The organism is Corynebacterium sp. MSK039, assembly GCF_030232315.1.
Lineage (GTDB): Bacteria > Actinomycetota > Actinomycetes > Mycobacteriales > Mycobacteriaceae > Corynebacterium.
Genome location: NZ_JASPJL010000011.1, coordinates 1 through 56977, shown reverse-complemented (window position 1 = coordinate 56977; position 56977 = coordinate 1). Strand labels below are relative to the sequence as shown.

The 56977-nt window shown below is 66.8% G+C and carries 50 protein-coding genes and 1 tRNA gene (1 of these 51 cut by a window edge); 24 read left to right on the top strand and 27 right to left on the bottom strand.

Going from position 1 to position 56977, the window contains the following annotated elements; all coding sequences use genetic code 11:
- The 4 genes from QP997_RS07945 to QP997_RS07930 all read right to left on the bottom strand — a co-directional run.
- Positions 1 to 540: the 5' portion of a SatS C-terminal domain-containing protein gene (locus QP997_RS07945; RefSeq protein WP_284846790.1), read on the bottom strand. 741 nt of this gene lie to the left of the window's left edge; 540 of the gene's 1281 nt are visible here — the first part of the coding sequence; it begins with the start codon at positions 538 to 540; the stop codon falls past the left edge of the window.
- 11 nt (positions 541 to 551) lie between these two features.
- A complete protein-coding gene (locus QP997_RS07940) occupies positions 552 to 728 on the bottom strand; it encodes a hypothetical protein (RefSeq protein ID WP_284780437.1) in 177 nt (58 codons plus the stop codon).
- Positions 729 to 809: 81 nt separating this feature from the next.
- Positions 810 to 1907 (bottom strand): C40 family peptidase, encoded by a 1098-nt coding sequence (locus QP997_RS07935; protein ID WP_284846789.1) that lies wholly within the window; start codon positions 1905 to 1907, stop codon positions 810 to 812.
- Entirely contained in the window at positions 1907 to 2251 is a 345-nt protein-coding gene (locus QP997_RS07930; RefSeq protein WP_284846788.1) for a hypothetical protein, read from the bottom strand. Before QP997_RS07930 ends, QP997_RS07935 begins: the two co-directional genes overlap by 1 nt.
- A 135-nt stretch (positions 2252 to 2386) precedes the next feature.
- Here QP997_RS07930 and upp point away from each other — a divergent pair, with 135 nt between their 5' ends.
- Positions 2387 to 3034 (top strand): uracil phosphoribosyltransferase, encoded by a 648-nt coding sequence (gene upp, locus QP997_RS07925; protein ID WP_012359692.1) that lies wholly within the window; start codon positions 2387 to 2389, stop codon positions 3032 to 3034.
- Here the strand turns inward: upp and QP997_RS07920 are convergent.
- Together QP997_RS07920 and QP997_RS07915 are read right to left on the bottom strand one after the other, a co-directional pair.
- A complete protein-coding gene (locus QP997_RS07920) occupies positions 2975 to 4582 on the bottom strand; it encodes a phospho-sugar mutase (protein WP_284846787.1) in 1608 nt (535 codons plus the stop codon). The two genes, upp and QP997_RS07920, sit on opposite strands and share 60 nt — an antisense overlap.
- 17 nt (positions 4583 to 4599) lie before the next feature.
- Positions 4600 to 5448 carry a purine-nucleoside phosphorylase gene (locus tag QP997_RS07915; protein WP_284846786.1) on the bottom strand — a complete coding sequence of 283 codons (849 nt, stop codon included), beginning with the start codon at positions 5446 to 5448 and terminating at the stop codon, positions 4600 to 4602.
- Positions 5449 to 5591: 143 nt separating this feature from the next.
- Between QP997_RS07915 and QP997_RS07910 the strand changes: the two genes are divergently transcribed.
- Entirely contained in the window at positions 5592 to 6803 is a 1212-nt protein-coding gene (locus QP997_RS07910) for an amidohydrolase (protein WP_070759557.1), read from the top strand.
- A gap of 108 nt (positions 6804 to 6911) precedes the next feature.
- Here the strand turns inward: QP997_RS07910 and QP997_RS07905 are convergent, their stop codons facing one another.
- From QP997_RS07905 to QP997_RS07890, 4 genes are all read right to left on the bottom strand, one after another.
- The gene (locus QP997_RS07905) at positions 6912 to 7469 is read right to left on the bottom strand and encodes a DUF1707 SHOCT-like domain-containing protein (protein WP_284846785.1); all 558 of its coding nucleotides are present in this window, start codon (positions 7467 to 7469) and stop codon (positions 6912 to 6914) included.
- A gap of 9 nt (positions 7470 to 7478) precedes the next feature.
- A complete protein-coding gene (glpK, locus tag QP997_RS07900) occupies positions 7479 to 9092 on the bottom strand; it encodes a glycerol kinase GlpK (protein ID WP_284846784.1) in 1614 nt (537 codons plus the stop codon).
- Between the two features lie 18 nt (positions 9093 to 9110).
- Positions 9111 to 9689, bottom strand: a complete 579-nt coding sequence (locus tag QP997_RS07895; RefSeq protein WP_148813255.1) for a hypothetical protein — start codon at positions 9687 to 9689, stop codon at positions 9111 to 9113.
- Positions 9690 to 9972: 283 nt separating this feature from the next.
- Complete coding sequence (locus tag QP997_RS07890) at positions 9973 to 11715, bottom strand: acetyl/propionyl/methylcrotonyl-CoA carboxylase subunit alpha (RefSeq protein WP_284846792.1); 1743 nt, start codon at positions 11713 to 11715, stop codon at positions 9973 to 9975.
- Between the two features lie 332 nt (positions 11716 to 12047).
- Between QP997_RS07890 and prpD the strand changes: the two genes are divergently transcribed.
- Both prpD and QP997_RS07880 read left to right on the top strand, forming a co-directional pair.
- On the top strand, positions 12048 to 13571 hold the full coding sequence (gene prpD / locus QP997_RS07885) for a 2-methylcitrate dehydratase PrpD (protein WP_284846783.1): 1524 nt from the start codon (positions 12048 to 12050) through the stop codon (positions 13569 to 13571).
- Between the two features lie 151 nt (positions 13572 to 13722).
- A complete protein-coding gene (locus QP997_RS07880) occupies positions 13723 to 14910 on the top strand; it encodes a bifunctional 2-methylcitrate synthase/citrate synthase (protein ID WP_284846782.1) in 1188 nt (395 codons plus the stop codon).
- A gap of 99 nt (positions 14911 to 15009) precedes the next feature.
- Here QP997_RS07880 and QP997_RS07875 read toward each other — a convergent pair whose 3' ends face one another.
- From QP997_RS07875 to QP997_RS07865, 3 genes are all read right to left on the bottom strand, one after another.
- Entirely contained in the window at positions 15010 to 15660 is a 651-nt protein-coding gene (locus tag QP997_RS07875; protein WP_070759572.1) for a Maf family protein, read from the bottom strand.
- A 63-nt stretch (positions 15661 to 15723) separates the two neighbouring features.
- Complete coding sequence (locus QP997_RS07870) at positions 15724 to 16056, bottom strand: hypothetical protein (protein WP_284846781.1); 333 nt, start codon at positions 16054 to 16056, stop codon at positions 15724 to 15726.
- Positions 16057 to 16104: 48 nt separating this feature from the next.
- Positions 16105 to 17601 (bottom strand): acyl-CoA carboxylase subunit beta, encoded by a 1497-nt coding sequence (locus QP997_RS07865; RefSeq protein ID WP_284846780.1) that lies wholly within the window; start codon positions 17599 to 17601, stop codon positions 16105 to 16107.
- A 102-nt stretch (positions 17602 to 17703) separates the two neighbouring features.
- On the opposite strand from QP997_RS07865, the gene QP997_RS07860 reads away from it, so the two are divergent.
- The 5 genes from QP997_RS07860 to QP997_RS07840 all read left to right on the top strand — a co-directional run bounded on the left by QP997_RS07860 (position 17704) and on the right by QP997_RS07840 (position 22471).
- On the top strand, positions 17704 to 18585 hold the full coding sequence (locus tag QP997_RS07860; RefSeq protein ID WP_284846779.1) for a biotin--[acetyl-CoA-carboxylase] ligase: 882 nt from the start codon (positions 17704 to 17706) through the stop codon (positions 18583 to 18585).
- Positions 18585 to 19127: a hypothetical protein gene (locus QP997_RS07855; protein ID WP_284846778.1), complete on the top strand. Its 543-nt coding sequence runs from the start codon at positions 18585 to 18587 to the stop codon at positions 19125 to 19127. Before QP997_RS07860 ends, QP997_RS07855 begins: the two co-directional genes overlap by 1 nt.
- A gap of 68 nt (positions 19128 to 19195) precedes the next feature.
- Complete coding sequence (locus tag QP997_RS07850) at positions 19196 to 20458, top strand: 5-(carboxyamino)imidazole ribonucleotide synthase (protein WP_284846791.1); 1263 nt, start codon at positions 19196 to 19198, stop codon at positions 20456 to 20458.
- Between the two features lie 29 nt (positions 20459 to 20487).
- On the top strand, positions 20488 to 21015 hold the full coding sequence (gene purE / locus QP997_RS07845; RefSeq protein WP_148813269.1) for a 5-(carboxyamino)imidazole ribonucleotide mutase: 528 nt from the start codon (positions 20488 to 20490) through the stop codon (positions 21013 to 21015).
- A 265-nt stretch (positions 21016 to 21280) separates the two neighbouring features.
- Positions 21281 to 22471 (top strand): IS1249 family transposase, encoded by a 1191-nt coding sequence (locus tag QP997_RS07840; protein WP_284846777.1) that lies wholly within the window; start codon positions 21281 to 21283, stop codon positions 22469 to 22471.
- Positions 22472 to 22588: 117 nt separating this feature from the next.
- Here the strand turns inward: QP997_RS07840 and crgA are convergent, their stop codons facing one another.
- Positions 22589 to 22867: a cell division protein CrgA gene (crgA, locus tag QP997_RS07835; protein WP_012359318.1), complete on the bottom strand. Its 279-nt coding sequence runs from the start codon at positions 22865 to 22867 to the stop codon at positions 22589 to 22591.
- 145 nt (positions 22868 to 23012) lie between these two features.
- Here crgA and QP997_RS07830 point away from each other — a divergent pair, with 145 nt between their 5' ends.
- Complete coding sequence (locus QP997_RS07830) at positions 23013 to 23699, top strand: glutamine amidotransferase-related protein (protein WP_284846776.1); 687 nt, start codon at positions 23013 to 23015, stop codon at positions 23697 to 23699.
- 30 nt (positions 23700 to 23729) lie between these two features.
- Here the strand turns inward: QP997_RS07830 and pknB are convergent, their stop codons facing one another.
- The 7 genes from pknB to QP997_RS07795 all read right to left on the bottom strand — a co-directional run bounded on the left by pknB (position 23730) and on the right by QP997_RS07795 (position 34040).
- Complete coding sequence (gene pknB, locus QP997_RS07825) at positions 23730 to 25907, bottom strand: Stk1 family PASTA domain-containing Ser/Thr kinase (protein ID WP_284846775.1); 2178 nt, start codon at positions 25905 to 25907, stop codon at positions 23730 to 23732.
- A 177-nt stretch (positions 25908 to 26084) separates the two neighbouring features.
- On the bottom strand, positions 26085 to 27728 hold the full coding sequence (locus tag QP997_RS07820; protein ID WP_070758891.1) for a serine/threonine-protein kinase: 1644 nt from the start codon (positions 27726 to 27728) through the stop codon (positions 26085 to 26087).
- Positions 27729 to 27730: 2 nt separating this feature from the next.
- Positions 27731 to 29179 (bottom strand): penicillin-binding transpeptidase domain-containing protein, encoded by a 1449-nt coding sequence (locus QP997_RS07815; RefSeq protein ID WP_070758890.1) that lies wholly within the window; start codon positions 29177 to 29179, stop codon positions 27731 to 27733.
- Positions 29176 to 30561 carry an FtsW/RodA/SpoVE family cell cycle protein gene (locus QP997_RS07810; protein ID WP_284846774.1) on the bottom strand — a complete coding sequence of 462 codons (1386 nt, stop codon included), beginning with the start codon at positions 30559 to 30561 and terminating at the stop codon, positions 29176 to 29178. Before QP997_RS07810 ends, QP997_RS07815 begins: the two co-directional genes overlap by 4 nt.
- Position 30562: 1 nt before the next feature.
- Positions 30563 to 32128, bottom strand: coding sequence for a PP2C family protein-serine/threonine phosphatase (locus QP997_RS07805; protein WP_284846773.1), 1566 nt, complete (start codon positions 32126 to 32128; stop codon positions 30563 to 30565).
- A complete protein-coding gene (locus QP997_RS07800) occupies positions 32125 to 32640 on the bottom strand; it encodes an FHA domain-containing protein FhaB/FipA (protein ID WP_012359325.1) in 516 nt (171 codons plus the stop codon). The genes QP997_RS07805 and QP997_RS07800 overlap by 4 nt, the downstream gene beginning before the upstream one ends.
- 197 nt (positions 32641 to 32837) lie before the next feature.
- Positions 32838 to 34040, bottom strand: a complete 1203-nt coding sequence (locus tag QP997_RS07795) for an FhaA domain-containing protein (RefSeq protein ID WP_284846772.1) — start codon at positions 34038 to 34040, stop codon at positions 32838 to 32840.
- A 325-nt stretch (positions 34041 to 34365) separates the two neighbouring features.
- On the opposite strand from QP997_RS07795, the gene QP997_RS07790 reads away from it, so the two are divergent.
- Both QP997_RS07790 and QP997_RS07785 read left to right on the top strand, forming a co-directional pair.
- Positions 34366 to 34450 (top strand) — tRNA-Leu (locus tag QP997_RS07790).
- Positions 34451 to 34558: 108 nt separating this feature from the next.
- On the top strand, positions 34559 to 35146 hold the full coding sequence (locus QP997_RS07785; RefSeq protein WP_284846771.1) for a GNAT family N-acetyltransferase: 588 nt from the start codon (positions 34559 to 34561) through the stop codon (positions 35144 to 35146).
- A gap of 52 nt (positions 35147 to 35198) precedes the next feature.
- Here the strand turns inward: QP997_RS07785 and cydC are convergent, their stop codons facing one another.
- The 4 genes from cydC to QP997_RS07765 are packed head-to-tail and all read right to left on the bottom strand — an operon-like array spanning position 35199 to position 41264.
- Positions 35199 to 36893, bottom strand: coding sequence for a thiol reductant ABC exporter subunit CydC (gene cydC / locus QP997_RS07780; protein ID WP_284846770.1), 1695 nt, complete (start codon positions 36891 to 36893; stop codon positions 35199 to 35201).
- Positions 36890 to 38614, bottom strand: coding sequence for an ABC transporter transmembrane domain-containing protein (locus QP997_RS07775; protein WP_284846769.1), 1725 nt, complete (start codon positions 38612 to 38614; stop codon positions 36890 to 36892). The genes cydC and QP997_RS07775 overlap by 4 nt, the downstream gene beginning before the upstream one ends.
- Positions 38614 to 39579 carry a cytochrome d ubiquinol oxidase subunit II gene (gene cydB, locus QP997_RS07770; protein WP_284846768.1) on the bottom strand — a complete coding sequence of 322 codons (966 nt, stop codon included), beginning with the start codon at positions 39577 to 39579 and terminating at the stop codon, positions 38614 to 38616. The genes QP997_RS07775 and cydB overlap by 1 nt, the downstream gene beginning before the upstream one ends.
- A complete protein-coding gene (locus tag QP997_RS07765) occupies positions 39576 to 41264 on the bottom strand; it encodes a cytochrome ubiquinol oxidase subunit I (RefSeq protein ID WP_502870444.1) in 1689 nt (562 codons plus the stop codon). Before QP997_RS07765 ends, cydB begins: the two co-directional genes overlap by 4 nt.
- 262 nt (positions 41265 to 41526) lie before the next feature.
- Here QP997_RS07765 and QP997_RS07760 point away from each other — a divergent pair, with 262 nt between their 5' ends.
- Positions 41527 to 42090 (top strand): hypothetical protein, encoded by a 564-nt coding sequence (locus tag QP997_RS07760; RefSeq protein ID WP_148792317.1) that lies wholly within the window; start codon positions 41527 to 41529, stop codon positions 42088 to 42090.
- A gap of 130 nt (positions 42091 to 42220) precedes the next feature.
- Here QP997_RS07760 and QP997_RS07755 read toward each other — a convergent pair whose 3' ends face one another.
- Positions 42221 to 43021 carry a PaaI family thioesterase gene (locus QP997_RS07755; RefSeq protein WP_070758881.1) on the bottom strand — a complete coding sequence of 267 codons (801 nt, stop codon included), beginning with the start codon at positions 43019 to 43021 and terminating at the stop codon, positions 42221 to 42223.
- A gap of 76 nt (positions 43022 to 43097) precedes the next feature.
- Here QP997_RS07755 and QP997_RS07750 point away from each other — a divergent pair, with 76 nt between their 5' ends.
- Positions 43098 to 44360, top strand: coding sequence for a glycosyltransferase 87 family protein (locus tag QP997_RS07750; RefSeq protein ID WP_284846766.1), 1263 nt, complete (start codon positions 43098 to 43100; stop codon positions 44358 to 44360).
- Entirely contained in the window at positions 44305 to 45441 is a 1137-nt protein-coding gene (locus tag QP997_RS07745) for a GmrSD restriction endonuclease domain-containing protein (protein ID WP_284846765.1), read from the top strand. Before QP997_RS07750 ends, QP997_RS07745 begins: the two co-directional genes overlap by 56 nt.
- 40 nt (positions 45442 to 45481) lie before the next feature.
- Here the strand turns inward: QP997_RS07745 and QP997_RS07740 are convergent, their stop codons facing one another.
- Positions 45482 to 46474: an asparaginase gene (locus tag QP997_RS07740; protein ID WP_284846764.1), complete on the bottom strand. Its 993-nt coding sequence runs from the start codon at positions 46472 to 46474 to the stop codon at positions 45482 to 45484.
- A gap of 173 nt (positions 46475 to 46647) precedes the next feature.
- On the opposite strand from QP997_RS07740, the gene QP997_RS07735 reads away from it, so the two are divergent.
- From QP997_RS07735 to QP997_RS07695, 9 genes are all read left to right on the top strand, one after another.
- The gene (locus QP997_RS07735) at positions 46648 to 47292 is read left to right on the top strand and encodes a CPBP family intramembrane glutamic endopeptidase (RefSeq protein WP_284846763.1); all 645 of its coding nucleotides are present in this window, start codon (positions 46648 to 46650) and stop codon (positions 47290 to 47292) included.
- A 93-nt stretch (positions 47293 to 47385) separates the two neighbouring features.
- A complete protein-coding gene (locus QP997_RS07730; RefSeq protein WP_284846762.1) occupies positions 47386 to 48096 on the top strand; it encodes an NUDIX hydrolase in 711 nt (236 codons plus the stop codon).
- Positions 48097 to 48189: 93 nt separating this feature from the next.
- Positions 48190 to 49473 (top strand): quinolinate synthase NadA, encoded by a 1284-nt coding sequence (gene nadA, locus QP997_RS07725; protein ID WP_070761672.1) that lies wholly within the window; start codon positions 48190 to 48192, stop codon positions 49471 to 49473.
- Positions 49473 to 51104, top strand: a complete 1632-nt coding sequence (locus QP997_RS07720; protein WP_284846761.1) for an L-aspartate oxidase — start codon at positions 49473 to 49475, stop codon at positions 51102 to 51104. The genes nadA and QP997_RS07720 overlap by 1 nt, the downstream gene beginning before the upstream one ends.
- 101 nt (positions 51105 to 51205) lie before the next feature.
- Positions 51206 to 52066, top strand: coding sequence for a carboxylating nicotinate-nucleotide diphosphorylase (nadC, locus tag QP997_RS07715; protein ID WP_284846760.1), 861 nt, complete (start codon positions 51206 to 51208; stop codon positions 52064 to 52066).
- Positions 52066 to 53223: a cysteine desulfurase family protein gene (locus QP997_RS07710; RefSeq protein WP_284846759.1), complete on the top strand. Its 1158-nt coding sequence runs from the start codon at positions 52066 to 52068 to the stop codon at positions 53221 to 53223. The genes nadC and QP997_RS07710 overlap by 1 nt, the downstream gene beginning before the upstream one ends.
- Positions 53224 to 53299: 76 nt before the next feature.
- Positions 53300 to 54658 carry an MFS transporter gene (locus tag QP997_RS07705; RefSeq protein WP_284846758.1) on the top strand — a complete coding sequence of 453 codons (1359 nt, stop codon included), beginning with the start codon at positions 53300 to 53302 and terminating at the stop codon, positions 54656 to 54658.
- A gap of 53 nt (positions 54659 to 54711) precedes the next feature.
- Positions 54712 to 55461, top strand: coding sequence for an SDR family oxidoreductase (locus tag QP997_RS07700; RefSeq protein ID WP_284846757.1), 750 nt, complete (start codon positions 54712 to 54714; stop codon positions 55459 to 55461).
- A 172-nt stretch (positions 55462 to 55633) separates the two neighbouring features.
- Positions 55634 to 56977 (top strand): Fic family protein (locus QP997_RS07695; protein WP_284846756.1); only part of this gene is annotated, 1344 nt, incomplete at its 3' end.

Below are 56977 nucleotides of genomic sequence, written 5' to 3'. Positions count from 1 at the left end.
CATCTCCGCCCACGCGCCGAGCACGATGCGGCCCATTGCGGTCCATTCTTCGACACCGTTTTGGCCGGAGTAGTGGTCCGCGCCGCGGTAGATGTTCTGCAGCATGGAGTAGGAGCCGAACCACTTGTTGATCGACTCGATGCCAGCGACACCGCCGATGGACTGCAGCAGGCGGTATGCGCGGCTGACGTCCCGGACGTTCTCGTAGCTTGCCCGGCCGGCCAGCTGGTTCGGAGCCTCGATCAGGGAGATCTCCTGGATCTTCTGCGCCGACATCTGGGTGTCGGCGTCCGCCTTGAACTCCTGCCACTTCGGGTGTTCGGCGAGGACGTGATCGTTGCTGCCGACAACGTGGGCGTGGAGTTCGGCGGGGGAGGAGAACACGGAGATCGTGTCGTCCTTACCCAGGAATGCCTGCCACTTTTCGCCCCTGACGACCCACAGTGGGGCCCAGACGGTGTACCAGGTGCCGCTGGTGGTCTCCATCTTCAGCGTGACGAGCTGGTTTGGTTTAAACGTTGTCGGTTTGGAAGCTGCCATGATTGCGGATTCTACCCGGCCGGATCCGAACTCATAGCCTCGACATTGCGAAGCCGGGCGTCGAGCACCTTCGGCACCACCGCAGGGGGAGAGCCGAGGAACTGCGCCTGAAGATATTCCTGTTCCTCCGGCTGCGTGACGATCCGCGCCAAGCCCGGAACGCTCCGGGAAGAATGAGCCCCACCCATGTTGTGAATTCCCCCTTTGATAAACCGGTCCAGTGCGAACTGGCTCGGTGAACCTTTTCAGTGCCCACAGACTAACCCCGGCTAGCCGGTGGGGCGGTAGAAACCGTGGAAACCCATGCCGATGTTCTCTGTGCGGATCGGGCTGATACCCACCGGGTCGCCCGCCTCGATCAGCTGGCCGTCTTCGATGACCATCGCCACGTGACCATCCCACACCGCTAGATCCCCGGGCTGCACCTGGTCCATCGGGATCTGCGGGCCCACCGCCTGCTGATCGGCCAGGCGGGGAAGCTCCACCCCGGCCTGTCCGTAGGCCCACTGGACGAAGCCGGAGCAGTCGAAGCCCTGGCCCGGTGTGGTGCCACCCCACACGTACGGGGTGCCCAGCTGCGTCTTCGCCGCGGCCACGGCCTTGGCAGCCGCCTCGGTCGGGGCACCCGCCACAGCATCGCTAGATTCCACGGCGTCGCTGGAATCCGCAGCTGCGCCCCCATGACCTGCTTCGGGTCCTGTGGCGCTACCCGAGTGTGCTGCTGCGGGAGGCTGTCCGCTCGCCCCTTCGGACGGCGCGGGTGCTTCCGGGATCGCCTCCGCCGGCACCACGGTGGTCGTCGCCTCCTCCGCCAGTCCCAGCAACTCCTGGCCTAGCGCCTGCACGCGGGCCTCCGCCCGGCTTAGGTGTTTCAATGCGATGGCCTGCGCCTCCGCCAGCGCCACCGGTGCAGTCGGGCCGAGCAGCTGCACCGGATTCATCGCACCGCCGATCTCCGCCAGGGCTTCCATCGCGATTGCCCCGACATCCTCGATCGCCGCCAGGACGGCCTGCTGCCCGCGCCCAGCGACCGCGTCCAGCCCCTGGCGGACTTCCTCAATGAGGTCCACCGCAGCCGAACCTTGCGCGAACTTGGCGGCCATCGCCCCACCGGCCTCGCCGAGCACAGCCGACCCGACTGTCTGGATGACCTCCCCGGCGAGCCCGCTGACCCCGGAGCCCAACAGCGCGGACACTCCAGGCTGCAGCGGCTGTGGGATGAGGGCTGCGATGGGTTCCACGAGCCCCAGAAAATCCGGAACACAGCCACCTCCGCCGAGCACCGAGCCAGCCATCTCCCCAAGAACGGAGCCGGCCACGTCCTCGATCACGTCCCCTCCAGCTGGTGCCAAAACAGGTGCACTCATCACCGAACACCTCCCGCAAGTGCTTCAAAGCCAGCCTGGGCTGCCTGCTCATGCTCGTCCACGCGCCCCCGGAACTCATCCAGCGCACCAGCAGCGCCCTGGTAGAACCTCGCCAACTCCCCGGTGGCCCCGTGATGCCGAGCCCGGGCCTGCTGCAGTGCGGCCAGGAACCTCCCCAGCTCCGGCAGGAATGGCAGCTCCACGTGTGGCGTGTGCGGTGGGGCTGTCGCAGCCAGCTGCTCTGCCACCGTCCGCGCCTCCTGCGCTGCTGATTGGATTCGCTCCTGCTCGGCGATCACCTGGCCGCCACTGTGTCCCCCAATACCGTTCGTCAAAGGCACCATTGTTCCCCCTGAATCTTCCCTGAATCGTCTCGGTGCGTGAAGTAACTCAGAGGTATTAGACAACGGGGACGGTCATTTGGTTCCCGCCCGTGCCAATTTTCTCGCGTGCCCGGTGCTTAACGTAGATTTGGAGTCATGGACATCAAGGTGGTCAATCATCCTCTCGTGCGCGCCCGTCTGACGATTATGCGCGACGCCCGCAGCAACAACGTGGTCTTCCGCGACGCCCTCGCGGACCTCGGTGCGATGCTGATCTACGAGGCCAGCAACGACCTCGAGACTGAATCCTTCGACGTGGAAACCCCCGTCTCCACCGCCGAAGGGCACCGGCTGAAGAACCCGCCAATCATCGTCCCCATCATCCGCGCCGGCCTCGGAATGATCGACCCGGCACTCTCGATGATCCCGGACGCCCAGGTGGGCTTCATCGGCCTGGCCCGCGACGAGAAGACCCACGAGCCAGTCCCATACCTCGAGGCCCTGCCGGATGACCTCTCCGGACAGCCCGTCATGTTGGTCGACCCGATGCTCGCCACCGGCGGCTCCCTGCTCAACGCCGTGGAGCTGCTCGTCGAGCATGGTGCGGACGACATCACCTGCGTGTGCATGGTCTCCGCCCAGCCGGGCGTGGACAAGCTGGTTAACTCTGGCCTGCCGGTGCGAAAGCTCGTCACCGCCACGATCGACCCGGCGCTCGACGAGAACGCCTACATCGATCCGGGCCTAGGCGACGCCGGCGACCGCCTCTACGGCCCGCGGAATATCGACCTCGAGAGCCGCTAGCGCAGCCTCCACCTGCTTGCGGTCCGTGGCCTCGCCCACGGCCTCCAGGTAGAACTTCGCCTTCGGCTCCGTCCCGCTCGGCCGGGCGACGACCCGCAGCGACACACCATCCGCGTCGCCCACCAGGCGCAGGCCCTCCGCGGCCTCGTCACCCAGCAGTTCGGCGCTCATCGCGGCCCCCGCCAGGTTTTCCGGCGGTGCGGCCGCGAATTTTTTAATGACGTCCGTGGCCTGCGCAATGGACTCCAAGCGGATCGACAGCTGGCTGGAGCGGAAGCAACCGAACTCCTGCTCGATGACCGCCAGCTCGTCTGCCAGGCTCCGTCCCGCAGCGGCGAGCTCCGCCGCCCACGCAGCCGCGACCAACGCGGTGGCGATGCCGTCCTTATCTGCGACGATGCCGGGGGTGGGGCAGGTGCCGATGGCCTCCTCATAGGCGAAAGCCAACTCCCCGGGGCGACCTTCCGCCGCACGCGCCAGGTGCTTGAAGCCCGTCTTCGTCTCCACGTACTCCCACCCGCTGGCCTGGGCCATCACACCCAGCAGTTGGGAGGAGACGTAGGTCGTCGCGACCACCGGCGGGGCAGCGGCGTCTGCCGCCACGCCAGAGAGCACGCGGCGGGCCAGCAGCGGGCCGGCCTCGTTGCCACTCAGCATCCGGTAGGCCGGCTCGCCACCAGTGGGCACGCCAAGCATGCAGCGATCCGCATCCGGATCGAGTGCGATCAGCAGGTCCGCGCCGACCTCCTTGCCCAGTGCGAGCAGCAGGTCGGTCGCGCCGGGCTCCTCCGGGTTGGGGAAATCCACGCTCGGGAATTCCGGGTCCGGCCAGCGCTGCGCTGCCACCGCATGGATATCCGCGAAGCCATTGGCTTGCAGTACAGACTCCAGCGTGTCCCCGCCGACCCCATGCATCGGGGTATAGGCGATGGTCAGGGCTCGCCGTGCGGTGAGCACCGCGTTCTCGCTACTAACAACCGGGGCGCCGATCGCGGACTCGTAGCCCTGGGATGCACCGAGTTCAAGCTGCACGCTGCGGGAGCGGGCGACCTCCTCGGCCGCCGGCTGGGCCGCGATGGCTGCCTCGATCTCGCGATCGGCGGGGGAGACCAGCTGGGAGCCACCAGAAAGGTACAACTTGTAGCCGTTATCGCCCTTCGGGTTGTGTGAGGCGGTGATCTGCACGCCGGCATCCAGGCCACGGTCGCGCACCAGCCAGGCCAGCACCGGGGTGGGATTGTTGCCACCCAGCAAGGTGACGGTGAAGCCCTTGGCCGCGAACACCTCGGCGGTGGCTCGCGCAAAGATTTCGGAACCGTAGCGGGCGTCGTGGGCAACCGCTACGGCGATATCGGCTGCGGTCCGGTCTGCGTGTTGGGCGATCAACCAATCGGCCACCCCGGCGGTCGCCCGGGTGACAGTCGCGACGTTCATGCGATCCGGGCCCACGCCCACTGGGGCGCGCAGCCCCGCGGTGCCGAAACTCAGACCTGGCTGGGAACTATTGTCCTGCGGGGCTGGAGTCGTTTCCTGCGGAGCTGGGTTCATTTCCTGCGGGGAGGGGCTCACGACTGGATCACGCTCGCGAGCAGGGAACCCATCTCCTGAGCCGCGGCCTGGCCGGCGGCCAGCACCTCCTCGTGATTCAGAGCCTCACCGGTCACCCCCGCCGCCAGGTTCGTCACCAGCGAGATACCGAGCACGTCCACGCCAGCCTCCCGGGCAGCGATCGTCTCGTAGACGGTGGACATACCCACCAGGCCCACCCCGAAGGTGCGCAGCATGTGGATCTCCGCCGGGGTCTCGTACTGCGGCCCCGGCATCATCGCGTACACGGCCTCACGGATGCCGGGTCGCAGGGCCTTGACCTTCTCGCGCAGCTCGGGGGAGTAGGCATCCACCAGGTTCACGAAGTTCGCGCCCACCAGTGGGGTCTTTGCCGTGAAATTGATGTGATCGCTGATCAGAACCGGCTCGCCCACAGACATGCCCTCAGTCAGCCCGCCGGCCGCGTTGGTCAGCACGACCTGCTTCACCCCCGCAGCGGCAGCCGTGCGCACCGCGTGCGCGCACCGCCACAGCTCGTGGCCCTCGTAGGCGTGGGTGCGACCCAGCAGGATCAACACGTTGCGCTCGCCGATGCGCAGCGCCCGAATGGTGCCCCCGTGGCCCTCTGCGGTGGGCGGCAGGAAGCCCGGCAGATCGGACATCGGGAACTCCTGGACGTCGCTTTCCGCGGCCTCACAGACCACGTCCGCAGCTGGTCGCCAACCGGAACCCAGGACGATGGCGGCGTCGAAAGCAGAAAAACCAGTCTTCTGCAGCAACGCCGCGGCAGCCTGCTCCGCGAGCTCGTAGGGGGCCTGCCCGGGATTCGACGCAGCGGGCGAGGATTGCGCATTGTGGCTAGACATGGCCCAAGGCTACCGCGAAGTCACGCGCCACAGGGGTGGGCATATAGAATGGTGTTTCATGCGGCGTAACTAGACAACTCGGTCTTGAAGCGCCACAATCAGCAGACATCGACAATTATTGGCTTTAAGCCGGGAGGCATGCAGTGCAACACGGCGGACCCACCTCTGAGGCGGCCCAACTCACTCAGTTCGTCACCCTGTGGCTGAACGAGAACGTGGACCGTCTGATCGAGTGGCGGCGCCACCTGCACCGGAATCCGGAACTCTCCCACATGGAGGACGGCACCACCGCCTTCATCATGGGGATCCTCCGCGACGCCGGCCTTACACCGCAGGAGATGACCTGCAAGGGAGCCACCGTCGACATCGGGCCCGACACCGCACCGATGATTGCCTTCCGCGGGGACATCGACGCCCTCCCGGTCACCGAAACCACCGGCCTCGAGTTCAGCTCCACCGTGCCCGGCGTCATGCACGCCTGCGGCCACGACATGCATACCACCATCCTGCTGGGGCTCATGGTCGCCCTGGCTGCCTACGTCGAGGAGTACGGCGAGGACGCCCTGAGTGTGCGGGTGCGTGGCATCTTCCAGCCCGCCGAGGAGGTTCTGGACGGTGGGGCCAAGGACGTCATCGCGGCCGACGCCCTGCGTGGGGTGAACCAGATCTTCGCGGTGCACTGCGAACCGAAGCTGCGCTGCGGGCAGATTGGTGTGCGCGTGGGTGCGATCACCTCGGCCACGGACGTCATGGAGATCGTCCTGCGCGGCCCCGGCGGCCACACCTCGCGCCCGCACCTGACCGCGGATCTCATCAACGCCGCTGGCCTGGTCGTCACGATGCTGCCGCAGCTGCTGAGCCGGCGGGTGGACCCACGTAGCGGCACCGTCGCCGCCTTCGGCTCGATCCACGGCGGCCAGGCCTTCAACGCGATCCCTGAGGAGGTCCGTCTCGTTGGGTCCTTCCGCACCGCGGAGGTCGGGGTGTGGCGCGAAAGCGAGGCGATCGTCCGCGAGCTGCTGGACGAGATCGTCGCCCCGACGGGCGCGACTGCGGAGCTGCACTACACGAAGGGCGTGCCGCCGGTGACCAACGACGACGTCGCGACCGCGCTGCTCGCGCAGTCCGTGCGCAACGTCGATCCGCACTCCCTGGTGGAGGCGCCGCAGTCCAGCGGCGGGGAGGATTTCTCCTGGTACCTGGAGCACGTGCCGGGCTCGATGGCACGCCTGGGAACGTGGACCGGCGAGGGGGAGAAGCCGGATCTGCACCGGCCGAATATCATCTTCGACGAGCGCGCCCTGGGTATTGGTGTCCGGCTCTTCGCCGGGGTCATCGACCAGTTCCGTCCCTAAGCGGAGCGCTGCGCTGTGCTCCGCGCCGGAGAGACGGCGCGACTGGGCTGGAGTCAGCGAGGGGTAGTGGCGCGGGACGCCGGGGGAGCATCAACCCACGGGGCAGTCTTAACGGTTGAGGCGGCGCTGCTGGCGTAGCTGGCGAACGGCGTGGCGCTGTTCGCGCTCGAGCTGCCGATTCGTCGGCATGCACCACGACTCCGGGCCAATCTTGAGCATGTACAGCAGGATCGCCATGACGGGGATGATCCACATGAACCAATCCGAGACGGTGGTCAGCATGAGTGCGCTGACCACGGAGAGTGCCATGATCCCGCCGCGGATATTGCGCCCCCGCTTGGAGGCCACGGCGACCTCCTCGGCGGTATACACCTGCCTGCCATAACCCGGCACCGCAACCACCTGCGATGGCTGCGCCTGGTCGCCGCGTGGGATGCGGGGGAGATCCAGGAAAACCTCCGAGAGCTCGCCATGCACCCTGGCGTTGGCGATGTGGCGGCAGCGTTCGTCGTACTCTGAGATGTCTAGCCGGCCCGCCTCGAGGTGCTTCGAGAGCAGGTCCATGGCCTCTTCGCGCTCCTTATTCCCGATGCGGACAGCGCTGCGGGGATCGGGCCGCGAACCGTGTTCCCCCGGCCGGTTCTGCGGGTCATTCGAAAAAGTCATATAACGAGCCTACGCTTTCGTGGCCCAGTCGAAGGTGCGTTCCACAGCCTTATTCCACATGCGGTAGAGCTCGTCCCGCTCTTCTTCGGACGCCCGTGGGGTGAAGGTGTGCTCCTCCTGCCACAGGCGCCGGATTTCCTCCTCATCCCGGAAGAAGCCCACCGCAAGTCCAGCGGCATAGGCCGCACCCAGGCAGGTGGTCTCCGTGATTTTCGGGATCGTGACGCTCACGCCCAGCTGGTCGGCCTGGAACTGCATCAGCAGGTCGTTTTCCACCATGCCGCCGTCGGCCTTCAGGCTGGTCAGTGGGACGCCGGAGTCCGCGTTCATCGCCTCGACGACCTCCCGGGTCTGGAAGGCGGTGGCCTCCAGGGCGGCGCGCGCGATGTGGGCCTTGGTGACGTAGCGGGTGAGCCCCGTGATCACCCCGCGCGCCTCGGGCCGCCAGCGGGGCGCGAGCAGCCCGGAGAAGGCGGGGACCACGTAGCAGCCACCGTTATCGTCCACGGAGCGGGCGAGGGGCTCGATCTCGTCGGCGGTGTTGAAGAAGCCCAGGGAGTCGCTGAGCCACTGCACCAGCGAGCCGGTCACGGCGATGGAACCCTCCAGCGCGTACTTCGGGGGCTGATTCCCCAGCCGGTAGGCGATGGTGGTGATCAGCCCGTGCTTGCTGCGCTGGGGCTCGTCACCGGTGTTGAGCAGCAGGAAGCTGCCGGTGCCATAGGTGGACTTCGCGTCCCCCGGTTCCAGGCAGGCCTGCCCAAAGGCAGCGGCCTGCTGATCGCCGAGGATGCCAGCGATCGGCACGCCCTGCACCGGGCCGGAGCGGCGCACCCGGCCGATGACCTCGCTGGAGGCGACGATCTCCGGCAGCAGGGACATCGGGATGTCCCAGATCTTGCAGAGTTCCTCGTCCCACTGCTGGGTGGAAAGGTCCATCAGCATGGTGCGGGAGGCGTTCGTGACGTCGGTGACGTGCTTGGCGCGCTGGCGTCCTGCCTTGGCCCCGGAACGGCGACCGGAACGGGAGCGGGAGGAACGGGTCAGCTCCCAGATCACCCAGGTGTCGATCGTGCCGAAGGCCAATTCGCCGCGCTCCGCACGCTCGCGGGCGCCGTCCACATGGTCCAGGATCCAGCGGATCTTCGACGCGGCGAAGTACGTCGACGGCGGCAGGCCGGTGCGCTCTTGGATGAGCTCCCGCTCCTCGTCGGTGAGCGCGTCGACGAGGTCGGAGGTGCGGGTGTCCTGCCAGACGATCGCGTTGTAGATCGGCTCGCCGGTGGCCCGGTCCCAGATCACCGTGGTTTCACGCTGATTGGTGATGCCGACGGCCGCGATCTCGTCCGGGGTGATGTCCTCGGAGGCAGCGGCGTCGGCCATGACGCGACGGATGTTGAGCCGGATCTCCTCCGGATCGTGCTCCACCCAGCCCGGATGCGGGAAGATCTGCTCGTGTGGCAGCTGGCTGCGGCTCACGATGTCCCCGCGACCGTCGAAAATGATGCAGCGCGTGGAGGTCGTCCCCTGGTCGATGGAGAGGACGAATCCCCGACGGGAGTTGGTTAGGCGGGCGTATTGCTCGGCGACCTGGTTGGAAAACTGATTCGCGAAGGCGTCCATCGTGTGCGGCTGCGGGGCCTAGCGGTTTTCCCGACCGCGGAGAACTGCGGACACGACGAGCAGTGCGATACCGCTGCCCACGCCGATCATCGAGATCCAGCGCAGGGTATTCAGCGAGCCGCCGGACTTGGCGGAGATGTAGTTCTTCCCCTCGTTGCACGCGATGTGCGCGCCCTGGATGTTCTCGGTGAACTCCACCCGGGCATAGACACCCTTGACCTTGGTGAATGGCAGGGAGACGTCCTTGATCTTGACGTCCTCGTCGGTGAGATCCTCCAGGTCCTTGACCTTGTCGTGGATGGGCTTGCTGCCTGGACCGAAGAAGCCGCAGGCGGTGGCCTCGAGGGCGTCCTCATCGGCGAGCAGGTAGTAGGAGGTGTCCGCCTTCACCGCGGTGGGGTGATCCTCGGAGAAGCCCTTGATGGAGGAGAGGCTGACGATCCACGTGATCGCGCCGATGACCAGGAAGACGGCACCGATGATTCCCAGCAGCTTGGGGGAGACCCGTTGCGTGCCGCGGTCGCGCTCTTCTGCCTCGGTGGACGTGTCGGTCACCAGATCCGGTTGGTCCGTGGGGTCGAGGTGGTTATCGGTCATAGTTTTTGAAACTCCGCAAAACAGGGTGGGCACCGGGAACAAGCGAACCACGCCGCGAACTCAAAGCCACGTTCGCAGCCAGAAGCGCCGCCCCCGGGGCGTAGGCCAGGCCTCATCACTGGGGCATGGGTGACCCCTGGCGTGGACCAGATCTACCAATCCATTCTAAACAGACCCCGGTGCCGGTGGGTAGGCCACCCTCGCTCTCGCGCCCTGTGTCGCCTGGCGAACTCTGTCGGAGGTGCCGGGAGCGGCAGGGCAGAAGGGGGCGGAGTCAGCGGGGCTAGTCGTCGAGAATCTCGAAGAGAGCCTGGTTCTTCGTCACGCTATCGCCCGGGGCGATAGCGAGCCCGGTGACCACGCCCGACTTGTGTGCCTGCAGGGCGTTTTCCATCTTCATAGCCTCCAGCACCAGCAGAGTGTCGCCCTCGGCGACCCGCTGGCCCTCCGAGACCTCGATCTTCACGATCGTGCCCTGCATCGGTGCGGCCACGGTATCGCCGGTGATAGCGGCCTCGCCGGCGGCGGCGCGACGGCGCGGGGCCCGCTTCGTGCGGCCTCCGGCAGCCATCAGCTCGCCCGGGACGGTGATCTCCACGCGGCGGCCCTCCACCTCGACGGTGACGCGCTGGCGGGGCAGCTTCTCCTCGCCGCCCGCCGCTGCGGATGCGTCCTTCGTCGACTCGGGCAGGGAGCCGTCCCACTCCTCTTCGATCCAGCGGGTGTAGACCTTGAAGCCATCCTCCGCGGTGAAGTCCGGGTTGTTCAGCATCTGCTGGAAGAAAGGGATGACCGTCGGCAGTCCAGCAACCTGGAACTCCCGCAGTGCACGCTTCGAGCGGGCAATGGCCTGCTCGCGGTTCTCGCCCCACACGATGAGCTTGGCCAGCATGGAGTCGAACTGACCGCCGATGACGGCGCCTTCCTCGATTCCGGAGTCCATGCGCACGCCCGGGCCGGACGGCTCGCGGTAGGCGGTGATCATGCCTGGGTTCGGCATGAAGTTATTGGCCGCGTCCTCGCCGTTGATGCGGAACTCGATGGCGTGGCCACGCAGCGTCGGGCGGCTGGTCCGGGACAGTGGGCGGCCTTCTGCGATGCGGAACTGCTCGCGCACCAGGTCCCAGCCGGTGATCTCCTCGGTGACGGGGTGCTCGACCTGCAGGCGGGTATTGACCTCCAGGAAGCTGACCAGGCCGTCGGAACCAACCAGGTACTCCACGGTGCCCGCGCCCTGGTAACCCGCGGCGCGGCAGATCTCCTCGGCGGACTCGTAGATCCGGCGGTTCTGCTCGGCGGTCAGGAACGGGGCTGGAGCTTCCTCGATGAGTTTCTGGAATCGGCGCTGTGTAGAACAGTCGCGGGTGGAGGCGACCAGGACGTTGCCGTGCTTATCTGCCATGACCTGCGCCTCCACGTGGCGGGCGCGGTCGAGGTAGCGCTCGACGAAGCACTCGCCGCGGCCGAAGGCTGCGATGGCCTCGCGGGTGGCGGAGTCGAAGAGATCCGGGATCTCCTCCATCGTGTAGGCGACCTTCATGCCGCGGCCACCGCCACCGAAGGAGGCCTTCACCGCAACCGGGAGGCCGTGTTCCTTGGCGAACTCCTCGACCTCGGCGGCGCTGGAAACGGGGTGCTTCGTTCCCGGTGTCATGGGAGCATCGACCATCGCGGCGATCTGGCGTGCGGTGACCTTGTCGCCGAGGCGGTCGATGGCCTCCGGCGGCGGGCCGATCCAGTTCAGGCCAGCGTCGATGACGGCGCGGGCGAAGTCCGCGTTCTCTGCGAGGAAGCCGTAGCCGGGGTGGATGGCATCGGCGCCGGACTCCCTGGCCGCGGCGATCAGCTTGTCGATGTTCAGGTAGCTCTCGGCGGAGGTCTGCCCGCCCAGCGCGAAGGCCTCGTCGGCCATGCGGACGTACGGGGCATCGGCATCCGGCTCGGCGTAGACCGCGACGGAGGCGATGCCCTCGTCCTGTGCGGCGCGGATGATGCGGATCGCGATTTCGCCGCGGTTGGCGATCATCACCTTCTTGATGGGGGTGATGCCCTCGGAGCTGGCCGTCGCAGCAGCATCTTGAGCTGGCGCGCTCGACACCTGATCCGTCTTGGCCGTCACGACGTTAACTCCTCCAATGTGGGTCCTCTTTGAACTCATCACCCTACCGCTATTCGTTTCCGAATTGTTACCTGGCACGCGGTGTTTCGCTCAAGCTCTACTGAACTGGGGTGGGGCTGACGTGCTCTCACAAGCCAACTATGAATTCTCTCACTCGCTGGCTTTAGAGAAAGTGCTTCGCGTGTCTGCTGTGCAGTCTATTATTTTCGCCAAGCTAAGGAGTTGTGAGGAGGCTCATAGTGGAAAACCACGTTGTCCGTACCCGAAAGTCTGCCGAGGAGTTCCCCAGGGAGGAACATCTGGCGTGGAAGATTGCGACGATGGCCGCCGACCCCGTCGCCGTCGACGAGGACGTCGAGGAGATGGTCGTCAATCGCGTGATCGACAACGCGGCCGTCGCGGTGGCCTCGGTGCTGCGCCGCCCGGTGTCCTCCGCCCGCGCCCAGGCCCTATCGGTCGGCCGTCCGCTACAGGGGGAGGGCGCGACCGTCTTCGGCGTGGCGGACAGGGTCTCCCCGGAGTGGGCGGCCTGGGCCAACGGGGTGGCGGTGCGAGAACTGGACTTCCATGACACCTTCCTGGCTGCGGACTACTCCCACCCGGGGGATAACATCCCCGCCGTGCTCGCGGTCGCCCAGCACCGCGGTGCGGACCTGGGGCTGACCGGCAAGGACGTGGTCCGGGGGATAACCACCGCCTACGAGACCCAGGTCAACCTCGTGAAGGGGATCTGCCTGCATAAACACAAGATCGACCACGTGGCCCACCTGGGCCCGGGTGTGGCTGCGGGCCTGGGTACCCTGCTGTCGCTGGATCCGGAGCAGATCTACCAGGCCATCGGCCAGGCGCTGCACACCACGACCGCGACCCGCCAGTCCCGAAAGGGAGAGATCTCCAGCTGGAAGGCCCACGCCCCAGCCTTCGCCGGGAAGATGGGTATCGAGGCCGTCGACCGTGCACTGCGCGGGGAGGGGGCGCCCGCCCCGATCTGGGAGGGCGAGGACGGCGTGATCGCCTGGCTCCTGGACGGGCCGGAGGGCGAGTACACGGTTCCGCTGCCGGAGCCGGGGGAGCCCAAGCGCGGGATCATGGACACCTATACCAAGGAGCACTCCGCCGAGTATCAGTCCCAGGCACCCATCGACCTGGCCCGGCGCATGCGCGATCAGGTCGGTGATCTGAGCCAGATCGAATCCATCGTGCTGCACACCAGCCACCACACGCACTACGTCATCGGCACCGGCTCCGGAGACCCGCAGAAGTTCGACCCGCACGCCTCGCGCGAGACCCTCGACCACTCGGTGATGTACATCTTCGCCGTGGCCCTCGAGGACGGTACGTGGCACCACGAGCACAGCTACGCCCCAGAACGGGCGCAGCGGCCGGAGACCATCGAGCTGTGGCGGAAGATCTCCACGGTGGAGGATCCGGAGTGGACCCGCCGCTACCACTCCGAGGACCCCGCGGAGAAGGCCTTCGGGGCACGCGCGGTGATCACGCTGAAGGACGGCACCGTCATTGAGGACGAACTCGCCGTCGCCGACGCGCACCCGTTGGGCGAGCGTCCCTTCGAACGCGCCAACTACGTCGAAAAGTTCCGGACCCTGGCGGAGGGCGTCATCGACGAGGCGGAGCAGAACCGCTTCCTGGACGCAGCCGAAAACCTGCCGGCGATGAGTGCTGCGGAATTCGGGGAGCTCAACATCCGATTCTCAGCGGACACCCTGGCTCGCGCGCCGCAGATCCCGCGGGGCATCTTCTAGCGCGCAGCGGAACCTCGACGGGCGCGGAGGACGGGCGCGGAGGGGCCCGAAGACCAACAGCAACCGATTCCACGCAGCGCCCGAGCCGCAAGCACTAAAGCCCAAGAGCACCACCTGAGCCACAGCAACGAGGAGCAAAGGAGCTTCCACCATGAGCACGAACACGCAAAACGCCAACGCCCAGAACAACGCAGCCGAGCAGCCGGAGGTCCGCAAGGGGCTCTACGGGGTGGTCGCCGACTACACCAGCGTCTCGAAGGTCATGCCGGAGACGAACTCGCTGACCTACCGCGGCTACGCCGTCCAAGACCTCGTCGACAACTGCAGTTTTGAGGAGGTGTTCTACCTCCTGTGGAACGGCGAACTGCCCACCGAAGAACAGCTGACCGAGTTCAACAAAGCAGGCCGCTCCTACCGCAAGCTCGATGCCGGGCTGATCTCGCTGATCCACTCCCTGCCCACCGACTGCCACCCCATGGACGTCATGCGCACCGCGGTGAGCTACATGGGGACCAAGGATCCCGAGCACTTCACCCCAGACCGGGAGCACATCACCCACGTCGGCCACAACCTGCTGGCCCAGCTGCCGATGGCCATGGCCATGGACATTCGCCGCCGAAAGGGCGAGGACATCGTCGCCCCGGACCCGGAGAAGGGGGTGGCGGAAAACCTGCTGGCCATGGTCTTCGGCAACGGGCCGGACTCGCCGGCGAGCAACCCCGAGGACGTGCGGGACTTCGAGAAGTCGCTCATCCTCTACGCCGAGCACTCCTTCAACGCCTCCACCTTCACCAGCCGCGTCATCACCTCGACCCGCTCGGATGTGTACTCCGCGATCACCGGCGCGATCGGCGCACTGAAGGGGCCACTGCACGGCGGTGCCAATGAGTTCGTCATGCACACCATGCTGGAGGTCGACGACCCGGCGAAGGCGGAGGAGTGGGTGAACACGACCCTCGATAACAAGGAGCTCATCATGGGCTTCGGCCACCGCGTCTACAAGAACGGCGATAGCCGCGTGCCGAGCATGGAACAGTCCTTCCGCGCGCTGGCCGAGCGCCACGACGGGGCCAAGTGGGTGGTGATGTACGAGAACCTCGCCGCGGCAATGGACAAGCGCACCGGGATCAAGCCGAATCTCGACTTCCCGGCCGGCCCCGCCTATTACCTGCTGGGCTTCCCGGTGGACTTCTTCACGCCACTATTCGTCATCGCCCGCGTGGCGGGGTGGACGGCACACATCGTGGAGCAGTATGAAAACAATTCGCTGATCCGCCCGCTGTCGGCCTACAACGGGCCCGAGCAGCGGAAGGTCGTGCCGATCGCCGAGCGAGGGTGATAGGCAGGGCACACCGCGACGCTGGGAACCCGGCTAGCCCCCGAAGGTGATGCCGGTGGCGCGCCGGGGCGATGACCGTATCAGCCGCCCTGGCCGGGGCTAGCGGTTCCAGAAATCCGAGACGCTGAGCCCGAAGTGCTCCAGCGCCTGGCGCACCAGCGGCAGGGATAGCCCGATGACGCTGGAAGGATCCCCCTCGATGCGGTCGATGAACCAGCCGCCGAGGGCCTCCAGCGTGAACGCGCCCGCGCAGCCCCAGGGCTCGCCGGAGGCGGCGTAGGCCTCGATGTCCTTATCGCTGGCATCCGCGAAGAACACACTCGTGGCCGAGGAACCCTCGAACCAGTGCCCGTCGTGGTAGATCGCGTGCCCGGTGATCAGCTCCGCCCGTTTGCCCCGTTGCTGCTGCCAGCGGCGCACGGTCTCCTCCGCGGTGTGCGGCTTTCCCTGCAGCTCCCCGTCGAGCAGCAGCATACTGTCCCCACCAATCAGGACGTCGCCCTCGCCCAGCTGGAGGCCGTCCTCCAGGACCGCGTTCGCCTTCGCCTTGGCTAGGTGACAGACCTTCTCGGCGGGGGTGGGGGTGCGCCCCTGGCTCGCGGCCTCGTCGATCAAACGCTGCATCGCGGCGTCCTCGTCCACACCGGAGACCTGGACGACCGGCTCCACCCCGGCGCTGCGCAGGATGGAGAGCCGGGAGGGGGAGGAGGAGGCCAGCACGATGCGTGGGGTGGCCTGCGAATCAGGCATGTCTCGCTCCTTGAGAGGGACGGGAGTTAAGTATCGGTGTGCCGCCGCCGCGATGCGTGGCAGCTAGGCCTGCGGCAGATTCGGGCTGCGGAAGCCCGCCGGGTTCGGTTCCGGAGCGTTGGGGAAGGGCTCGCCCGCGGAGCCATACCAGCCGCGGGTGTTCGGCTTGGCGCGGCGGCGCTCTTCGGCCTGCTCGGTGAGCTCGCCCACCAGCTGTTCGAGGGCCTGGCGCTGGACGGGCGTGGGATTGCCCTTCACCACCTCGACGGCGGCCTGTGGCTCCGCTTGTAGCGCCTCCTTCTCAACCGACGCGGCACCGGTGCGGTGGGTCAGCCGTGCGCTGGTGAGCTCTGTTGGCTGTGTCTTGCGGCGGGCGCGGGAAAACTTTCTGCTCATTGATGCTCCAAACGTGTGCTTGGCGGGGGCTCGGTGGGCAGCGGGGCGCTAGAAGGTGACGATGCTGTGCTTGCGCGGGTAGCCGTCCTCAACCTTGCGCTCCAGCAGGGCGAGGCCCTCCACCAGCTTCTGGCGGGTCTCGCTCGGCGGCAGTACCGCATCGACCAGCCCGCTTGCGGCAGCCTCGTAGGGATCCTGGGCGGTCGCCTCGTCCGCGCCGATCTCGGCGGCGAAGGTATCAGCATCCGCCACCGCAACCTCCGCGGTCGGCCACGCGAAGACCAGGTCCGTGCCCATCCGCTTCGCAGCCAGGGCCAGGTAGGCGGCGCCGGTGGCCTTGCGGGTGATCACCGTGATCTTGCCGACCGATGCCACAGCCGTGGTGTGGAAGAGCTTCGCGGTGCGGCGGATCACGGGCGCGTCCGCCTCCTCCGGCAGGAAGCCCGGGGCGTCGACGAAAGAGACCAGGGGCACGTTGAACGCGTCGCAGAGCTGAATGAAGTAGCTGACCTTCTCCGCGGAGTCGATGTCGATGCCACCCGCCTTGACGGTGGGCTGGTTGGCGATCACGCCGACTGCGCGACCTTCAAGGCGGGCGAAGCCGGTGATGATGTTCGGCGCGAAGCCCAGGCTCAGCTCCAGCAGGCTGTCCTCGTCCAGGACTGCGGCCAGCACATCGCGGACGTCGTAGGTTTCGGACCCGGAGTCCGGGATCAGGTGGTTGATCTCGTGGACCAGCGCGGCAGCGTCGGCACCCTCCTCGGCGCGGCGGTTCGCCAGCTCGGTGTTTACAGGCTCCGTGGCCGGTGCGATCGCCCGGTTATTGGAGGGCAGGTAGGTCAGAACGTCGGCCACCGTGTCCTGTGCGGCGGACTCGTCGGGGACCACGATGTGGGCGGTACCAGTCTCCTGCGCCTCGACCACCCCGCCGGGGTTGGCGTCCATAGACAGGGAACCCTGCCCGTCGATGGAGATGACGACGTCGGACATCGCGATCCCGTGCACCTGCACGCCACGGCACTCGCCGGCGACGACCGCGATCTGCGGGATCACGCCGGAGGCCTGGGTCTGCAGGCGCAGGATGCGGGAGTACATGTCCAGGGCGATGATGCCCTCCTTGAGACGGGCGCCCGCACCCTCGTAGAAACCGATCACCGGGGTGCCGGACTTCAGCGCCAGCTCCAGCACCTTAATAATCTTCGCGCCGGTGGTCTCGCCGATCTTGCCCTCAAAGAGGGTCGCATCCTGCGAGAAGACACAGACCGGGCGGCCGTCGATGGTGCCGTGGCCGGTGACCACGCCATCGGTCAGCGGGCGCTCCTTCTCCAGGTCGAAGGCCTTGGAGCGGTGCCGGGCCAGAGCATCGATCTCCACGAAGCTGCCATCATCCAGTAGCGCTTCCACCCGTTCGCGGGCAGTGAGTCGACCGGCGCTGTGGACCGCCCGCACCGCGTCCTCCCCGGCAGGTTGGCGGGATTTCGCCAGGCGATCCTGGAGGTCCGCGATCTTTCCGGCCGTGGTGGACGTGTCATTCTGAGGATTCATGGCACACAGTCTAGATCATGCAGCGGGTCAGTCCCTATGCCACACGAGCTGGGTGGCTGAGGATGGCGGGGTGTGTCCGCGCCGTGTTCTAACATCAAGGGCATGCAAACTTCCCGTGTTCTTCTCGACGCCGCCACCTTGCGCGAGGTGCTGCCCGCCCTCGGCTGTGGGGCCGTGGAGGTGCTCGATCAGACGACGAGCACCAATAGCGTGCTCGCTGAGCAGGTCCGGGCGGCGCTGGCGGCAGGCGAGGAGGTGCCGGAGTTCTCCGTGCTCTTTGCCGAGGAGCAGACGCAGGGCCGGGGGAGGCTGGACCGGGCGTGGGGTGCGCCGCGCAGCAGTCAGCTGATCGTCTCTGTTGCCGCTCGACTGCCGGGGGTGGATGTGGCGACCCGGCTGGGGCTGTTGCCACTGCTGACCGGTGTCGCGGCGGTGGACGCGGTGCGCGCGGTGAGCCGCGCAGCTGGTGCGGAGGTCCCGGCGGAGCTGAAGTGGCCCAATGACGTGATGGTGGATGGCCGGAAGCTCGGCGGGATCCTCGTGGAAGCCGTGCAGCTTGAACCCGAACCGATCGTGGTGATCGGCCTGGGGCTGAACGTGGATCTACAGCGCACGGAGCTGCCGGTGCCGCATGCGACCTCCCTGGTTCTGGAGGGCATGCCGGGGGGCCAGGGGGCCACCGAGCCTGGCCCCGGAGTGCGCACCCGCCTGGCCATCGCGCTGATCGACGAGCTGGTGGGCGGGCTACGCCGCTTCATCCAGCTGGGCGGGGCACCGCAGAGCGTGCTGCCGCGCTACCGACAGGTCGTCGCCACCCTGGGCACGAAGGTCGTGGTCCACCTTCCGGACGGCACGACCACCCACGGCGTCGCCCGAGACGTGGCGGGTACCGGTGCGCTGGTCGTGGACGTCGACGGTGGCGGAGAGCTGGTCGTCGCCGCCGGCGACGTCACCCACCTGCGACCCGCGGAAGGGGAGAGCTGATGGCCTTCGGGAAAATCACCTTCGAACCAGGCGAGCAGATTCTCGCCGAGCTGTGCCCCAACCGTCGCTCCCTGCTCTTCCCCGTGCTGGAGCTGCTGCTGATCACCGGGGTCACCTGGGCACTAATCGGGCTGATCGACCACTACCTCGACGCGGAGGCGCTCCGCCTGCTCGGCTATAGCCTCCCGGTGCCCAGCCAGCTGGCGATGCACGTTGGCGAACCGCTCTACGTCGCAGCCCAGTGGGGTCGGCGCGCCCTGGTGGTGTTGTGGCTCTTCCTGGCCTGGCGGCGCTGCGGGCGCCAGATGATCTTCCGCGCCCGCAGCCGGATGATGCTCACCAACGAGCGCCTCATCACCGCCACCGGGCACTGGCGCAGCCAGACTGCCCAGGTGCCGCTGGAGTACATCGTGGACGCCCGCGCGAAGGGCTCCACCGTCTCCGTGTTCGTGATGGGAACCCGCAATCCGATCGTGCTGCGGGACGTGCCCTATGCCAAACGCTTCGTCCGGCTGATCCGCAGTCACACGCGGGCACTATGATTGGCCGTGTGAAAGATTCAGCTCATTCTTCTGCACCATCCGCTTCCGACTCCACCGCTGATTCCGGCATGACCCGCGCCGCTGACTGGTCCATCGCCCGGGCGGCTGCCCACGCGCCGGGCGCCCCATTGGTGACCATCATCGGCGATGGCCAGCTGGCCCGCATGATGCAGCAGGAGGCCGTGGAACTGGGCCTGTCTGCCCGCGTGCTTGCCGGCTCCGCCGACTCTTCTGCCGCGCAGGTCACCGCGGACGTCGTGCTGGGGGACTACACCAATAAGGCACACGTCGCGGAGGTCTCCAAGGATGCCGACGCCGTGACCTTCGACCACGAGCACGTGCCGAACGAGTTCCTCGACGAGCTCATCGCCGCGGGCATCAACGTCCAGCCACAGCCGAAGGCCCTGATTAATGCGCAGGACAAGCTGATCCAGCGCCAGCGCCTCTCCGAGTTGGGCGCCCCGGTCCCGGCCTTCACCGCCATCGCGAACACCGAGGACGCCGCTGCCTTCTGGTCCACCACCGGCGGCAAGGTCTGCCTCAAGGCCCGCCGCGGCGGGTACGACGGCAAGGGCGTGTGGTTCCCGGACTCCGAGGCCGAGCTCAACGAGCTGGTCACAGAACTGCTGGACAAGGGCGTGCCGCTGATGGCCGAGGAGAAGGTGGAGCTGGTCCGCGAGCTCTCCGCCCTGGTCGCCCGCACCCCGTCGGGGGAGGCGAAGGCCTGGCCGATCACCGAGTCCGTCCAGGAGCGCGGCATCTGCGTGGAGGCCGTCGCCCCAGCCCCGGGCCACGACGGAGAGGTCCTCAATCAGGCCCGCGAACTGTCCCGCACCATCGCCACCGAGCTGGACGTCACCGGCGTGCTCGCCGTCGAGCTCTTCGAGTTCCGCGACGCCAAGGGTTCGCTGGCGATCAGCGTCAACGAGCTGGCCATGCGCCCGCACAACACCGGGCACTGGACCCAGAATGGTTCCGTGACCAGCCAGTTCGAGCAGCACCTGCGCGCGGTGCTGGACCGCCCGCTGGGCAGCACAGATCTCACCGCGCCTGCCACGGTCATGGCCAATGTGCTGGGGCACGACGATGCCGACCCGGCCATGCCGATGCACGAGCGGATGGACCAGGTGTGGCGCCGCTTCCCGGCGGCGAAGATCCACATGTACGGCAAGGACTGGCGTCCGCGTCGCAAGATCGGCCACGTGAACCTCTCCCTGCCCGCAGGCCAGCCCGCGACCGACGAAGCGGTGGCTCAGCTGCGCCGCGACGCCCGCCTGGCCGCGGACTTCCTCGTCGCCGCCGAGTGGTCCGACGGCTGGACCGAAGCCTAGAAACCGATCAGCCCCAGGAGGCACATAACATGACTAGCAACAAGAATTCTGCCCCCACCGGCCCGCAGGTCGGCCTGATCATGGGCTCCGATTCCGACTGGCCGACCGTCGAGCCCGCCGCAGAGGTGCTGGCGGAGTTCGGCATCCCGATGGAGATCGGCGTGGTCTCCGCGCACCGCACCCCGGAGCGCATGCTGGACTACGCCCGCGAGGCGCACAAGAACGGCGTGAAGGTCATCATCGCCTGCGCTGGGGGTGCTGCGCACCTGCCGGGCATGGTTTCGGCAGCCACGCCGCTGCCGGTCATCGGCATCCCACGTGCCTTGAAGAACCTCGACGGCCTGGACTCCCTGCTCTCCATCGTGCAGATGCCAGCGGGCGTTCCGACCGCCACCGTCTCCATCGATGGTGCGAAGAACGCCGGCCTGCTGGCCGTCCGCATGCTCGCGGTGGCTGACCCGGAGCTCATGGCGCGCATGGTGAAGTACCAGGAGGATATGCGCGATAGCGTCATGGAGAAGGACGCCGCCCTCAAGCGCAAGCTCCTCGGCGAGTAGTTTCCAGCTGCCGCAAAGCCGGGTCTTGCAGCTCAGCAGCGCCATCGCTGGGCCTCGCAGCTCGGCCAGGAAAGGCAAAAAGCGCCCCTCGGGGCGCTTTTTGGGGTTAAGTAGCAGAAAGTGTGTCTGATTTTCAGCCTATCTGCTGGTCAGGCCGCATAAAACGGGCTTAAATAAGGTTCCAAACCTTATTCAGGCCCGTTTCTTGCCCAATCCACCGGAATGGCTCCTGCATGTGGTAACAGCGGCTTGGTTGTCTTTCTGGGTGACTCCAAACAGACCCCGATGCCCTATATGCGCTGGGCACATGAAGAAAAACGGCACCACAACCAAAGGAACAACCAGATGGCGGTGTAAAAACCCTGACTGCGGATGCTCAACAACACGACACCGCAAAGATCAAGCACTTGCCCGCGACTTCACAACATTTCACCGCTACGTCACTACGACAGCACCACTGACTCGCATCGCCTCGGAAGTCGGCTGCTCACGCTGGACACTGGACCGTAAATTCGAACCATTCTGGCTCATCAATGTCCCTCACACCCCGGATCCCAACCGGGTCTACGACCAAATCTTCATCGACGGCACCTACACCGACGCGGGCTGCTTACTTGTGGCGGCCAGCCACGACCACGTCATCGCATGGCACTGGACACAACGCGAAACCGCCCACGCCTACACCCAACTACTCAAAAACATCGCCCCACCACTATGCGTTGTCCTCGACGGTGGCCAAGGCGCCTACTCAGCAATCAACACCTGCTGGCCCACCACCCGCATCCAACGCTGCCTTGTTCATGCCCAACGCGTGGTCCGTCGCTACACCACATCGCGTCCACGCACCGACGCCGGCAAAGCTATCTACGCCCTGGCGTTGAAACTGACCCGTATCACCACACTCGACCAGGCACGGGAGTGGACACTACGCATGCACGACTTCGGGGTGGTCTACAAGGACTTTCTCAATGAGAAGACATCCGTGCCGAAAGAGCGCCGCACCCTCAACAACCAGTGGGAATGGACCCACCTGCGTGTCCGCAAGGCATACCACTCATTGCTACACCTCACGCGCAATAACTGGCTGTTTACCTTCCTCCAGCCCCCACCAGAAGCACTCGAACCACAGCGCTGGGCATCAACAACAAACAGTCTGGAAGGCGGGATCAACGCCCAACTCAAACGCATCGCCGATGCCCACCGCGGCAGATCCGGGGAGCGCCAACGCAAAATGCTCGAGTGGTACCTGCACTCGAAAACGCAGCTGCCTGACGACCCACTAAAGATCGCCAGGCAGTGCAACTTCGGACAAGATCAACTCGCCAAAGTCAACGATCTTGTCCCAGAAGACCACAACAAAGCCGACCACGAAACAGGACGACCAGCCTTCTACGACAACGCTATCCCAACCGAATATGAGCACAACATAGGAATCCGGAAAGGGCCCATGAGATAAAAAGGGCCCACCCGGCGACACGCCGAGCAGACACACTTTTTGCTACTTAACCCGCGGTTAGCGTCCTGAATTAAAAAACCCGCCCTGGCAGCCAGGGCGGGCAGAAAAGAGGAAGGGCTACTTCCAGCCCATCGTCATCAACAAACCAACGATGAACAGGCCGAAACCGATCAGGTAATTCCACGGGCCGAGGGTGACCATCAGCGGGATGGCCGGGCCGGCGATGTAGTTCACGACCAGCCACGCCAGGCCCAGCAGCATCAGGCCCAGCATGATCACGATGTACCACCGTGGCGTGCCCGAGGCGTTCAGCTTCACCGGGGTACGGCGATCCACCCCAGCGGCGGCGCTGGAATCGAAGTTCTCCTCCGGGGAATTGATCTTTGACTTAGGCATAATTCGCTTCCATTAAAGGGCAGTGCTTCCAGCTGCTAAGGCAGCTTCCAATACAACGGCCAATATTAGCAGCTACACCCGACAATTCCGCACCACACGGGGCACACCGGCACAAGCACGACACCACAGCGATAGAATCACACCCATGCGCATCTTGGTCGTCGATAACTTCGACAGTTTCGTTTATAACCTCGTCCAGTACCTCGGGCAGCTCGGCTACTACGAGCAGGACTGCGTGGTGTGGCGCAACAACGCACCCGAGCTCGGCGGCGAGGCAGGTTTCGACGACGCCGCCCTCGCCGATGTGCTGGGTCAGTTCGACGCCATCCTGCTTTCCCCAGGGCCGGGCGAACCCACCGCCGCCGGGCACCTCATGCAGGTCATCCGTGTGACCGTGGACAAGGGCATTCCACTGTTCGGCGTGTGCCTCGGCCACCAGGCCATCGGCCTGCACTTCGGCGGCCAGGTGGTGCGCGCCGACGAGCTCTACCACGGCAAAACCTCGCCCGTGACCCACGACGGCACCGGCGTGCTGCGGGGCATCCCGAGCCCGTTCACCGTCACCCGCTACCACTCGCTGACCGTCGACCCGGGCTCCGTGCCCGAGGAGCTGGCGGTCACCGGGCGGGTGGATTCCGGGATGATCATGGCGATGCGGCACACCAGCCTGCCGGTGCACTCCGTGCAGTTCCACCCGGAGTCCGTGATGACCCAATATGGCCACCGCATGCTCGCGAATTGGCTGATCGAGGCTGGTTTCCCGATCGATGAAGATCTGCTCGGCCGCATCGAGGAGGAACAGCTCGCCGTCACCGGCGCGCTGAGTAAGTAGGACGCCGACAGTCCCCGCCGACGGCGGAAACTACGGGATCAGGCGGAAGATAAAGACATCCACCGTGACCGTGGCGTTCTTGTCCAGGGTGGCACCCTCGGACGGCTTCTGACGCGCCACCCGGTCCACCCGGCCCAGGTCATTCGTCGGAACATCCACGCGGCGCAGCTTATCCGGGGAGCCTTCCCAACCCGCGGCACGCAGGGTCTCGTAGACCTGGCCGAACTCCTTGCCCGAGACATTCGGCACGCGGAACTGGTTCCCGCGGGAGACCGTCAGGGTCACCTCGGAGCCCTCGCGCAGGCGGGAGCCCTCGTCGCTGACGCTTAGAACCTTGCCCTCCGGCTCCGTGGAATCGACCTTATTGACGAGCACCGTGAAGCCCGAGGCCTCCAGGTTGGAGCGCGCATCCTCGACATCCTGGCCCGTGACCACCGGGACACGAACCTCCTGCGGGCCCGTGGACACCGTGATGGTGACCTTCGTGCCCTTCGAGACCTGCGAACCCTGCGCCGGGGACTGCTCAGTGATCTGGCCCTCCGGCACGGAATCGCTCGGCTCCTCCTTCACCCGATTATTCAGGCTCAGGCCGGCTTCCTTCAACAGCTGCGCTGCCTCGGAGGTGTTCTTACCCGTCAGATCCGGAACCTCGGTGATCTCCTTACCGGAGGACACCACCAGCGAGATCTCCGTGCCCTTCGGCACCGAGCTATTCGGACCCGGCTCCGTGCGGATCACACGGCCGCGCTCGATATCGGCGTGCGGACGCTCCTTCACGCGCAGCTCCAGGCCCAGGTGGTGGAGCTTGCGCTCGGCCTCGTCTTGGGTGAGGTTCTTGACGTCTGGGACGTTGACCGTTTCCGCCGTCGCGGCCGACCGGTCCGAGGCGATGTACGCCCAGGTCCCGGCGCCCAGCAGGAACAGCACCGCGAGGATCGCCACGACCGGGATCCACCAGCGCCGTTTCGGTTCCTCGTCAATCAGCGGGGTTTGTGTGTCGGGGTAGGTGCCGTGGTCCGGGTAGGACGTCGGCAGCTCGCCTCCTGCACCACCCGCGCCGGCGGCCGCCGGGTACGCCCCCGCAGCCCCACCGCCGTTGGCACCAGCGCCCTGGTCCGAGGCGTGCTCGCCGTTCTGGGCGAAGTTCTGGCCGCCGAGGTTGTGTTCCGCCGTGCGCTCCGTGGCGCCCGCAGCACCCGCGGCGCCCAGGCCGGCAGCGCCGAGACCTGCGGCGGCGGCCGTGCCCGCACCCGAGGACTCATCCGCGCGGTGCCGACCCCCGCCCATATCCGAGGAGCCAGCAGCACCCGCAGGACCCGTGGCGCCCGGCAGCTTCGCCACCAGTGGCACCTGATCCTCGCTCAACCGGCGCAGGTCCAGCGCCATTTCCTTGGCGTCCGCGTGCCGGTCGTCGGGGTTTTTCGCCATCGCGGTGAGCACGATGGCGTCCAAACTATCCGCCTCACGGTGGGAAAGATGCATGCCCTCGACCGTCGACGGTGCCGGCGGGGCGTCCTGGACATGCTGGAAAGCCACCGAAAACGGCGACTCTCCGGAAAACGGCGGCTGACCTGTCGCCAACTCGTAGAACACGCAGCCAGCAGCGTAAATATCGGAGCGGGAATCCGCCGACTTACCCCGCGCCTGCTCCGGGGAGAGGTACTGGGCGGTACCGATGACCGCGGCCGTCTGCGTCATCGCAGAAGAGGAATCAGACAGGGCACGGGCGATACCGAAATCCATCACCTTCACCGCGCCGGTGTTGGTGATCATGATGTTCGCCGGCTTGATATCCCGGTGGATGATGCCCGCCTCGTGGCTGAAGTGCAGCGCCTCCAGGACCTGGGACATGATGGCGGCGGCATCCGTGAGCCGCATCTTGCCGTACTCCTGGACGATGTCGCGCAGCGTTTCGCCCTGCACGCGCTCCATCACGATATAGGGCACGGAGCCATCTTCCGGCGGGGTCTGGCCGGTGTCGTACACCGCCACGATTGCCGGGTGGTTCAGCTTCGCAGCGTTCTGCGCCTCGCGGCGGAAGCGCTCCAGGAAGTTCTCGTCGCGGGCGAGGTCCGGCCGCATCATCTTGACGGCGACCTCGCGGCCGAGGAGCTCATCGACGGCGGCATAAACGTCCGACATGCCACCAGTGCCGATCTTGGCACCTAGGTGGTATCGGCCACCGAGGATCGCCCCGTCACGGTCCACGACCGACCTCCTCTGATCTTCCAACTCACTGTGTACTGCCGCGGTACGGCTCGGGCGGGTGCCCGCCCGGAATCTGCTTCAAAGCCGGTAACTTTACCGCGCCACAGTTCCCATTACTACTTTAGTGTTTTCTTCGCCTCGGAAAGCCCGGTCGCGCAACTGGGCACCGGGCTGCGGCTAGATCGCCCGCAGCCCCAGCGCCCCGACCTCGCCATCGGCGGGGTTGGAGGTACCCGTGCCGGTTGGGCCCTCCGCGTTATTCCCCGGGTTGGGCTGCTCGCCGCCCGGGTCCGGAGCCGGCGGGACGGGGTTGTCCTCCGTCGGGGCCGTTGGCTGGGACGGCTGCGAGGGCTGGCGCGGGCTGCTCGGTGTGGGCTGTGTGCCCGTCGGTCTACCCGGCCGTGTCGACGACTGCCTGGGACGTTCCGGTCGGGTCGAGCTGGTCTCCCCGTCATCTGACCCATTGTCCTCGCTCGGCTGGGTCTTCTCCGGGCGGGGATCCACCGGCTGCTGCGGGACGTACTCCTCCTGGGTGGGGGAGGTCGTGACCTCGCTGGTCACGGTCTTCGTCTCCTGCTCCTGGGTCGAGGAGTTCGAATCGCTGAGCAGGAGGTAGCCGATCACACCCAGGCCGAGGGCTACAACCACCCCGAGCACGATCCACGGGGTCGCAGAGCCGCGCTGCCCGCCGCGACGACCCGCCGAGCGGGAGGACGCCGCCCCCGCAGCACCCGCGGCGCTGGCCTTGCGCGGCCCTTGGGCGGGACCCTGCCGCGGCGGGACAGCCGTACCCGGGCCCGACACGACCTGGCTGAGCTCCGCGTCGGAATCCTCAGGAGCAGCACCCCGGGCACCACCGTGAGCAGCGAAGACGTCCGTATGGGCGGCGGCGTCGGCAGCGGACAGGGCCGCCGGGCGAGGGGCCGGAGCCCCGGAAAGGACAGCGGCGGTGGCCTCCGCGAGCTCCTGGCCATCGGCGTAGCGGGCACGCGGGCTCTTGCGCAGGCAGGTGTTCACCAGCTCGCGCAGCGGGGCGCTGAGCTCCTCGGGCAGGGGCTCCGGCTGTTCGGAAATATGCTTGATCGCCACCGAGACGGAGGAGTCCCCGCGGAATGGCCGGTGGCCAGCCAGCACCTCGTAGGCCACCACGCCGAGGGAGTAGACATCGGAAGCGGCGGTGACCTCCCGGCCCTGCGCCTGCTCGGGGGAGACGTACTGGGCCGTGCCCACCACCATGCCGGTCTGGGTCAGCGGCACGGCCTGCGCGGCCTTCGCGATACCGAAGTCCGTGATCTTCACCGTGCCATCGGCGGTGAGCAGCAGGTTGGCGGGCTTGATATCCCGGTGCACCGTACCGGTGGCGTGGATCGCCGCCAGGCCCATCGCGGTCTGCCGGATCAGGTCCAAGGCCAGGGGCTCCGGCAGCTGGCGCTCGCGGCGCAGCACATCCGCCAGGCTCTCGCCGCGCACGTACTCCATCACGATGTAGCAGAACACCGCACGGGTCTCGTTCGTGGGCTGGGAGCCGTCCGCGGAAATCTCCCCGTAGTCATAGGTGGCGACCACATTCGGGGAATCGAAGTGCTCCGCGGCCTCCGCCTCGTTGCGGAAGCGCTCGCGGAACTCCGGGCTCTCCGTGTATTCGGGTTTCAGGATCTTGATGGCCACGTCCCGCTGCGCCACGGTGTCGCGGGCGAGCCACACCGTGGACATCCCGCCTCGGCCCACGATCCAGCTCAGCTGGTAGCGCTCACCCAATAGCCGCTGGGTGTACTCGATATCCGTGCGGTCCGGTTGGTGCTGCTCTGGGTGCTCAGTCATTTTTAGCGCTGCTCCTGCTCCGCGGCTGCGATGACGGCACGGCCGATTGGGCCGGCCACGGCGTTACCCGTGGCGCCCTGGCCCATGCCGCCACCGTTTTCCACCAGGACGGCGACGGCCACGTCCGCCTCAGTGGAAAACGCGATGTACCACGTGTGCGGGGCGGCCGCGCCGCGAACTTCGCCGTGCTCGGCGGTACCGGTCTTCGACGCGATGGTGGCCGAGCCGCCGCCACCGCGCTCGGAGCCCTGCATGAGCTCCTTGAGCTGCTCTGCCGTCTCCTTCGGAATCGCCCGGTTCAGCCGCTTTGGCTTCGTCTCCTTCAGGGTCTTCAGATCCGGGCCCGTGATCTTGGAGACCAGGTGCGGCTCCATGCGCACGCCACCATTGGCGATCGTCGCCGCGATCACGGCGTTCTGCAGCGGGGTCAGGGAGACATCGCGCTGGCCGATCGCGGACTGGCCCAGGGCCGCCTTGTCCGGCAGGTCACCCAGCGTCGAGCGCTGCATGCCCAGCCCCAGGCCCTCGTAGCTATCACCCACGCCGAAGGCCTCCGCGGTCTTACGGAAAAGATCATCGCCGTGCTTGACGCCCAGTTCGACGAAGGGCACGTTGCAGGACTTCTCGAAGGCCACTCGCAGCGTGGTGGTCTCCCCGCCCGCGCAGCGCTGGCCGTCGTAGTTCTCTAGGGTCGTGACCGTGTCCGGCAGCGTGGTCTGGCTGGCGGCGCTGACCGGAGTATCCGCATTATCGCCGGCCTGTAGTGCGGCGGCGGTGGTGATCACCTTGAAGGACGAGCCCGGGGGTTGGGTCACCTGGGTCGAGCGGTTCAGCAGCGGGGAACCTGCGTCCTGTCTGAGGGCCTCGAAGTTCGCGGCCGCTGCCTCCGGGGACTGATCCGTGATCGCGCTCGGGTTATAGGAGGGCGTGCTGGCCATCGCCAGCACCGCGCCCGTCGAGGGGCGCAGGGCCACGACAGAGCCGGAGTAACCCTTGCTAGCCAGCTCGTTGTAGGCCACCTGCTGCACCTGCGGGCTTAAGGTGAGCTCCACATTCGCGCCGCGGACCTCCTTGCCGGAGATCTGGTCCCACATACGACGAGCGAAGAGGCTGTCGTCCTCACCCGAGAGAATGGAATTCTGGCTGGCCTCGATACCGGAGGCACCGAAGCGGTCGGAGAAGTAACCCTCCACCGAGCCGAAGGCCTCTGGGGCGTAGACGTAGCGGCGGTTGTAGTAGCCGTTATCGTCCCGCACGGACTCGGCCAGTACCTGCCCGCCAGCGGAGATCTGCCCGCGCTGGCGCTGCTTCATGTCATAGAACTGGCGCGCGTTCAGCGGGTTCTCCGCCAGCTCCTTGGTCTGGAAGGCCTGAATATAGGTCAGGTTGATCAGCAGAATGACCGTCAAGATCATGCTGAAGATGGCTACGGCTTTAATCGGTCGATTCACGCGAGCTCACCTTCCGCGTTGTTCTGCGCAGCCCCCTGCTTCTCCTCGGACTTGGCATCTGTCCCGCCGGACTTGCTGCCCTCGTCCTGCACCGCGCGCCGGGCGCGGGCGGAGTCGGAGATCCGCAGCAGGATCGCCAGCAGGATGTAGTTCGCCAACAGCGAGGAGCCACCGTGGGCAAGGAATGGGGTCGTCAGGCCGGTCATCGGCATGAGCTTGGAAATACCCGCCACGACAACGAAGACCTGCACCGCGACCGTCAGGGACAGGCCAGCGGCGACGAGTTTGCCGAAGGAATCGCTGGCGTGCATGCTCACCGTGAAGCCGCGGAGCACGAAGATTGCGTACAGAAGCAGGATCGCGGATAGGCCGATCAGGCCGAGCTCCTCGCCGAAGGCGGAGAGGATGAAGTCCGACTGCACCACCGGGATCAGCTCCGGATAGCCCTCGCCGAGTCCCTTGCCGGTGATCCCGCCGTAGGAGAGGCCAAACAGGGACTGCGCGAGCTGCAGACCCCGGTTGTGGAAGTCCGCGAACGGGTCCACGAAGTTCGCCACACGGGTCTGGATCTTGTCGGACACCTGGTACACCGCGACCGCGCCGACCGAGGCCAGCCCCACGCCGAGCACCACCCAGGAGGCGCGCTCCGTCACGATGTACAGCATCCCCAGCACGGTGGCGAAGAGAAGCAGGGCCGGGCCGAAGTCGTTCTGCGCGGCGGAAATGACCATCGCCAGTCCCCACACGAGGAACAGCGGTCCCATGTCGCGCATGCGGGGGAACTGTAGCCCCAGCAGGCTCTTACCCGTCACGGAGAACAGGCGTCGCTTGCTGACCAGGAGTGCGGCGAAGAACAGCAGCAGCAGGATCTTCGCGAACTCGCCCGGCTGGATGGAGAAAGGCCCGATAGAGATCCACACGTTGGCGTCCGCATTGAGGCTGGTCGGCCACACGATTGGCAGCGCGAGCAACACCAGCCCCACCAGGCCCATCAGATAGGCGTAGTCCTGCAGCGAGCGGTGGTCTTTCAGGAACACCAGCACCGCCACCAGCAGGCCCACGCCGATAACCATCCACATGATCTGCGACTTTGCCAGGGACATGCCCGTGGCCAGGTCAATGCGGTAAATCATCACCAGACCCAGCCCGTTGAGGAGAGCTGCGACGGGCAGTATCACCTGATCCGCGTCGGAGGCCACCCAGTTCATCACCAGGTGCGCGACCAGGAAGATGAGGAAGAACCCACCGACCAGCAGGAAGATGCTGGAGCTGAGCTCATTGCCCTGCGCCAGCTCCAGCGACACAACCGCCGTCAGGGTGACCACTGCGGTGAGCAGCAGCAGCCAGGCTTCGGTCTTTCTCTTAAAAAAGCCCTTGGTCAATTCACTTCACCTCCCGGCAAGACACGCCGGGGGTCGTCAGGTCCTCAGCGCCCTTCCTGGCGGTGCTCGTGGCCCGGTCCGCGCTCGGGCGCTTCCCATCCTTCTTCTTCTCGCGGGTCACGCACACCGGCAGGGTTTCCTCTGCCAGCCGGTTCACCTGCTCGACGACGGCCTGGTAGCTGTCCTCCGGCATGCTCTCGACGGTGCTTCGCGCCGAGGGTGTCAGGTCGGAGGTCAGGAAGAGGTGGCAGTCCTCGGGGGCGTCATTGTCCGCGCCGATGAGCCGCACGGAGGCGGACTCGTCGAGGCAGATCCGCTGGTGCGTGGAGTTCAGGGAGACCCCCAGCAGGGAGCCGTGCACCCCGTTCTTCACGACGATCTGCTTGCCCTCCACGGCGACGAAGTAGGTATCGCCGATCTTCTGGTAACCGAAGAACCCGGCGATCCCGAGCCCCACGACGAGGACGAGCGCGATCACCAGGGCGATCCAGCCCCGTCCCCGCTTCTTTTTCGGGACGTCGGTTCCGCCCGGCCCGGTGGCAGCTGCCGCGCCGGATGCGGGCGCAGCGGCCTGGTCGGACCGGCCACGCTTCTTGGCGGTGTCGGCGGGCTCGGGCATCTCCTCGGGGTCCTTGGGGGGACGGGGAGTCCGTGAGCTCGTCACGCTGGCACCGCTGGCCGCGGCGCGGGCCGCGGGCGTGTCGAAGCTGCGGCTCTCCTGCATAGTGGGGGAGGCAGCACCGGCGAGCACTGGGGTCTCCGGCAGCGGGCCGCGACCAGTGGAACCTGCGGCGCCGTCCTCGCCCGCGGCGTCGTTCTCGACGGCAGCGAGGTCCACGACATCCGCGACGACGACCGTGACGTTATCTGGGCCGCCACCGCGCAGCGCCATCTCGACGAGGCGATCGGCTGCGGTGGCAGGGTCGTAGGCGTTCAGAATGTCCCGCATCGTGTCGATGCTCACCGGATCGGAGAGGCCATCGGAACACAGCATGTAGCGGTCGCCCGGCAGCACCTCAAACTCCGTGAAGGTTGGCTCCACGGGCCGGCCGGTAAGCGCCTTGAGGATCAGGGAGCGCTGGGGGTGGGAGCTGGCGTCCGTGGCGTCGAGCTTGCCCTCGTCCACGAGGGTCTGGACGAAAGTATCGTCCTTCGTGATCTGCGTGAGCTCCCCGTCGCGTAGCCGGTAGGCGCGGGAGTCGCCGACGTGGCACATCGCGGCCTTAGCGTTGCTGAATAGGATCGCGGTGAGGGTGCAGCCCATGCCCTCCAGCTGTGGGTTCTCATCCACGTGGGAGGCGATGCGCTCATTGCCCTCATCCACCGCGCGCTCCAGCACGGAGGTGAGGCGGCGGCGCTCATCCGGCTCGTCCAGGAGCGGAGAGTCCAGCGTCCGCAGGGTGTCCACCAAGAAGCGGCTGGCGACCTCGCCGGCCGCGTGGCCACCCATGCCATCGGCGAGAGCCAGCAGGCGCGGGCCCGCGTAGGCTGAGTCCTCATTATTCGTGCGCACCAGCCCGCGGTCGGAGGATGCGGCGAAATCTAAAGCCAAGCGCTGATCCGTCATTGCTCCATCCTCACCTGGGTCTGCCCGATCCGGACTTCCATTCCCTCGGCGAGCCGTTCCGGCTGGTCAATGCGTTGGCCGTTCAGCCACGTGCCGTTGCGGGAATCCTGATCCTCGATGAACCAGTCCCGACCCCGGCGGATGAGCCGGGCATGGGTGCCCGACGCGAAATCATCCTCCAGCTGCAGTGTGGACACCGAGGAACGGCCGATCGTGATCTCGTCGTAGCCCTGGAAGTTCAGTGTGGTCCCGGTCAGCGGGCCACTGGTGATGATCAGGGACTTCGGCGGATTCGTGCGGTGACGCGTGCCCCGGAAACCGCTGCTAGACGTGCCACCAGCCAGGCCAACATGGGGGGCGGCGTAGCCCATCGGCGCGCCACCACCAGCGGCAGCCCCGGGGTTCGCCGCGTAGTTCAGATCCTTGCGTAGCGCGCGGAGTGTCATCCAGATGAAGAACCACAGCAGCACGAGCAGGCCGATCTTGACCACTAGTAACAGTGTGGTGTGCACGGTCTTCACTCCTTATATATCGGGCATACGCGAGCAGCCGGGCCGCAGGGGCGGCCGAACTGTCCGGGCTTTAACCCTAGTTTAGTGAGCAGACACGCGTATAGGGGGTGGAGTGAATAGCTGGTCCCGCGGGATAATCCCGAGGAAACCCCGAGGCCGGAAAATCCTAATGGCCAGAAAGCCAGTGCCAGAAAGCACTAGTGGTGGAAGCGGACCTCGATCTCGGAGTGACCGACGGCGATGACGTCCCCGTCGGCGAGCAGCCAATTCTCGATCGGCGTGCCGTTGACGGACGTACCGTTCGTGGACTGCAGGTCGGTGAGGACGGCGTCGTAACCATCCCAGGTGATCTCCGCGTGCTGACGGGAGACACCCGTGTCCGGGATGCGCAGGTCGACGGTCTTGCCGCGGCCGATGAGGTTACTGCCTTCGACCAGGTCGTAGCGGCGGTCGCTGCCGTCCCGCAGGGTGAGGGTGACGGTCAGCTGCTCGGCTTCCGGCCGGGGCTCGCCCGTCCCACCGCGGACGGGGGCTTCCTCATTCGCGGCGTGGGTGATCACCGTGGTTCCGGGGTAGCTGTGCTCCGGGTCGACGGTGCCGTCCTGGTCCTCGTCGGCCGGTGCCGCGGGGTCTTCCTGGACGGCCGGTCCGTCCTGCTCAGCGGCGGAATAGCTAGCGTCCTCGGTGCCCGTATCCTGCCCACCGTCGACGGACTGGGCGGGGGACTGGGAAGTGCCGGGGTGGCTCGAATCGGAGTGCTCCGCGCCGTAGCCCGTACCCGGGCTGGGACGGACGACCGAACCCAGGCCCGCGCCCGCGGCCCCCGTCTGCGCGGGGAAGGAATCGCTATCAGCGTCATAAGCCTGGGCCTCGACCTCGCGCACCTGGCTGGGGTCCTCCGGCCACTCCCGCTCACCGGGGGCGACGTCCTCGTCTGGAAGGGAGGAAGAATCAGCGGAGCCGGAAGATTCAGCGGCGTCGGCGCCTGCATTCTCGTCCTCGGCGGGGGAGTAGCTCTCGGGGATCTTGAAACGGGAATCGGCCTTCAGCTGGCCCGTGTGCAGGTCCTCCTCGACCCGAAGATCGACCGTGACCTGGTTATTCGTTGTCCATCCCTCGTTGCGGATGAAACGGCCCAGGCGGGCGGAAAGGTCGCGGACCAGCGTGGGGTGGCTCTCCTTCAGGGAGTCGTAATCACGCTGGGAAATCGAGACGATGAAGAAGCTCGGGGCAAGCCGGTTGCCCTCGCTATCCACCATCACGGAGTCCTCGGCCTGCTGCTTCAGCATCTCGTCGATCTCGGTCGGGACAACTTCGCCACCGAATACCCGCGCGAAGCTGTTATCCAGACCCCGCTGTAGTGCGCTATCCAGTTTGCGAAATTTTCCGAAAAGATCCATCGATATTTTCCTTCCTTGGACGTCTAGGCCGTCTAACCAGAAAGGCCGCGATGGGTGAATCGCTTTAGCCTCGTGGTGTTTCGCTCGTGGTGAGGGGCAGGTCGCGCTGTGCAACGCGCCGCCGCAACGGGATAGACGTACACATGTTGAACGGCCATTATACGGGGATAACTAGGTGGGGCCGGGTTAGTGCAGGTCACGCGGTAATTTTGTTGTGGTCTATAGCTCGTGATACGCTTCATCCTGTTGCAAACGCACCCGGCGTTAAGCCCACGCTTTGCACCCATGCGTACCAAGCCTCATCGCTTGGAGCGGATGAAGCCACGGGCGAGTGGCGGAATTGGCAGACGCGCTGGCTTCAGGTGCCAGTGTCCTTTACGGACGTGGGGGTTCAAGTCCCCCTTCGCCCACAATAGCGACCTTGGGTCCCAGGAACCGGTGGTTCACCTTTGACAGGTGGCCACCGGTTTTTCTTGTGCACGACTGAGCCCGCCGGTGGGGGCTCCTAAGATATGGGCATGAGTTCTGAAGCACGCAGCACGAGCACAGACCCGCTCCTTCAAGCCCCGGCAGGCTTCCGCCTGCGCCGGGTGAGCCCGGCCGACATCCCCCAGATCCTGGAGCTCATCCAGGACCTCGCGGAGTATGAGGAGGAGCCGGACGCCGTCCACGCCACCGAGGAATCCCTCCACGAGCACCTCTTCGGGGAGAACCCGGCCGTGTTCGGGCACGTCGTTGAGGTGATCGACGGGGACGTCGCGGATAGCAGCGGCGCCGAGAATGGGGACGTCGCGCCGGGCGAGCACCCACGTCTGGCCGGCATGGCGCTGTGGTTCCTCAACTTCTCCACCTGGGAGTGTACCCACGGCATCTACCTGGAGGACCTCTACGTCCGCCCCGAATACCGGAAGAACGGGCTCGGGAAACTACTGCTCCAGCAGCTCGCGCACCTGTGCGTGGCCCGCGGCTACCAGCGCATGGAGTGGTCCGTGCTGAAGTGGAACGAGCCCAGCATCCAGTTCTATAAGTCCTTCGGCGCCTACCCCATGTCCGGGTGGGACACCTACCGGTTGGACGGCTCCGCGCTGCAGGGCTTCGGCTCTTAGTTTCCTTAGATCGGTGGGCCCCGCAGTCTGCTCGCCGTGGTGCGCTGCCGTATCAGCGAGGGTGCGTGACCATGATGATGGTTCGCTCGGCACACGCCCCCGGCAGTTCACCGCGGGGAGCGGCCCAGACTTCGGCGCTAATTTCCGCCGCATCCTCCGGCTTTATCCCTCCCGGCCAGGCTCCTTCGGGCACAATCTCTTCCGTGCCAGCGGCGTGAGCATCCGCGTTTTCCGGGAAGCCGAGCAGACGCAGCACTTCCGTGGCGCCCGCGTCGTCGAGGTGCTCCGTCGGCTCGTCCAGCAGCAGGATGGGTGCATCCGTGAGCAGCGCGCGGGCCAGAATCACGCGGCGACGCTGACCCCCAGAAAGATCCTCCGCACCCCGCGCCAGCACCGTATCCAGCCCCCGCGGCAGGCCCCGAACCCACGCGCCCAAGCCCAGATGGTCCAGCACCTCCCGCATCGCCGCCTCGCTGGCGTGCGGTGCCCCCACCGCGAGGTTGTCGCGCACCGTTGTGGCAAAGATGTGCTCGTCCTCGGCGATGAAGAGGGCGCCGGGCGCCGAATACGTCCCACCGCGGGCGGGCAGCAAGCCGGCCAGCGTCATCAGCAGGGTCGTTTTCCCAGTTCCCGATGCCGCGACGACGACGCCGCGCCCACCAGCGGGGACGTCCAGGTCGTAGGTTCCCAAGTCATGGTCCCAGCCCACCGTTAGGCGCTCGGCGCGCACTGCCGCGGGGGTGGGCAGGGCGTCTGTGGCGGCAGTGGCATCGATGTCCGCAGGTGGCAGGCTTTCTGAGGCTGCGGGCTCGTCCTGGGTCCTGGTCTCCGCCTCCTCGGCCCCCGGGATGGCGTACAGGCGTGACAGGGAATGCTCGGCCCGAACCCGAGTGCGGGCAGCCTCCGGGAGGGTGGATACCGCCTCGAAGGCGGCGAGTGGGAAGAGTGCGACGACGACCAGCCACTGCGGCGAATGCGCCGCCGCGCCGGAACCAGCCCAATCCGTGTACTCCAGAGCGGCGAGTGCTGAGATGGCCGCCGTGGTCAGCGCGCTGGTGAGATTCAGCAGACCGGAAGCCCCGGCTGCCCAACCCAGGCCGCGGCGCCGCTGGGACCGAAGCTCGGCTTCGGCGCTCTCCGCCGTGGCCAGGGCACCCGCGAGCTGGCCACGCACCCGCAGCGTCGGAGCAGAAGACAACGCATGGTCCACTGCCGCGACATAGTCCTCATTAGCCTCCGCGACGAGGGAGGACCGTTCCGCGCGCGCTGCCAAGCGGGGCACGAGCACCCCCGCCACCAGCAGGCCGATGACCAGGATGAATGCCGCGAGCGGGGTGAGGATGGCCAGGAACACAACGGCGACGAGGCTCGTGATGGCCGCGACCCACCGCGGAATCGTGGTGCGGACGATGCGCTCGGTCAGGGCATCGACGTCCTCCCCGATACGGGCGAGCAAAGCTCCGCGACCAAGGCCCATGACCTGCGCAGATGGTGCTGCAGCGAGGCGGGCGTAGACGTCCACGCGCACCGCGGCGGCTCGGTCCAACGCAACATCATGGCTGGCCAGACGGTCGAGATAACGGAAGAGGGCGCGGGAAATTCCGAGCGCGCGCACCGCCGTGATCGCCACGGTCAGATCCATCACGCTCGGCTGCTGCCAGGCGCGCGCGATCAACCACGCGGAGACCACCGAGAGGGCGATGGCGGACAACAGTGTGCTGACTCCAGCGATAATGGCGCGGGTCATCGGCCGTTCCCCCCTTCGTTTACCTCGGTGGATGGTGCGGACGCGGCGCTCGTCCCGCGCACCTCGATGACCCGGTCCGCCGCCGCGATCAGCAGCGGATCGTGGGAGGCGGCCAGGACTGTCGCGCCGCCTTCTGCCGCGGCACGCAGCTTGCCAATCATGAGGCCCGCGTTCGCCGAGTCCAGGTGGGCGGTCGGCTCATCGAGAATCAGCAGGTCCTTGCCGGGCACCTGCTCAGCGAAGGCGCGGCGCTGGCGCTGGCCCAGCGAGAGTTGCGACGTATCGCCGATTGCGGCCTCGTCCAGCACCGGGCGCTGCGGCAGGTAGGCGGTGCGTTGCCACAAAGTATGGCCTGCCCATACAGCAGGCTCGACGTTGCGGCCGTCACTGCGATCCTTGCCACTGCTGCTCGACTCGTGGGCATCCTGTGGGGCACCCGTGGCAGCCGGGGTGGCAGCAACTTCTTCGACGCGGGCACTGCCCGTTCCGGCGGTGAGTCCCAACGCCGCGAGCAGGGCGGTGGACTTCCCCGCACCGTTGTCGCCCCGCAGCACTGTGATCTTGCCGGGCTCTGCTTGGCCACTAAGCCCCGCCGGCCGGGCTCCATCTCGCCCAGGTGCCGAGTAGTCCTCGAAGACCACCCGCAGCCCCAGGGATGCCGTGTCTGGGAGAGTTTGCGTCGCGCTCACATCCTCTGCAGCTGGCGGAGTGTCCGTATCTGCCGGGGCACCCGGCCCGTCGAGGACACCCAGCACCGCGTTCGCAGCAGCCGCTCCGTCCTGCGCATCATGGAAGCGAGACCCAACCTCACGGATCGGGGCGTAGACCTCCGGGACGATGATGAGCACCGCCAGTCCCGCAGCCAGACTCATATCCCCGCCCAGCAGCCGGAAACCGATATTCACCGCCACCAGCGCCACGGAGAGCGTGGCCAGGAACTCCAGCACCATGCCGGAAAGAAAAGCGATGCGCAGCACTCCCATCGTCGAGCGCTGGTGGGAACGCGCGAGGCGTTCCACCTCAGAGGTCGGGGCCAGCTGCTGACCATGGGCGGTGAGCGTGGGCAGCCCCGCCGCCAGATCCAAGAGCTGATCGCTCAGCACCGCCATGTCCGCCAGCTTGCGCTCCGTGCGGCCCGCCGTGAGCAGGCCCACCAGCCACATGAAAAATGGGATTAGGGGAATCGTGACTGCCGCGATGAGCGCAGAGGAACGGTCCTGGAACCAGATGGCGGCCAGCGCGATAGGCGTCGATAAGAAGGTGGCGACCGCCGCGGGCAGGAAACCCGTCAGATATGGGCGGAAGGCGTCTAGGCCAGTGGTGAGCAGGCTGCGGAACTGGGCGACCTCCACGGTCCGCGGATCCCGCTGGGTCAGCGCGGCCAGGCCGCGGCGCCGCAACTCCGCGACCACCGTATCCGCCGCCGAATCCCCCAGCCGGGACTGCACCCACGCCACGAGAGCCCGCAACACGGCCACCGCGACCAGCCAGGCCAAGAGCGCCAGGTCCAGGCGCTGGGCGTACTGCCCAATACCGCCAGGCTGAGCCTCGCCTGCTGCCGGTGCCAACTGGCCCAGTGGCGCCTCCCCGCCCAGCACTCCGGCAACCAGGTGGCCGAGCAGCAAGCCAGCGGCGATGCTCAAGCCCACCCCGGCCACCGAAAGCGCCGCGCTCAGCAGCACCCAGCGCCGCGCCGGGGCCGAAACCCGCAAGAGCTGCATTAGAGATGCACCGGCTCCGCCACGATCCGACGCCGGAAAATCCAGTAGGTGTACCCCTGATAGGCCAGCACGAACGGGGTCACGATCACCGCGGCCCAGGTCATGACCTTCAGGGTGTAGGGATTGGACGCGGCCTGCCAAATATCCAGGTCAGTCCACAGCATCGGGAACATCGCCCCGAAGCCCAGCACCACCACGGACACGATCGCCAGGGCGGTGGCGCTGAACGCCCAACCATCCCGCTGCGCGACCGTCGCAGCCACCGCGCCAAGCAGCCCCACGACCGCGAGCGCCAGCGGCACCCAGGTCCACGCCTTGCCGTAGCCCAGCTGAGTCCACAGCGCGAACACGCCACCGAACCCAATCGAGCCGACCGCCAGCGGGGCGATGAAGCGCTGCGCCTCCTCGCGCAGCACACCCGCGGTCTTGAGCCGGATGAAAGTCAGCCCGTGCAGCGCGAAGACACACACCAGCGCCGCCGCGCCCACCAGCGCATAAGGGTGGAATAGCGGGTAAACGTGGGCGGCGTTCTCCGGGATGCCGCTCACCAGGTTGGCCACCGCCACGCCCCACACGATCGGTGAGATCCAGGAGCCGGCGATGATCCCGGCATCACACCAGGCCCGCCACTTCGCGGAGTTGACCTTCGTGCGCCACTCCAGGCCCACGATGCGCACGATCAGCCCCAGGAGGATGAGGAACAGTGGCAGGTAGAAGCCGCTAAACATGTCCGCATACCAGGCAGGGAACGCCGCGAAGAGCGCACCACCCGCGGTGATGAGCCAGACCTCGTTGCCGTCCCAGACGGGCCCGATGGTGCGGATCATGGCGCTACGGCGGGCCTCGTCGCGCCCCAGGAAGGGCAGGAGCAGCCCCACCCCGAAGCCGAAGCCCTCCAGCATGAAGTAGCCCGCGAACAGGAAGACGATGAGGCCAAACCACAGGGTAGGCAGGTCGATACTCATGATTCCTTCCCTTCCGCGCCGCGCGCGAAGCTCACCGTTCCCGCAGGCTGCAGCTGCTTCTCTTCGTCATCTTCCGTAGTTTCGGATGCCACCGCCTCCGGGCCGGATTCGGCCGGCGGACCGTCGAGAACCACGCGGCGGATCAGCCAGAACCACACCACCGCGAGAATGCCGTAGATCAGGGTGAAGCCCACCAGGGTCACGATGACCACCCACGGCTCGTGCCCAGAGACCCCGTGGTCGACCAGCATGCGGATCGACTCGGTGCGTGGATCACCCACCGATTCCGGGTTCGGGTGGATCACCCACGGCTGGCGGCCCATCTCGGTGAAGATCCAGCCCGCGGAGTTCGCGAGGAAGGGGAAGGGGATCGCCGCCAGGCAGCCCCAGGAGAAGATGGTCGCCCACTTGCCCTTCGGCAGGCGGCCCTTGCGGGTGAACAGCCAGGCGAAGAAGGCCAAGGCGAGGGAGCCCACCATCAGCCCGATCATGGCGCGGAAGGACCAGTAGGTCACGAAGAGGTTCGGGGAGTAGTTCCCCGGCCCGTACAGCGCCTCCGCCTTCTCCTGCAGATCCATCACACCCTGCAGGGTTACGCCTGAAAGCTTGCCCTCCGCGAGAAAAGGCAGCACGAACGGCGCCTTGAGCACGTGAATGACCGATTCGCAGTTATTGTGCGTTCCGATCGTGAGGATCGAGAATGACGGGTCGGTTTCCGTGTGGCACAGGGACTCGGCCGAGGCCATCTTCATTGGCTGCTGATCGAACATCAGCTTGGCTTGAATATCGCCGGTGATGAACAGTCCGATCGAGGACAGGATGGTGGTCCACAGGCCTACTTTCATCGCCGGTCGGTGCATGCTGTGCCGGTCGTCGTCGCTGGTTGCGGCAGTTTTTTCGGACGACGACGCTGCTGCCTTGGACGGTGCGGTGTCTGTCGCTGCCGTGTCGATTCCCGACGCCGACGCTTCGGCTGCCGGGGCGTTGTCCAGGGCCGCGCCATCGTGGGTTGCGGTGGCAGCCTTCGCCTTGGCCCGAGCGTCCTTAATCAACCACCAACCAGACACACCGAGGACGAACGTGCCCGCGGTGAGGAAGGAACCAGCCACAGCGTGGGGGAAGGCCGCCAGCGCGGTGGGGTTGGTCAACAGCGCGACGATGTCCGTGAGCTCCGCGCGCCCGGTCTCGGGGTTGAACTCCGCGCCCACCGGGTGCTGCATGAAGGAGTTCGCGACGATGATGAAGTACGCCGAGAGATTGACCGCCAATGCCACCGCCCAGATGGCGAGCGTGTGCAGCCAGGTGGGGATCCGCCCCCAACCGAAGATCCAGATGCCTAAGAAGACGGACTCCATGAAGAAGGCGACCAGCCCCTCGAGGGCGAGTGGGCCGCCGAAGACGTCCCCGACCATCCGCGAGTATTCAGACCAGTTCATTCCGAACTGGAACTCCTGGACGATGCCCGTGGCCACGCCCATCGCGAAGTTCACGAGCAGAACCACGCCGAAGAAGCGGGTGGCGCGATACCAATGGGGCTTCTTCGTGACAGCCCAGAACGTCTGCATGAGCGCCACGAGTGGTGCCAGCCCAATGGTTAGCGGGACGAAAATAAAGTGATAAACCGTGGTGATGCCGAATTGCCAGCGGGACAAGGCGACGGTGTCTAAGCCGCCGGCCGTATCCATGCCGGCGGCAAGGAGAGAAAACTCCATTGACGCCTCCGACGTATTTCCGGCACCCTTCGGCGCCGGCCTAGGTGAGTGGTGTAGCCGGTGGTGAGGCCGCATTGGGCCTACAGGCGGCTGTATGTGAGTGGTCGGAGGGGCGGGCGGATTAGTTCCCGTGAGGATAATAAGGACTTCCTGCTAAACCTGTGCCCGGCTGATCGAGAGCAGCCGAGCCGGTAAAGTTGGGCACCGCACAATATAAGGACAAAGGATTGATGGCATGACCTACCCCAATAACAACGAAGGCCAGTACAACCAGGGCTATGGCCAGCAAGGCTACGGCCAGGGTTATGGCCAGCAGGGTTATGGCGAGGGCTACGGCCAGGAGCAGTACAACCAGGGCTACTACGAGGCCCAGCCTTCGCAGGAGGGCCTGATCGCAGGCCGTTTCCAGACGAAGAAGGTGGTCAGCAACTTGGTGCTGCTCGCGCTGCTCGGCGCGGTTGTGACTTTCGCCGTCGTCTTCCTCGTCGACCTGCTGGTTGCCCAGATCGCGGGCTACAGCGCAGGTGGTGTGTCCTCCGCCGTGCTCGCGGCTGTCGTCGCCGGCCTGATCGGCATCGGCGCCGGCCTGCTGTACATCCCCGTCTCCGGGACGGGCAATGAGCACCTCTTCGGCATCGCCGTGATCGCATTGGCAGTGGTGGCCGCGGTGCTGTGGGTGCTGCTCGGCGGGCTGCTGGACGGGGACTGGGCGACCCTGGTGACGCTCGCGGGCATTGTCTGCACCGCCACGATCGCCTACGCCACCCCGAGCCGCATTGAGTCCGCCGCCATCTACTAACCGGCCCCATCTACTAAACGACTTTTCAGCGATGGGGTCGCTCAGAACGGCGTAGTTAGCGCGAAAGCCGCCGACCACTGGTGTTTACCGTGGTCGGCGGCTTTTTATGTGCCTCAGTGAGTGTCCGGGCCTAGTCCAGGAACTTCTCCGCCACGCCCAGCTCCAGCAGCTCCTCGCGAGTCGCAGCCTCGCGGTCCAGCACCGCGCTGACCACCATGCGCATCTGCGCATCCGGCTCCGGGATGCGACGCTGGCGACTCATCAGGGAGGTCAGCACGCTCGGCTGCTGCTTGAAGCAGTGCCACAGCACCGCGTTGGCCAGGGACTCCAGCACCAGGCCGCGGGCCTCGGTGGCGTGCTTCGGCTCCGGTGCGCGCTTGAGGTGGGCAAGCTTGCCCGAACGGCGCGGACGGACGTGCAAATCCTGCTGGCCAATGCCGGCCACGGAGCCGTCCTTGTTGTAAATCACCGAGGTATAAGGGACGTTGCAGTAACCGTCCTCGGCGACGACCTCCTTCATCCAGGCGAGCAGCTCGTCGGTGACCTCGACGTCGAGGTAGGCGCCGCGACGTCCCGGGGAGAGGTACTGGAAGGTGCCGGTGCGGGTCCAGGCCTCGTAGTCCGAACCCAGGCGGCCCATGACCAGCGTGCCGAAGAGTACGTCCGTCATGGAAAACAGCGTGCCGCCGAAGCCCGCGCCGTGCATATTGCGGTTCCACCAGCGCAGATTCAGCTCCAGGCGGCCGGCGGACCAGTCATCCGCGATGTGCGTGATGCGCACGCCCGCGCCCAGCAGCGGGGGCCACAGGTTGAACAGTCGCCGTGCCAGGCTGGGGTTCTCGAAGCCTTCGCGCAGCACCTTTTGCGGCAGCTTGAGCTTTTGGAAGGGCTTGCCCGCGGCGCCCGTGATCGTCTTGACTGCTGAATTCATAAAATTCATGTTCCCATAAGTGGGCGGGGCTTGCTGACACACCGCGGGTTTTCCTCGGGCTGCTAAGGTTTTTCGCATGTCAAAACCAGATTTCGCCCGGGCGCAGCACCTGCTCGGACCTGTTGTGCTGGTCGTGGGGCTGATCGTTGGTGCGGTCGGCATCACCGCTGGCGTCCAGCACGCGCTATCCGCGTACCTGCTGGATGTGGGCGTGTTTCGCGATGCCGGGCAAGCCTTCATCGACGGCGAGAACCTCTACGTGGACTTCGACACCCGTTCCGGATTCCGCTTCATCTACCCGCCCTTCGCCGCCCTGCTGTTTGCCCCGCTGACCTGGGTGGGGGAGCAGACCATGGAGGTCCTCTGGACGCTGGCCAGCGTGGCAGCCCTCTTTGGCATCATCGCGATGGCGGTGCGGTGGCTGCAGCGCAGTGGGCTTGGCCTGCCGGGGCCGATGGATAACCGCTACTTCTGGGCCTGGTCCATTGGGCTGACCGGCCTTGCCACCTGCTTCGAACCGGTGCGGGCCCACCTCAACTACGGCCAGATCAACGTCTTTCTGATCCTGCTGGTCGCCGCGGACGTTTTCGGCTTCACGCCGCGACGCGTCCGGGGCCTGGGAATCGGTATCGCCGCGGGCATCAAGATCACCCCGGCGGCCTATGCGCTGATCTTCCTGGTGCGCAAGGACTTCGCTTCCGTCGCCCGCTCCGCCGGGTTCTTCCTGCTCACCGCGGTCATCGGGTGGATCCTGCGCCCCGAGGCCTCCCGCTACTTCTGGACGACCGAGTTCGTGAACGAGGAGCGGGGCGGTGCGCCGCCGTATCCGCCGAACCAGTCGCTGACCGGGCTGATCGCCCGCCTGGGGGTCGACGGGGACACCGCGCTGGCGATCATGAAGCCGGGCTTCGTCATCATCGCCGCGCTTAGCCTGTGGGGCGCCTGGCGCTTCGAGCGCACCGGCCGCCGCGTGCACGCCCTGATCCTGGTGATCCTGGGGGTGTGCCTGGCCGGGCCGCTGGCCGTCACGCACCACTGGATCGGCATCGTGCTGGTCTTCCCACTGGTGTTCTGCACCCGCTCGCGGGCAGTGCGCATCGCCGCATTACTGGTGATTGTGGCCAACTACCTGGGGATGCACGGCCTGTACCCGGATCAGGAGAGCTATGCCTTCGAACCGGGCTTGTGGCTGCTGGGTAATTCCCAAGGCTGGACCGGCCTGATTCTATTCTGTGTTCTATTAATTCACGCTTGGAAAGCCAAGCCTGTCGGGGGCGTGGGCTATGCTGCCAGCCATGAAGAAAACAAGCCCTCACCAGCGGTGGAAGAGGTCCGCTAAGGCGCTCCGCCCAGCACTGGCGGTCCTGGGTGCCGCCAGCCTGCTTTTCGTCACTGCGTGCGAGCTCGAACCCGAAGAGCCCGCTGGCAACAGCTCCACTGCGCCGAACGCGGCGAGCGATACGCCCGAATCCTCCCCAGCACCACAGGAGGAAGCAGCCCCGGACGCCGACGCGAGACCGACCCCGGAGGAGAAGAAACCGGAGGACACGGACGCGGTGCGGATCGTCCGCGGCAAACTCGACGCACTGGCCGTCAAGGGGCGCGCGCCGAAGACCGGCTACGAGCGCTCCCAATTCGGCCAGCGGTGGAAGGACATCGACCGAAACGGCTGCGACCAGCGCAATGACGTCCTGGCACGGGACATGACGATGGTCTCCGCGCCGAAGGGCTGCAAGGTGCTCGCCGGGCAGCTCAAGGAGCCGTACACCGGGCAGGTCATGAACTTCCAGCGCGGGCCGCAGACCTCCAATGAGGTGCACATCGACCACGTCGTCGCGCTCTCGGATGCCTGGCAGAAGGGCGCCCAGCAGCTCAGCCCGGAGCGCCGCGAGGCCTTCGCAAACGACCACCGCAATCTGCTGGCCGTTCAGGGGAAGGCGAATACCCAGAAGGGGGACGGCGACGCCGCGACCTGGCTGCCGAAGAACAAGGGTTTCCGCTGCCAGTACGTCGCCATCCAGGTGAACGTGAAGCACGCCTACCAGCTGTGGGTCACCGCTGCGGAGAAGGAGGCCATCAACCGGGTTCTCGACGGCTGCGGTCCGGGTTCCATCAATCTCGCCGGGGACGGTACCGGCACTGGTCCGCACGCCATCGACGGCCTGCTGCGACCGGGCGCGGCTCAGCTCCCGCCGCCACAGCCCGCCCCACCGGCTCCGCCGAAGCCGCGACCGGCCCCGGCCCAGCCAGCTCCGGCACCGCTGGCGCCAGCGCCGGTGGCACCCGCGCAGTCTGGCGGAGCCGTGTACTACAAGAACTGTGCTGCAGCCCGGGCGGCCGGAGCCGCCCCGATCTACGCCGGTCAGCCTGGTTATCGTCCGGGCATGGACGGCGACCGGGACGGCATAGCCTGCGAATAGGCCGAGCCACAGCGAAGGGGGGCTCCGCCCTGCCGATTGTCTAGCGCCCGAAGCGGGCGAAGCCCTCGCGCAGCTGCGCGGCATCAGCGCCCGCTGCCACCAGCACGTGCGCCAGCAGCCGGGCCTTCCGGGCCGTGAGCGAACCGGCGAGGAGGAAGCCGCGCTCCAGCAGATCGGCCTCGGAGCCCGGGTAGCCATAGGTGTGGGTCAGGGTCCGCCCCGCCCCTGTGCGGGAGGCCACGATCACCGGGGTGCCCTCCTCGAGCACCTTTTCCAGAGCATCGGCGGCCGGCACTGCCAGGTGCCCCACACCCGGGCCACTGGCCACGATTGCCCGCGGATTCATCTGCGCCAACGCCGCGACCCACTCGCCGTCCTCGGCCACCGCGCTCTCCACGATCGGGATGCGCACCGGCTCGTCCGCCGGCGCGGGCTGGGCGGCCTCGCGCCGGGCGGGCCGGAACTGCAGGTGCAGCTCGCGCTCAAAGATCCGGCCCAGCGGGCCCCAACCAGGGGACTGGAAGGTGGACAGTGCGGTCGCGTCCGTCTTCACGACGGTGCGGGCGGCGTGGACGGTGTCGTCCAGAACAACGAGGACACCGAGGTCACGGGCGTCCGGGCTGGCGGCGGTGATGACGGCGGACATGAGATTCGCCGGGCCGTCGGAACTTAACAGGTTCGGTGACCGCATCGCGCCGGTGAGCACGATCGGCTCCTCCCGGCCCCACATCAGGTCGAGTAGGAAGGCGGTCTCTTCCAGGGTGTCGGTGCCGTGGGTGAGGACGACGCCCGCGGCGCCGGCGTCCACCGCCTCTTCCGCGTAGCGGAGGGCGGCGAGGATATCCGACATCGTGATCGCCGGGGAGGCGACGTTGTTGATGGTCTTCGCGCTGATCCGGGCGACGTCCTGCAGGTCGGGGACGGCGGCGATCAGGTCCTCGGCCCCGAGTTGGGGGTTGACGGGGGTGCTCGCGCTCTGGGAGCTCATTGCGATGGTGCCGCCGAGTGCGCCGACGGAAATCTGGGGAAGCATGCTCTCACTTTAAGCATTCCGGGTGGCGGGTGAACAGTGCGCCCGCGGTGGATCGCTCGTGCGCGTGCAGGGCGGGTGGCGAGGGCGGGGCCAGTAAGCGCCCGAGTGCCCGCGGGGTGAGCGACTGAACGGCGTGCGGGGGCGTGGTTGCACGCCCCGGTAGCATCTGGCGCATGGAGAATAAGCCTGTGGCGCTGCGCTACGCCATCATCCTGATCCCGGCCGTGCTGGGTGCCGCCAGCCTGTTCTGGGTCTCTTCCTCGCCCGCGGGTTCGGCCAGCTTCTACCTGGCCACCGCCGTGGCCTTCCTGGTGTGGCTTAGCGCGTGGCTGGGTTTCGGCGACCGCCGCTGCTTGAGCCCGCGCGCCGGCTCCACGGCCGCCCACGAGCTCGGGATCGGCGTGGGTCTGGGCGTGGTGCTGCTCGGGATCTTCCTGCTGGGTGCGATGGTGACGCGCGCTATCCCGGTGCTGGCGGAGCCGGTCGCGGGGCTGATGGACAACATGCGGGTGGACGCGCTGTGGGCCACGGTGCTGACCTTGGTGCTCAACGGGGTGGGGGAGGAGCTCTTCTTCCGCGACGTCGCCCGCCGCGCCCTGGATTCCCTCGCGAGCCCCGCCGCCTCCCTCGGCCTGCAGGTGGCGCTCTATGTGCTGGTCACGGTGGCGATGGGGGTTCCGCTGCTGCTGGTCGGCTCGCTCTGTATTGGCTTGTTTACCGCGCTGCTCGCCCGCCGGTACGGCAATGTCCTCGCCGCGACGGCGCTCCACCTTTCCTGGAGTACCGGCATGGCCTTTCTGCTCCCGCTGTTCTTCTAGCACCCCGACCCGGCCATTCGCCTTGACCGAGGGTGAGCTGCACCATATTCTTACTTAGTGTCAATATGACATTAAGTAGTGAGGAGGCCCGGCATGAGGCGCTGGACCGGCCTAAACGTCGCCGAAAGGCGGCAACTCGGCCCCACGGTGGCGGTGTCCACGGTGGCTTTCGCCATCGACCCACCACACGTGGAGGGCACCAGCCCCGCCCTGTGGGTGCCACTCGTGCGCCGCATCCGGCCACCCTTCGAGGGTGCCTGGGCGTTGCCCGGCGGGCCCACCGAGTGGAATAAAACCCTCACCGAAACCGCCCTGGAGAGCCTCGTCGCCGCAGCCCAGGCGGAGCCGAACTACCTGGAACAGCTCTACGCCTTCGGATCGGTGGAACGCTCCGCCGAGGCGCAGCGCACCGTGACCATCGCCTACTGGGCACAGTTCCGAGACAGCGACTTCCAGCAGCAGTGCCGTCCAGAACAACAGAACATCGCCTGGTTCCGCACCGATGACCTCCCACCCCTGGCCTTCGACCACGCGGAGATCATCGACGCGGGCATCGACCGGCTGCGAAGAAGGACCGAAAAAGCCCTCGTCGCGCACCGTTTCCTGGAGGATTCCTTCACCATCGCCGAGCTACGGCAGGTCCAGGAGGTCATCCTCGGCAAGAAGCTCGACCCGGCCAACTTCCGTCGCCAGGTCCTCGCCAGCGGGGACGTCGAGGAAACCGGGAAACACCAGGAAGGCACCAAACACCGACCAGCGAAGTACTACCGCTTCGTCCCCGAATCCGACCGGCCGGAACTGTAGAAACCGACAACCGGCGACACGACACCCGACACGACTAGCCCACCACTCAACCCGCCTGCCTACACCGGCAGCCACCACAGAAAGCACAAGACTATGAGCTCCGTAACAAACCTCATCCTCAAGGCCGCCGACGCCGAGTCCAGCACCTGCGACTCCCAGCTGCCCGCCGAGCCCTGGGAGGTCGACCAGAACTCTTCCTACGGGCCGGGCGCTTCCCACGGCGATGACTTCCCGACCGCCGCACCCCGTCAGGGCGTGCTGCCAGAGCGCTACACCACCGCCACCCCGGACGAGCTGGACGCCATGATCACCACCGCCCGCGAGACCCTCGGCGACCGGGTGAAAATCCTGGGCCACTTCTACCAGCGCGACGAGATCGTGAAGTTCGCGGACTTCGTGGGCGACTCCTTCAACCTCGCCCAAGCGGCGAAGGCCCACCCGGAGGCCGAGGCCTTCGTCTTCTGCGGTGTGCACTTCATGGCGGAGACCGCGGACATCCTCTCCCAGGACAACCAGGCCGTGATCCTGCCGAACCTCTCCGCGGGCTGCTCCATGGCCGATATGGCCAACATCAGCCAGGTCGAGGCCTGCTGGGAGGAACTCAGCGAGGTGCTGGGTACCAACGGGGACGTTGCTGCTGACGGTGCCGTCGCCGACAAGGCACCGCTGATCCCGGTGACCTACATGAACTCCGCCGCGGACATTAAGGCCTTCTGCGGCCGCAACGGCGGGATCGTCTGCACCTCTTCGAACGCCCGCACCGTCCTGGACTGGGTCTTCGAACGCGGCGAGCGGGTCGTCTTCCTGCCAGACCAGCACCTGGGCCGCAACACCGCCCGCGCGATGGGCATCCCGGATGAGCAGATCATCATGTGGCACCCGCACCTGCCGCTGGGCGGCAACACCGCCGAGGAGATCCGGGCGGCGAAGGTGATCCTGTGGAACGGCTTCTGCTCCGTGCACAAGCGCTTCACCGTCGCGCAGATCGAGAAGGCGCGCGCTGAGTTCCCGGGCGTGCGCGTCGTCGTCCACCCCGAGTGCCCGGCGCCGGTCGTCGACGCCGCGGACGTCTCCGGTTCCACCGAGGTCATCCGCCGCGAGGTGGAGGCCTCGAAGCCGGGCGATGTGATCGCCATCGGCACCGAGATCAACATGGTCAACCGCCTGGCCCAGCAGTACCCGGACCGCACCATCTTCTGCCTGGACCCGGTGGTCTGCCCGTGCTCCACGATGTACCGCATCCACCCGGCCTACCTGGCCTATGCGCTGGAGTCCCTGGTGGACGGCAAGGTGGTCAACCAGATCACCGTGGACGAGTCCGTCGCCGAGCACGCCGAGGTCGCCCTCGAGCGCATGCTGGCCGCGAAGCCTCACTGATGCCGCAGGTCAACGTCCTAGGCTCCGGGGTGGCCGGCATGGTCGCCGCGCTCACCGCGGCGGCCGCTGGTGCCGAGGTCGCCCTGATCTATCCGGGTGGCAGCATCGCCGCCAGCCGGGGTGCCACGCAGCTCGCGCAGGGTGGGATCGCCGCCGCGATCGACCCGGCCGATAGCGTGACCGCGCACGTGGCGGACACCCTGGCCGCGGGGGCGGGGCTGGTCGCGCCGGGCACCGAGGAGGCCCGGGCGGTCGAGTTCTTGGCCGCGGAGGGCGCGGTGGCGGTGCGCCGCCTGCTCGCGGCCGGTTTCCCCGCCGACCTGCTCCCGGATGGCACGCCCGCGCTCGCGCTGGAGGCGGCGCACAGCGCGGAGCGGATCATCCACGCGTGGGGTGACCGCACCGGGGCGGCGCTGTACGCCTTCCTCGCGGAAAAGGTCGCAGAGAAGGTTGAGCAGAAGGCGGGCGAGCACAGTGGTGCCGCGCAGGGTGGTGGGATCACCCAGCACCCCGGCTGCGAACTGGCCGAACTGCTTCTCACGGATGGCGTGGTTACCGGCGCTAGGGTGCGGCGCGCGGGGGAAACGGTAGACCTCCGTGCGGATGCGACCATCGTCGCGACCGGCGGATACAGCGGGATTTTCCCCCGCTCCACCAGCGGTGGGGTGTGCACGGGTGCCGGGATCCTCGCGGCGGCCCGCGCCGGGGCGGTGTTGGCGGATATGGAGTTCGTCCAGTTCCACCCCACCGTCCTGGCGGGCACCAACTTTCTCATCTCCGAGGCGGTGCGCGGGGCCGGGGGAGTGCTGCTCGACGATGCGGGCCAGCGCTTCCTGAAGAACGTTGACCCGCGCGCAGAGCTCGCGCCCCGCGACGTCGTCGCCACTGGGGTGTGCCGCGCCCTGCACGAGCACACCGAGAACGTGTGGCTGGATGCCCGCCACATCCCGCAGCTGACCGAGGAGTTCCCGGGCATCACCGCGATGCTCGCCTCGCAGGGCATCGACTGGCGCCACGAGCTCGTTCCGGTCGCCCCGGCCGCGCACTACTGCATGGGCGGAATCGCCACCGACCTGCACGGACGCACCAGCGTTCCCGGTCTCTACGCAGCTGGTGAGGCCGCCCGGACCGGCGTGCACGGGGCGAACCGTCTGGCGTCGAACTCCCTTTTGGAGGCGCTGGTCTTCGCCGCCGCAGCTGGCAAGGACGCCGCCGCGCAGACCCCCGGCGACCGGGGACAGCAACCCACGGGCCTGGCCACCGCGACCGCCGAGGGCCGCGTGCTGGACGTCGAACTGACGCTGCCGGAAGGCACCGGGCTGGGCGGGACGCCTGCCGCAGACGTCACGGAATCGAACGCCGCTCTGCAAAACGCCGCGATGCTGGACGACGCTGCGCGGGACGCCGTGGGCGAGGGGCTGGACGTCGAAAGAACCGGCGAGGGCATCCGGCAGGCCCGGCAGCGGCTCGCGGAGACCCCCGGTGCCATCGCAACCGTCGCGCAACTTGTGGCCACCGCGGCGGAGGCCCGGACCGAATCCCGGGGAGCTCACCGCCGCCGCGACTATCCCCGTACGGATCCGGACCAGGCTAACTCCCGTTTCCTGCGGGCCGTCCCCGCCGGAACGTGACGCCCGGGAAAGCGCCCTGACCAGCTAGCACAACGCGGCGACAAGCCCCACGGCAACAAGCCCCACGACAACAAGACCTGTAGAAGAACCCGAAAGGCCCCATGCTCACCCAAGACACCATCACCACCGCCGTCCGCGCCGCCCTCGCCGAGGACGCCCCGTGGGGAGACATCACCTCCGAGGCGACCATCCCCGCCGACGCCCGCCTCCGCACCGCGCTGACCGCCCGCGAGGACGGGGTCTTCGCCGGCGGTCCGGTCGTCCGCGCCGCCTTCGAGCTCACCGACCCGGCGATCACCGTGACCGAGCTGGCCGCCGAGGGCACCCGCTTTTCTACCGGCCAGCAGCTCGCGGTCATCGAGGGCCCGGCCCGTGGCGTCCTCACCGCCGAGCGCATCGCCCTGAACTTCGCGCAGCGCATGTGCGCAATCGCAACCCTGACCGCCCGCTACGTCAGCGCCGTCGCAGGCACGAATTCCCGCATCGTCGACACCCGGAAAACCACCCCTGGCCTGCGGGCCTTCGAGAAGCACTCCGTGCGCGTCGGCGGCGGCCACAACCACCGCTACGGGCTCTCGGACGCCGTGATGGTCAAGGACAATCACCTCGCCGCACTCACCGCGAGCCTCGGGGAGGGCTCGATCACCGAGGCCCTGCGCGTCGTCCGCAGCCGGGTCGGCCACACCACCCACATCGAGGTGGAGGTCGACCGCATGGACCAGATCGAGCCAGTCTTGGCCGCCGGGGTGGACAGCATCATGCTGGATAACTTCGGCCCCGCCGAGCTCGCGGAGGCCGTGGCCCTGATCGACGGCCGCGCTGCCACCGAGGCCAGCGGCAACGTCAGCCTGGAGACGGTCGCGGAGCTCGCGGCCACCGGCGTGGACGTCATCTCCGTCGGTAAGCTCACTCACTCCGCGGGCTCCCTTGACCTGGGGCTCGACGCACTGGAGCCGGCCTAATGTCCCGCTACCTCGACGCCGCCGCCACCGCACCACTGCACCCGGCCGCCCGGGAAGCGATGAACCGGGTGTGGGACGCAGGTCCGGGTAATGCCGCCAGCGTGCACAGCGCCGGGCACCGCGCGGACCGGGAACTCGACCACGCCCGCACCACGGTGGCGCGGGCGTTCGGCGTCCCCACAGACGGCGTGATCTTCACCGCCGGCGGGACGGAGGCGAATAACCTCGGCATCATCGGACGCGCGCTCGCCAATCCGCGCGGGCGCCGGGTCGTGACCACGAAGGCCGAGCACTCCTCTGTGCTGGCCAGCGTGGACTACCTGCGACGCATCCACGGCTTCACCGTGGACTACCTGCCCGTCGACGCATCGGGACGCGTGCTCGATACCGCCGCCCGGGAGTTCCTCACCGCGGATACCACGCTGGTCGCCGTGGGCCTGGCCAATGCGGAGGTCGGCAGCGTGAGCAGCATCGAAAACCTCAGCTCCACCGCCCGCGAGCTGGGGATTTCCCTTCACATCGACGCCGTCCAGGCCGCCGCCGGCCTGCCGGTGAGCTTCGCGGACGGGGGCTGGCCCGGTGCTGGAGTAACCAGCGCAGCGGTGGCCTCCCATAAATTCGGCGGACCGCAGGGCATGGGCGCCCTACTCCTGCCCAGGGATATCGCCTTAGAGCCCGTCATCCACGGCGGGGAGCAGGAAAACGGGCGGCGCGCGGGCACCAGCAATATCGCAGGTGCTGCGGGTTTCGCCGCCGCCGTCGCCGCCACTCGTGCGGTGATCGGCACCCGCGCCGTGGAACTCATGGCCTCCCGTGATGCGCTGATCGAGGCCGTGCTCGCGGACGTGCCGGGGGCGGCGCTGACCGGGCACCCCACCGAGCGGCTGCCCAACCACGCCTCCTTCGTTGTTGATGGCGTCAGCGGTGAGTCCCTGCTGGTGGCGCTGGATACCGCAGGCTTCGCGGTGAGCTCTGGGTCGGCCTGCCGTGCGGGCCAGTCCGAGCCCTCCCCGGTGTTGCTGGCGATGGGTTATAGCCCGGAGGTGGCGCAATCCGCCCTCCGCTTCACCTTGCCTTCACCCCTGAAGGAGGCAGAGATCGAACAGATTATTCGAATCTTAAGGGCTGAAATTCTTTCTGTCCGCCCCAATGGCTAGGTTTAATCCCAGCTCAATGGATTCGTAGTTTCACGCCCCCTGACCGGCGGGGCTACGCAGAATTTAAGGATTATTGATGGATCTGCGCCAACTCATCGATAACACCCGGATGTCCGGTTATCAGTGGCTCATCATCGCGGTCGCCGCATTCGTCAACGCCCTGGACGGCTATGACCTGGTCGCGATGGCTTTTTCCGCCAATGCGGTCACTAAAGAGTTCGACCTCAGTGGCTCCACCCTCGGCTGGCTGCTGGCCTCCGCGCTGATCGGCGTGGGGGTGGGCGCGGTGGCGCTGGCCCCGCTGGCCGACCGCTTCGGCCGGAAGCGCCTGATCGTGATCTCCCTGGTGATCACCCTGGCCGGGCTGATTGCCACCGGATTCAGCAGCGGCGTGCCGGAGCTGTTCGTGTACCGCGTGATCACCGGCATCGGGGTGGGCGGCGTGCTCGCCTGCGTGACCGTGCTGACCTCCGAGTTCTCCAACCTGCGCTTCCGCGGCCTGGCGATGGCGATCTACGCCGCGGGCTACGGCCTGGGTGCCTCCCTGTGCGGCACGATTGCCTCCACCCTCATCCCGGATCATGGCTGGCGTGTCGTGTTCTTCGCTGGCGCGGTGCTGACGGCGGTCGCGCTGCTCGCCGTGCTCTTCTTCGTTCCGGAGACCCCGGAGACCCTCGCCGCCCGCGGGGACGACGCCGCCCTCCAGCGTCTGGCCCGGCGCATGGGCAAGGTGCCGGCTGGCACGGAGGATCAGCAGCGGGTGACCGTCGCGGTCCCCTCGGCTGCAGAGCGGGGCCGTGCCCGCGACCTGCTGGGCCCGGAGCTGCTGCGCAACACCCTGCTGCTGTGGCTGGGCTTCGCGCTGGTGAACTTCGGTTTCAACTTCGCGAATCAGTGGACCCCGAAGCTGCTCACCGAGGTGGGGCTGAGCGAGCAGCTCAGCACGCTGGGCGGGATCATGCTCGCCCTGGGCGGAACGGTGGGCTCCGTGCTCTTCGGCGTGCTGACCACCCGACTGAGCACCCGCACCACACTGGTGATCTTCGCCCTCACGGCGGGCTGGGTCCTGGTTGCCTTCATCCTCAGCACGGACTTCCCGGTGCTCATGCTGGCGCTGGGCGTGGCCGTGGGCATGCTGCTCAACGGCTGCGTGACCGGCATGTACACGATCACCCCGCAGTCCTACGCCTTCCACCTGCGCAGCACCGGTGTCGGCATCGCGCTGGGCGTGGGTCGCATCGGTGCGATCATGGGCCCGCTTGTGGTCGGTTACCTGGTGGACTCGGGCTGGTCGCCGCTGGCGCTCTACGTGGGCGCTGCCGTGGTCATGCTGCTCGTAGCCGTGGCCATCGGCGCTGTGCAGGGACCGGCCACGGTGGTCGCGGGACGGCCGGGCTCTGTGAGCACCGACCGGGTGAGCAGCGACCGGGACTAGGTCCCCGTCGGCGAACCGGCGCGCGTGTCTGCGGCGCCGACTAGCCTGAGGGCATGACTAACACCACGGATAACACCCGCACCGCCGTCGTCACCGGGGCCTCCGCAGGCATCGGGGCCGCCGCCGCAGAAGCACTCGCCGCCGATGGCTGGCACGTCGTCCTCACCGCCCGCCGTGAGGACCGCCTCCGGGAGGTACAGGCCCGAATTCAGGACGCCGGCGGCCAGGCCACCGTCATCGTCCTCGACGTCACCGACCAGGACTCCATCGACGCGGTGGCCGAACAGCTCGCCGCGGAATTCGGCAGCGTTGACCTGCTGGTCAACAACGCGGGCGGGGCGCGCGGCCTGGAGCCCATCGTGGAGACCGACCCGGCGGACTGGCGCTGGATGTTCGAGGCCAATGTGATGGGAACCCTGCAGGTCACCCGCGCCCTATACGAACAGCTCAAGGCCGGGCAGGCACCACAGGTGATCAACGTGGTCTCCATGGCCGGGCGTGGCGCATACCGGAACGGGGCGGGCTATAACGCCGCGAAGTTCGGGGAGACCGCACTGACGGACGTGATGCGCATGGAGTTCGCCGAGGACGGCATCCGCGTCTGCCAGCTGGATCCGGGCCGCGTTGCTACCGACTTCTCGCTGAACCGCTTCAAGGGGGATCAAGCCCGCGCGGACGAGGTCTACGAGGGCGTGCAGAACCTGGTGGCGGAGGATATCGGCGAAACCGTGCGCTGGATCGCGGGCCGGCCCGCGCACATGGATGTGGAGACGATCATGATCAAGCCGATCGATCAGGTCTAAACCAGGGTGCTGGGATAAAAGTTAAAAGGGTACTCTTGAGCCGAAGAGTTACCCTTTAACGCTTAAGGTATAAACCTTGAGCCGAAGGTGTAGCCCTTAATCACTAAAGGATAAGTCTTGGCTTGCCGCCCAGGGCGTGAGCCGTAGCCCGGCTACCCAGGAAGAGGCGTGTATGGGGCACTACGTTGATCAGCATTGGCACCCAATCGATGCACCAGGGGTGCCGAAACGCGATAAGGCTGGTGGACACTTCCGCGCGTTTGTCCCAGATTTTTTGATGCAGGGCCGGCGTGGTGCACCGCTACTTGTCGACGACGACGTGTCGTACAAAGCGGCCGTTGTGGAGCGGAAGATTTTGCAGCTTGGGCGGCTACAAGGCGCCACGCAGTTGGAGAGCATCGCCCGATGGCTGATGCGTTCGGAGGCAGTTGCTTCTTCCAAGATCGAGGGGATTGCGCCGAGGGTAGACAAGATTGCTCTTGCAGAACTCGCGCAGAGTGAGGATGTCCGGGGATTCAAACCGAATGCTGCAGCGGTGGCTCGCAACCTCACCGTGCTCCGTAGCGTGGAGGAACAATTCGAAGCGCTGGGTCCAATCACGGTCGACATGCTGGAGCGTCTGCAGGAGCAGCTCATCGGCGGCGAGCGGAGGATCCCTGTAGGCGTACGTGAGCAACAAAACTGGATCGGTGGCGGGGACTTCACCCCAATTGGAGCAGAGTTCGTTCCGCCCCCGCCAGAATACGTTCCGGAACTTATGGAAGACCTCGTTGAATACCTGAATAGTGCAACCCACGGTGCGCTTCTCCAGGCGGGGATTGTCCACGCACAATTCGAGACGATTCACCCGTTCGCAGATGGGAACGGCCGGGTCGGTCGAGCACTCATTCATGGGGTCCTTCAACGCCGTGGCCTCGCGCCGAAAACCCTCCTGCCCATCAGCCTCGTTCTGGGAACATGGTCGCAGCGCTACGTCGAGGGATTGACCAAGTTCCGGGAGGGGGACCTTTCCGGGTGGCTCGACCTATTCGTTGAAGCGGCTGATGTGGCAGTGGGCCAGGCAGAAGAGCTTTCGAATGAATTGAGCGCTATGGAACAGCAGTGGGCGGAGCAAGTCGATGCTGCGAGGAAGGCTAGCGGGAAGGTGCGAGAACTGCGCCGGGACTCCCTGGTGATACGCCTCTTGGGGGCTTTGCCGGAACACCCAGTGGTCACGGTGGCTACGGTCAACCGCATCTATGGGAAGGCTCCTGCGAGTGCCCGTCAAGCACTGGATTTTTTGGAGGAGGCCGGAATCTTGCGGTCAAAGTCTGTGGGTCCGCAAGGACAACGTGGCTACTATGCGGACGACGTGCTCGATCTCATCACCTACGCTGACCGGAAACTCGCTAGTAGCCAATTCGATACACGGCTCGCAGAACCCCAGGGTCGAGGTGCACGGTGCTGTTGCAAAGTTGGGGCAGTAGGAAGACCGGCGTGGAATAATCAGGTCCATGGGCATCTTCTCCGGTCGGCA

Bases quoted from the DNA above. Each gene is read 5' to 3' on its own strand.
- QP997_RS07855 (WP_284846778.1), top strand. From the start codon at position 18,585: ATGGCCTTCGGGAAAATCACCTTCGAACCAGGCGAGCAGATTCTCGCC.
- QP997_RS07755 (WP_070758881.1), bottom strand. From the start codon at position 43,021: ATGAATTCAGCAGTCAAGACGATCACGGGCGCCGCGGGCAAGCCCTTC.
- nadC (WP_284846760.1), top strand. From the start codon at position 51,206: ATGCTCACCCAAGACACCATCACCACCGCCGTCCGCGCCGCCCTCGCC.
- QP997_RS07850 (WP_284846791.1), top strand. From the start codon at position 19,196: ATGACCCGCGCCGCTGACTGGTCCATCGCCCGGGCGGCTGCCCACGCG.
- QP997_RS07720 (WP_284846761.1), top strand. From the start codon at position 49,473: ATGCCGCAGGTCAACGTCCTAGGCTCCGGGGTGGCCGGCATGGTCGCC.
- QP997_RS07930 (WP_284846788.1), bottom strand. From the start codon at position 2,251: ATGGTGCCTTTGACGAACGGTATTGGGGGACACAGTGGCGGCCAGGTG.
- QP997_RS07940 (WP_284780437.1), bottom strand. From the start codon at position 728: ATGGGTGGGGCTCATTCTTCCCGGAGCGTTCCGGGCTTGGCGCGGATC.
- crgA (WP_012359318.1), bottom strand. From the start codon at position 22,867: ATGCCTAAGTCAAAGATCAATTCCCCGGAGGAGAACTTCGATTCCAGC.
- cydB (WP_284846768.1), bottom strand. From the start codon at position 39,579: ATGAGTATCGACCTGCCTACCCTGTGGTTTGGCCTCATCGTCTTCCTG.
- QP997_RS07745 (WP_284846765.1), top strand. From the start codon at position 44,305: ATGCTGCCAGCCATGAAGAAAACAAGCCCTCACCAGCGGTGGAAGAGG.
- QP997_RS07765 (WP_502870444.1), bottom strand. From the start codon at position 41,264: ATGGATACGGCCGGCGGCTTAGACACCGTCGCCTTGTCCCGCTGGCAA.
- QP997_RS07905 (WP_284846785.1), bottom strand. From the start codon at position 7,469: ATGACTTTTTCGAATGACCCGCAGAACCGGCCGGGGGAACACGGTTCG.
- QP997_RS07830 (WP_284846776.1), top strand. From the start codon at position 23,013: ATGCGCATCTTGGTCGTCGATAACTTCGACAGTTTCGTTTATAACCTC.
- QP997_RS07760 (WP_148792317.1), top strand. From the start codon at position 41,527: ATGACCTACCCCAATAACAACGAAGGCCAGTACAACCAGGGCTATGGC.
- QP997_RS07710 (WP_284846759.1), top strand. From the start codon at position 52,066: ATGTCCCGCTACCTCGACGCCGCCGCCACCGCACCACTGCACCCGGCC.
- QP997_RS07895 (WP_148813255.1), bottom strand. From the start codon at position 9,689: ATGACCGATAACCACCTCGACCCCACGGACCAACCGGATCTGGTGACC.
- QP997_RS07935 (WP_284846789.1), bottom strand. From the start codon at position 1,907: ATGAGTGCACCTGTTTTGGCACCAGCTGGAGGGGACGTGATCGAGGAC.
- QP997_RS07915 (WP_284846786.1), bottom strand. From the start codon at position 5,448: ATGTCTAGCCACAATGCGCAATCCTCGCCCGCTGCGTCGAATCCCGGG.
- QP997_RS07820 (WP_070758891.1), bottom strand. From the start codon at position 27,728: ATGACTGAGCACCCAGAGCAGCACCAACCGGACCGCACGGATATCGAG.
- QP997_RS07775 (WP_284846769.1), bottom strand. From the start codon at position 38,614: ATGCAGCTCTTGCGGGTTTCGGCCCCGGCGCGGCGCTGGGTGCTGCTG.
- QP997_RS07920 (WP_284846787.1), bottom strand. From the start codon at position 4,582: ATGAACCCAGCTCCGCAGGAAACGACTCCAGCCCCGCAGGACAATAGT.
- QP997_RS07730 (WP_284846762.1), top strand. From the start codon at position 47,386: ATGAGGCGCTGGACCGGCCTAAACGTCGCCGAAAGGCGGCAACTCGGC.
- QP997_RS07870 (WP_284846781.1), bottom strand. From the start codon at position 16,056: ATGAGCAGAAAGTTTTCCCGCGCCCGCCGCAAGACACAGCCAACAGAG.
- glpK (WP_284846784.1), bottom strand. From the start codon at position 9,092: ATGGACGCCTTCGCGAATCAGTTTTCCAACCAGGTCGCCGAGCAATAC.
- upp (WP_012359692.1), top strand. From the start codon at position 2,387: ATGGACATCAAGGTGGTCAATCATCCTCTCGTGCGCGCCCGTCTGACG.
- QP997_RS07875 (WP_070759572.1), bottom strand. From the start codon at position 15,660: ATGCCTGATTCGCAGGCCACCCCACGCATCGTGCTGGCCTCCTCCTCC.
- QP997_RS07785 (WP_284846771.1), top strand. From the start codon at position 34,559: ATGAGTTCTGAAGCACGCAGCACGAGCACAGACCCGCTCCTTCAAGCC.
- cydC (WP_284846770.1), bottom strand. From the start codon at position 36,893: ATGACCCGCGCCATTATCGCTGGAGTCAGCACACTGTTGTCCGCCATC.
- QP997_RS07805 (WP_284846773.1), bottom strand. From the start codon at position 32,128: ATGACGGATCAGCGCTTGGCTTTAGATTTCGCCGCATCCTCCGACCGC.
- nadA (WP_070761672.1), top strand. From the start codon at position 48,190: ATGAGCTCCGTAACAAACCTCATCCTCAAGGCCGCCGACGCCGAGTCC.
- purE (WP_148813269.1), top strand. From the start codon at position 20,488: ATGACTAGCAACAAGAATTCTGCCCCCACCGGCCCGCAGGTCGGCCTG.
- QP997_RS07880 (WP_284846782.1), top strand. From the start codon at position 13,723: ATGAGCACGAACACGCAAAACGCCAACGCCCAGAACAACGCAGCCGAG.
- QP997_RS07865 (WP_284846780.1), bottom strand. From the start codon at position 17,601: ATGAATCCTCAGAATGACACGTCCACCACGGCCGGAAAGATCGCGGAC.
- QP997_RS07735 (WP_284846763.1), top strand. From the start codon at position 46,648: ATGGAGAATAAGCCTGTGGCGCTGCGCTACGCCATCATCCTGATCCCG.
- QP997_RS07795 (WP_284846772.1), bottom strand. From the start codon at position 34,040: ATGGATCTTTTCGGAAAATTTCGCAAACTGGATAGCGCACTACAGCGG.
- QP997_RS07740 (WP_284846764.1), bottom strand. From the start codon at position 46,474: ATGCTTCCCCAGATTTCCGTCGGCGCACTCGGCGGCACCATCGCAATG.
- QP997_RS07750 (WP_284846766.1), top strand. From the start codon at position 43,098: ATGTCAAAACCAGATTTCGCCCGGGCGCAGCACCTGCTCGGACCTGTT.
- QP997_RS07860 (WP_284846779.1), top strand. From the start codon at position 17,704: ATGCAAACTTCCCGTGTTCTTCTCGACGCCGCCACCTTGCGCGAGGTG.
- QP997_RS07890 (WP_284846792.1), bottom strand. From the start codon at position 11,715: ATGATCGCCAACCGCGGCGAAATCGCGATCCGCATCATCCGCGCCGCA.
- QP997_RS07700 (WP_284846757.1), top strand. From the start codon at position 54,712: ATGACTAACACCACGGATAACACCCGCACCGCCGTCGTCACCGGGGCC.
- QP997_RS07705 (WP_284846758.1), top strand. From the start codon at position 53,300: ATGGATCTGCGCCAACTCATCGATAACACCCGGATGTCCGGTTATCAG.